This is a genomic window from Ruegeria sp. HKCCD4315 (assembly GCF_013112245.1).
Taxonomy (GTDB): Bacteria; Pseudomonadota; Alphaproteobacteria; order Rhodobacterales; family Rhodobacteraceae; genus Ruegeria.
In genome coordinates this window covers 1,923,002-1,980,672 of sequence record NZ_WVRN01000001.1, presented here as the reverse complement: position 1 = coordinate 1,980,672, position 57,671 = coordinate 1,923,002, and the positions used below count along the sequence as shown (strand labels likewise).

The following is a 57,671-nucleotide window of genomic DNA, read 5'->3' as shown; positions in this document are numbered from 1 at the left end:
GGAATTTGTGGTGTGGCCGCGCAGATACAGCCATGGGGCAAAGCCCCGTTGACGCCCCTTGGCCCCTTGCATAGGAAGGGCCAAACCGACCGGAACCGGGCGTAAGAATGCCCAGAGGGAATGCCATGACCGAACCGAACAGCGCACCGCGTTCATTTCAGGAGATTATCCTGCGGCTTCAGACCTATTGGGCCTCGAAAGGCTGTGCGATTTTGCAGCCCTATGACATGGAGGTCGGGGCAGGGACGTTCCATCCTGCGACCACTCTGCGTGCGTTGGGATCCAAAGCATGGGCCGCGGCCTATGTTCAGCCGTCGCGCCGCCCGACGGATGGGCGCTATGGCGAAAACCCAAATCGTTTGCAGCATTACTATCAGTACCAGGTGCTGATCAAACCCAGCCCGCCCGATCTGCAGGAGCTTTATCTGGGCAGCCTCGAGGCCATCGGCATCGACATGGATCTGCATGACATCCGATTTGTCGAAGATGACTGGGAAAGCCCCACCCTGGGTGCCTGGGGTCTGGGTTGGGAAGTCTGGTGTGATGGTATGGAAGTCAGCCAGTTCACTTATTTCCAGCAGGTCGGCGGGCATGATTGCGCACCCGTCTCGGGTGAGCTGACCTATGGTCTGGAGCGTCTGGCGATGTATGTGCTGGGTGTAGACCATGTGATGGACATGCCGTTCAACGACCCGCAATCCCCCAGCCCGCTGACATACGGTGACATCTTCAAGCAAACCGAAGAGGAATACGCACGCTGGAACTTTGACGTTGCCAATACCGAGGTTCTTCTGCGTCATTTCGAAGAGGCCGAGGCTGAATGTGCTGCCATTCTGGCGCAAGAGCATGACGATCCTAAAACCGGCAAGCGCATCATCATGGCGCACCCGGCTTATGATCAATGCATCAAGGCCAGCCACATCTTCAACCTGCTGGATGCGCGCGGAGTGATTTCGGTGACTGAAAGACAGGCTTACATTGGACGTGTGCGGGCGCTGGCAAAGCAATGCGCGGATGCGTTTGTTCAGACCGAGGCGGCCGGGTTCCAAGCCTGATGGGCCAATCAGGCCAGCCCCGGCAGCAGCGCTTTGAGGCCATCCGCGATCATACTGATCGCGATGGCCGACAAGATCATACCCATAAAGCGGCTCATGATCACACGCGCGTTGCCCGACAGGCGTTCGGCCAGCCATGCTGCATTCCAGAAGGTGACCAGCAAAAGCGCGACGACCACCAGGAATACGCCTGCGAATACAATTACTTCGACAGGCTTTTTCACGTGATGGGCGTACAAGATCAAAGTTGTAATGGTTCCGGGCCCAACAAGAATGGGAAAGGCCAGAGGGTAAAACGCGACGGTTTCAGCTGTGTGGTATTCTTGTTTCTCGTCTTCGGTTCCGTGGTGCGACGTACTCTCGTTGCCGTTGAGCATGTTGAAACCGATCATCAGAACGACCAGACCGCCCGCGACCCGCAAGTGATCGACCGTTATGCCAAACAGGCCAAGCGCCTGACTGCCCACGGCTGCAAACGCTCCACCCAGGATCAGGCAGTAGAGGGATGTTTTGATCGCAACTTTGCGCTGATCAGAGGCGGACAGGTTCTGCGTGACACTCAGAAATACCGGCAGGTTCGTCACTGGATTCATGATGGCAAAAAGCGCGCCGAAAAATCCAACGGCAAGGGTGGTATCCATACTTTTCGCCTCGGGTCGTTCTGTTCTGCGTTGAAATGTGGCCTATTTCTGAAAGACTTGAAAGTCCTTGCATGAAGGGAAGCATCGAAAGATGACTGGTAAAATTCTGGCGATCATCCTGCTTTTGTCCGCAGCCCTTGCAGGCGCAGGCATGTATTACTTGCAGGTCTACGGGTATTATTACGATGTTGAACCCCGTCCGGGTGAGGATGTTGTCTTGTTGGCTGACGCAGCACAGCCGCCGGTTGCTATTCCTTATTCTTCGTTTCAGGCCATAGACGCAGACAGCTCTCCGATCCGATACCGCGCCTGTTTTGAAACCGACATCGCGCTGGACGAGTTGCGGGCCACTTATGTGACGGCGGAAGAGGCAACACCGCTGACCGCGCCGGGCTGGTTTGACTGTTATGATGCGGTGGGCCTGGCTGACGATCTGAAATCCGGCAAGGCCCAAGCCTTTATTGGCCAGAAAAATGTGCATTACGGCGTTGATCGCATCGTGGCCATCACCCAGGACGGCAAAGGTTTTATCTGGCACGTTCTGAACAATTGCGGCGAAAAGGCCTATGACGGTACGGTGGTCGGAGAGGAGTGCCCCCCGCGCCCCGAGAACTGAGGAACTTGCCTTGGCCGACGCAGTAACAATCCCGGATTTCATCACGGCGACCATGGGTTTTGCTGTCTATCTGCTTGGCGCGCAGATCAACAGCAGGGTTGCGATGCTGCGGCAATTCAATATCCCTGAACCCGTCACTGGTGGACTTCTGGCATCGCTTGTCGTTCTGGCCCTATATCTGGTGTTCAACCTCGAACTGTCCTTCGAACTGAACACCCGCGATTCCCTACTGGTTCTGTTTTTCGCCGGGATTGGCCTGAATGCGCGGTTTTCTGATTTGATTGCGGGCGGTAAGCCTCTGCTCATTCTCCTGATTTTGACGCTCGTGACGATCATTGCGCAGAACGTGATCGGAGCGGCAGGCGCGTCGTTGTTTGGCTATCCCGCGCAAGCCGGCGTTCTGTTCGGATCCGCTGCCCTCATCGGCGGGCACGGGACCGCGATCGCATGGGCACCAGAGGTTGCAGGGGCGACCGGTTTGGAAGGCGCGACCGAATTGGGCGTTGCGGTTGCGACGTTGGGCCTGGTTCTGGCGGCTTTGGTCGGTGGCCCCATCGCGCGCCTGTTGGTTGAATCGCGCAATCTGACGCCTGATCGACCCGATGAGGAACACACGGTCGGGCTGCCCGATGATGAGCCAAAGCTTTCGGGCATCGACCATATCTCGATCATGCGCGTGCTGCTGCATCTGAATCTTGCGGTCATTTTTGGCTTTATATTGGGCGAGGCCATTGCCGCTGCTGGGCTGAAACTGCCTTTGTTTGTGCCCTGCCTTCTGATGGGCATCGTGATTTCGAACCTGAGAACGGCCTTGGTGCCGTCCGCCCCACCTGTTGCACGGACGCCCTCGCTGGCCTTGATCTCGGAATTTGCACTGGGTGCGTTTCTGGCGATGTCCTTGATGAGCCTTCAGCTTTGGACAATTGCCGAATTGGGGATGGCGATAGCGGTTATCATGTCGGCGCAGACGCTGTTCACGGTCGTCTTTGTAATTTGGGTGCTGTTTCCGCTTATGGGTTCAAACTACCGCGCGGCGGTGCTGGCTGCGGGTTTTGGGGGCTTTGCTTTAGGGGCTACACCCACCGCAATTGCAAATATGACCGCCGTGACCAAGCGATATGGTCCATCGCCTATTGCCTTTATTGTGCTCCCCCTTGTATCCGCCTTCTTTGTGGATATCGCAAATGCCATCGTCATTCAGACGATCGTCAATTTCTAAGGACCAACAATGCCTGACCTGCTGATCGAACTGTTTTCCGAGGAGATCCCCGCGCGCATGCAGACCCGCGCCGGTGAGGACCTGAAAAAGCGGATCACCGATGGTTTGGTCGAGGCCGGTCTGACCTATGCCGGGGCTGCCGCCCTGACCACGCCGCGCCGCCTGACGCTGGCGGTCGAAGGTCTGCTGGCGGAAAGCCCCACCATTCGCGAGGAACGCAAGGGCCCCAAGGTCGGCGCGCCGGACAAAGCCATCGAAGGGTTCCTGCGTGGCGCTGGCCTGACCCGCGACCAGCTAGAAGAGCGCGACACACCCAAAGGTGCGGTTTACTTTGCCACCATCGAAAAGGCAGGGCGACCAGCGGCTGATATTGTCGCTGAGGTGCTGGAAGCCACCATCCGCAACTTCCCATGGCCCAAATCCATGCGGTGGGGCAGTGGTGCCATGCGTTGGGTCCGTCCGCTGCATTCGATCCTGTGTATTCTGAATGATGAAGCAGGCTCGCAAACCGTGCCGCTTGAGGTCGAGGGCATAGCATCCGGGGACACGACCGCTGGCCACCGCTTCATGGCGCCGAACCGGTTTTCGGTATCGTCGTTCGAGGATTACGCCGCCCAATTGAAACGCGCATTTGTCGTGCTGTCGCCCGACGAACGGGCCGAGCATATCTGGAACGACGCCCAGAACATGGCCTTTGCCGCCGGTCTGGAAGTGGTGGAAGACAAGGGCCTGTTGGCCGAGGTCGCCGGGCTGGTCGAATGGCCCGTGGTACTGATGGGGCAGATCGACGAGGAATTCCTCGAATTGCCGCCCGAGGTGCTGCAAACCTCAATGAAGGAACACCAGAAGTTCTTTTCCGTAAAGAACCCCAAAACGGGCCGGATCGAGCGCTTCATCACCGTCGCCAACCGCGAAACCGCTGACAATGGCGCGACCATTCTGGCGGGGAACCAGAAGGTGCTGTCAGCTCGTCTGGCGGATGCGAAATTCTTTTGGGAGAATGACCTGCGCGTTGCCAAGTCGGACATCGCCCAATGGACCCGCGCGCTGGAGAATGTGACCTTCCACAACAAACTGGGCACCCAGGCCGAGCGCATCGACCGCATCGCCGCGCTGGCCCGCGAACTGGCCCCGGTGACCGGAGCGGATGCCGATCAGGCCGAGAAAGCCGCGCGTCTGGCAAAGGCCGATCTGAGTTCCGAGATGGTTTATGAGTTCCCTGAACTTCAGGGTCTTATGGGCCGCTACTATATCGAAGCCGCAGGCGAAGACGCCGCAGTGGCTGCCGTGGCGGAGGAGCACTACTCACCGCTGGGTCCATCGGACGACGTACCAACCGCACCGCTTTCGGTGACCGTGGCGCTGGCTGACAAGCTGGATACGCTGGCTGGGTTCTGGGCGATTGATGAGAAGCCGACCGGTTCGAAAGATCCGTTTGCACTGCGCCGTGCGGCGTTGGGAGTTATTCGTTTGGTGCTGGGTAACGATCTGCGCATCAGTTTAGACCGTTTCTTTGATAGCCAGTTAGTGCGGGCAGAGAACGCCATCAATGAGGCGCTGCCGGATGCAAATGTGCGCGACCTTCTGGAGGAAATTGCAGATCACGGTGTATTTGGCGGGGCTTTTCAGGCTGTCAAAGAAAGAATTGGCGGATCGCCTGCGGCGGCATTTCTTGAGTTAGAGGAAAAGGTTCCTGACGCATCCGATGACCTCCTCTCCTTCTTCCACGATCGTCTGAAGGTCTTTCTCCGCGACGAGGGCATCCGCCACGACATCATCGACGCCTGTATCGCGATGGAGGGGAATGACGACCTCAACCTGCTGGTAAAACGCGCCCGTGCTCTGAATGCGGTGATCTCGACCGAGGATGGCGAGAACCTCGTGCAGGGCTTCAAGCGCGCCAACAACATCCTGACGCAGGCCGAAGAGAAGGATGGCGTCGAATACTCCTATGGTGCGGATGTGAAATTTGCTGAGACGTACAGCGAAAAGGCGCTGTTTGCCGCCTTGGATCAGGCACAGGCGCAGATTGACCCCGCGCTCAAGGCTGAGGATTTCCCGACTGCCATGACCGCCATGGCCGCCCTTCGCGGGCCGGTGGATGCGTTCTTTGAGGATGTGCAGGTCAACACCGACAATGACATCCTGCGCCGCAACCGCCTGAACCTGCTCAGCCAGATCCGCACGGTCTGCTCCAGCGTGGCCGATCTGACCAAGATTGAAGGTTAAATCTCTGGGCGCGCGGCAAATGCGCGCCCAGAACGCCCTTGCGCGAAAGGCGCAAGCGCTTATGCTGCACGCAAACCAAAAGGTGCTGCAGTGCAGAATAATCCGCATACCACGCTCATAACCTCCGACGCGCCGGTCACGGCCCATACCCATGGCGGGCGGGCCAAGTGCCTGCAACGGCTGGTCCGTCTTGAACTGCCTGTTCCGCGAACCGTCGCACTGTCTTTTGACTCTGTGCACCAGATTGCCGAAGGCGAGATCCCGAACCTGGCCGCGATCCTCGAACAGTTTGACCCGGCGACGTTGCTATGTGTTCGACCCAGTTCCGAGGACCCGGATTGGGGCGGACCCGGGGCAGTTCTGAACATCGGCATGAACGATGCACGCTATGTGGATCTGTCGGAAAACATGGGGGCCGAAGCGGCTGCCGCACTGTATCTGAGATTTGTACAAAGCTATGCCATCCACGTGGCACGCCTGGATCCTGATGTGTTTGACGACATCGAACTGGACGGAAGCGAGGGCCTGCGCCTTTCGTTGCGGGCCTATGAAGATGAAACCGACGAAGCCTTTCCGCAAGACCGCGGAGAGCAGTTAATCGGCGTGTTACGGTCTATGGCACGGGCGTGGGATGGAACCTCGGCGCGCTTGTTGCGGCAGGCCAAGGGGGCACCGGTTGATGCCGGGTTGGGGCTGGTCATTCAGGAAATGATCCCCGGTGTCGGGCAGGGCGAATGTGGCTCTGGCGTTTTGCAACTGGTCGATTCCACAACCGGGATGCAGCAGATCACCGGTCGTTATCTGAGCCAAAGTCAGGGCCGGGATGCGTTGGGTGAAGATGTTGCCGCGCTGTTTCTGGAAAAAGACCCGCGTGGCCCATCGCTTGAGGAAGTTGCACCCGAAGCCTTTTCTGAACTCAAGCAACAGGCCGCTTTGATGCGCGCAAAACTGCGCGAAGAAATGCAGGTCGAATTCGTTATTCAGAACGGTGACGTGCACATCCTGGATGGCGTGCGCGTACAGCGCAGCGCTCGCGCGGCTATGCGGATCGCAGTGCGTCTGGCGGAGGACGGGATAATCCCGCCGCAAGAGGCGGTCATGCGTGTTGACCCCCACGCGCTGAACGAACTTCTGCACCGGCAGGTGCATCCGGATGCACGACGCGATGTTCTGACAACTGCCATTGGCGCTAGTCCCGGTGCATCGACCGGTAAGATCGTGTTCACCTCGGCTGAGGCGCAGGCAAGTGCCGCGCGTGGCGAAGCCTGTGTTCTGGTGCGTCGCGAAACTTCGCCCGAGGATGTGCGTGGAATGCACGCGGCTGTGGCTGTGTTGACGGAAAAAGGCGGAATGACCAGCCACGCGGCGGTGATCGGGCGCGGACTTGGGTTGCCCTGTATCGTCGGTGCGTCTGACATTCGGTTTCAGACCAAGAAGAAGATGCTGACAGCACCGGATGGTCGCGTCTTTAAAACCGGCGATGTTTTGACCATCGATGGCAGCTCGGGGCAGGTGCTGGCGGGGCAGCCTGCAATGCTCGAGGCTGCGCTGGACGATTGTTTTCAGACGTTGATGGCTTGGGCTGATGAAGAGCGTGACATTGATATTCGTGCCAATGCTGACACACCCGCCGATGCGCAGACTGCCCGGAATTTTGAGGCGCAGGGGATCGGATTGTGCCGCACCGAACACATGTTCTTTGATCCCGGCCGTTTGATCGTTATGCGCGAAATGATCTTTGCTCAAACCTCATCTGGTCGCGCGGCGGTGCTGGAACGATTGTTGCCGATGCAACGCGAGGACTTTGTGCAACTTTTCCGTATCATGGAAGGCAAGCCGGTCTGTATTCGCCTGTTCGACCCGCCGCTGCACGAATTTCTGCCCACGACCCGCAGCGGGCAAAGAGAATTGGCCGAAGCACTTGATCTGCCTGTTTCAGATGTAGAGCGCCGCGTTGCTGCCATGAGCGAATACAACCCAATGCTGGGTCTGCGCGGCGTGCGTCTGGGCGTAACCGTGCCGGAAATCTACGACATGCAGGCGCGCGCGATTTTCGAAGCAACGTTGGAGGCCCGGAAAAACGGGGCTGCAGTTGTGCCCGAGGTCATGATCCCTCTGGTTTCGGCAAAGCGCGAGGTTGAGCTGGTAAAATCCCGCATCGACTCGGTCGCAGCGGCTGTTGCATCCGAGCAGGGACAGGAATTCGACTACCGGCTGGGCGTAATGGTTGAAACGCCGCGCGCCTGTCTGCGAGCAGAAGAGATCGCCCCGCAAACGGCGTTTATGAGTTTTGGTACAAACGACCTGACCCAGATGACTTATGGCCTGTCGCGGGATGATGCCGGTCGTTTCATGTCAGCTTATGTGCGGCAGGGCGTCTTTGGCGAAGATCCGTTTCACGTCCTTGACCCGGACGGGGTGGGGGAGTTGTTGAAACTGGGGGCCGAACGCGGGCGCTCTGCAAAACCTGACGTGACCTTGTCTGTGTGTGGCGAACATGGCGGAAACCCCGAATCAATCGCGATTTGCCGGGATCTGGGGTTTGACTACGTGTCGTGCTCTCCGTTCCGGGTTCCGGTCGCTCGGCTGGCTGCCGCTCAACTGGCGATTTCGTCCAGACTTGGGGGTTGACAGAGCACGATATCCCAAGGATTAGTGGGTTATCTGATCACTCGTGGGCGAATTAAATCTTCGCTACGGGCGGATTTTCACTTGCTTTTTCCGAAAGACTGGACCTTTGCGCTCGATTGCGCTAGATGCCTCGTCGCGCCCGCCGGGGGAGGGTATGGCGCGAGAAGTGCCTGTGCGAGGTTATCTGATGCTACGTTATATACTGGCTGCTGCCACTTTGGCGGCAACCATGCTGCCAAGTGCGTCCTTCGCCGAGAGGGAAGCAACCGAAACCGCAAAGCAAGAGCTTGTGGCCCGTAACGAATTGCCGGGTCAGAGCTTTCGTGACTACTTCAAGCTGTTCCAGCCGCGCAAAGCCGCGCCTGTCCAAGTGAGCTATTCTAAGGATTGGCTTGACCAGCAACCGAAAGCCACAGGTGACGAGAACTGGAAGTGCCTGTCTGAGGCACTGTACTTTGAAGCGCGTGGTGAAAGCGTGCGCGGACAGTTCGCCGTTGCCGAGGTTATCCTGAACCGGGTCAAAAGCAGCCGCTTCCCGGACTCACTCTGTGGTGTAATCCGTCAGGGTACGGGTAAAAAATACCAGTGCCAGTTCACATACACATGCGATGGCCGCAAGGAAGTCATCCATGAAAAGAAAGCCTATGAGCGCGTGTCAAAAGTAGCCCGTGCGGCGATTGACGGTATAGCCAAAGAGCTGACCGAAGGGGCGACCCACTATCACACCACCGCAGTGCGCCCGTCCTGGTCGCGCGTTTACAAGCAGACTGCGCGGATTGGTGTGCACATCTTCTATCGCCACAACTATCGGACAGCGAGCAACTGATTGACGCACCCGCGCTGGAAGCTTGATGGCGCGGGGAAAGTTGCAGTCTATATTACGAGCCAGGAGGCCCGTAATGCTTTTTACACGAAGACACATTCTGAAAACGGCTGCTGCAGCCGCGACGCTGCCGCTTGCGGCACGGGCCGATTTCCCGTCGCTTGAAGCGCGCGAAGCCCGGCAACGTGTTGCGCCCGACGGATTTCCTGACACAACAGTTTGGAGCTTCGATGGCTCTGTCCCCGGAACCACCATAAGGGTTGGGCAGGGCAGACGTGTTCAGCGCAAGCTTGTGAATCAGCTTCCCCAACCGACCTCGGTTCATTGGCATGGAATCCGAATAGAAAACGCCATGGATGGTGTGCCCGGTTTGACGCAAGATGCGGTCGAAACGGGAGGTTCCTTTGACTATGACTTCGTCGCGCCTGATGCCGGGACCTATTGGTACCATTCGCATAACAGGTCAATCGAACAGGTTGCGCGGGGCCTTTACGGGCCGCTGATCGTGGAAGAGGCACAAACGCCAGATGTCGATCAGGACCTGATACTGATGCTGGATGATTGGCGATTAAACCCGGAAACGGCGCAGATAACAGACGATTTCGACAACGGCCATGATCTGAGCCATGCGGGTCGGCTTGGCAATATCGTCACCGTAAACGGGTCGTTTGACCCAGCCTTTTCTGTGCAAAGGCATGAACGCCTTCGACTGCGCTTGATCAATGCCTCTAACGCCCGGGTCTATGATCTGGATCTCGACGGTCTTTCAGGTTGGATCGCTGCCCTCGACGGCATGCCGCTGGAAACTCCGTTACAACTGTCAGGATCGTTCCCATTAGCACCTGCACAACGTGCGGATCTGATTGTCGACGTCGTCACCGAAGGTGATACCGCCAGTCTCGTCAGTGTTGAACGGGATGGTGCCTTTGGTCTGGCGCGGTTCGACGTTACAGGCGATGCCGCAAAGGCGCAAAGGCAGAGCGTGTCAGCATTGCCGCCCAATCCTTTGCCGGAAATCAAGAATATTGAAGATGCACCCTTGCATAAAATGGTTTTGCAGGGCGGTGCGATGCGATGGTTGGAAAGCGCGCGGCTTGGCGCAACCGAGTTGTCAGGCCGTGAACTGGCACAGCTGGGTCGGTTCTGGGCGCTGAACGGTCATGCAGAACGGCCCGATGATCCATTTCTGGATGCCGCTATCGGCAGCCTGCACAGGGTGGAGTTCGTGAATGAAACAGCCTTTCCACACGCGATGCATTTGCATGGGCATCACTTCCGCTTGGTTCTGGATGACGGTTCCCTTGGCCCTTGGCGCGACACTGTTCTGGTGGGGCGGGGGCAAACTCGCCAGATCGCTTTGGTCGCGCACAATCCGGGCGACTGGCTTTTGCATTGCCATATGCTGGGACATGCCGCATCCGGCATGATGAGTTGGTTTAGGGTCGCCTGACGCCGCAATCGGCGGTTGGAATGGCGCTTGTTTGAGTGCTATAGGCCCCGGCAAAGCCTATAGTAGGCAATCTTTGCAACGAGCCCGAAAAGGCCTGACCCATGAGTTCTGAAATCCGCCTGGCATTTGCACACCCCTCTGAGAGGTCCGAGGCGACTTCTCCCCGAGGACCGCTGGATCGCATTTCGCTGCGCGATCACATCGTTGAAGTCGAAATCGGTGCCTTTCAGGCCGAACGGGGCACAACCCAACGAATTTGCTTTAACATCGTGGTCGAGGTGCGCCCGCTGACTGCCGATATTGACGACGACGTTGATCGGATCCTGTCCTATGACCGGGTCACCGAAGCCATAGCCTTTGAATTGGCTGCAGAACGCTTGAACCTGCTCGAGACGCTGGCGGAACGCGTGGCGGAGCGCATTCTTCTTGAACCTCAGGCCGTAAGGGTCTTTGTTCGCATCGAAAAACTGGATCGCGGTCCGGGGGCTTTGGGTGTTGAAATCGTACGTGGGAAGGACTCGGTCCATCACGAAATGGTCGAAGAGGAACGCCCGCATCCGCGTCTAGTTTACCTGTCGAACGAAGCCATTTCCTCGGACAATCTGACCGGTTGGATCGATCAGTTGGAGAACCGCCAGCGCCCGTTGATCCTGTGCGTCGGGGCGTCGGATCTGGACGCGCCCCAAACTGGCCACGCGATGACGCAGCGCCGTATCGATTTGCTGGCTATTGAACAGAATGCATGGGTTCTAGCTGCACGAGATCACCGCTGCGTGGTGGTTTCCACCCGGACGGAACTGGATTGGGCGATGAAGAACGGACAGATCTGTGTTTGGGCCCCGTCCAAGATTGTGTTGGATGCGGTTGACGGTCCTTCTGCTGCGCCATCTGATGCTGTGGCCCTTGCTGCCTGGTTCGCAGCAACCTTTGAAGCCAGCGAAATGCTGGTGATCGGCGGCGCATTGCCAAAAGAACCCAAAACGCCCTTGCGCGCGGTTGCCGTGGATCAGGCTCAGCTGTGAGCACCTATTACAGACCAATGGTTCAGCATGGCCCTGTACGCCCTGTAGGCGCCGTGCCGCTGGCGGGTCAACCGCTTTGGTTCACCCATGTTGAAGCCTTGCGGCGCGGGGCGGACCCTGAGGTTATTGCGGTATCAGAGGTTCCGTCTGACTATCTGGGCCGTTTGACCCAAGCGCGGGCAAACATTGCGGGCTTGGACATGCAGGTGCCGCATATCATGGGCATTCTGAATGCCACGCCGGACAGTTTCTCGGATGGGGGCGTCCACAGCTCGGCAGAAGCCGCGCGTACGGCCGCCGCAGATATGGTCGCGCAAGGGGCCACGATTTTGGATATTGGTGGGGAATCTACCCGCCCCGGCGCTGATTTTGTGCCAGCTGACACAGAAATCGCCCGCACACGCCCTGTGATTGAGGCGATCCGGGCTGAAACGGATGCTCTGATCTCGATCGACACGCGCAAGGCCAATGTGGCCAAAGCTGCCTGCAATGCCGGGGCCGGGTTGGTGAACGATGTTTCAGGCTTTACCTTTGATCCAGATCTGGCACCGTTTTGTGCAGCACAGGGCGCCCCGGTTTGTGTCATGCACATGCAGGGCGATCCGGCCACGATGCAGGACAATCCGCATTACGACGATGTTTTGCTGGATGTGTACGACTTTCTGGAAAACCAGATTGCACTGCTGGAAAATTTGGGTCTCAGCCGCGATCTGATCATTATTGATCCCGGCATCGGCTTCGGCAAGACCGAGGATCACAATCTGACCCTGCTGCGCAATCTCAGCCTTTTTCACGGTTTGGGCTGCCCGATCCTGCTGGGCGTGTCGCGCAAAGGTTTCATTGGTTCGATCGGGCAAGAGCCACGCAAGACTGCGCGCGCGCCGGGATCAATTGCCGTGGCGCTGGCAGGATTGTCTCAGGGCGTGCAAATCGTTCGCGTGCACGACGTGGCCGAGACCTCTCAGGCCTTGCGCCTATGGGCTGCTGTCCGGTAATCCGGTCTCACGACAAATCACGGAGTGACACGTATGCGCAAGCTGTTCGGAACCGACGGGGTGCGGGGCACCGCCAACACGCATCCGATGACGGCGGAAATGGCCTTGCGCATCGGGGCTGCGGTTGGGCGGTACTTTCGCCGTGACGCAACCGGTGTGCACCGGGTTGTCATCGGTAAGGATACACGTCTGTCCGGTTACATGCTGGAAAACGCGCTGACGGCTGGTCTGACCTCGACGGGTATGAATGTGCTGCTTCTGGGGCCCGTACCAACGCCTGCCGTTGGTCTCATGACGCGGTCCATGCGCGCTGACTTGGGGGTCATGATCTCGGCCAGCCATAATCCGGCAGAAGACAATGGCATCAAGTTTTTTGGACCCGATGGCTATAAGCTGTCGGATCAGGCCGAGATCGAGATCGAACGGTTGATCGACGAAGGCGTCCAGCCTGCTCAGGCACGAAATATCGGCCGGGCGCGTCGTGTCGATGATGCGCGGTTTCGCTATGGCGAGCGTGTGAAATCGTCCTTGCCCCGTGACGTGAGTCTGGATGGTCTGAAAGTGGTCATCGATTGCGCAAACGGCGCGGCCCACCGCACTGCGCCCGAGGTTTTGTGGGAACTGGGCGCTGATGTCATTCCAGTCGGCGTTTCGCCTAACGGAAAGAACATCAACCTCAATTGCGGATCCACAAAGCCGCAACTGGCCGCAGAAACGGTTGTGGCCCACGGTGCAGATGTCGGTATCTGTCTGGATGGCGATGCGGACCGGGTTGTTGTGGTCGACGAAACCGGTCAAGTGGCCGACGGCGATCAGCTCATGGCGTTGCTTGCAACGGCTTGGAAGAGGTCGGATCAGTTGAAAGGCGATGCTCTGGTAGCGACGGTGATGTCCAATCTGGGCCTCGAACGTCATCTGACAGGGCAGGGGTTGCGTCTGGAGCGCACGGCTGTCGGCGACCGCTATGTGGTCGAGCGGATGCGGGAAGGTGGTTTCAACCTGGGCGGTGAACAATCCGGCCATATCGTGATGAGCGATTATGCCACCACCGGTGACGGGCTTATGGCGGGCCTGCATTTTCTGGCTGAAATGGTCTTGTCGGGGCGCAAGGCATCGGATTTGTCGAAACAGTTTGAAACGGTGCCGCAGTTGCTGAAAAACGTGCGCTATACCAGCGGGCAAACTCCGCTAGAGGTTCAGAGTGTTCAGGCCGCCATCGCAGATGCCGAAGCGCGACTGAACGGGCAGGGTCGGCTGCTGATCCGCAAATCCGGGACCGAACCGCTGATCCGCGTCATGGCCGAGTGCGAAGACGACGGGTTGCTGACTCAAGTCGTCGATAGCATCGTAGCCGAGGTCGAAGCCGCCACGGGTTAACGTCCGAACAGAACCTTGCGCAGGCTGAACCATTGGCTGATCGCCATGCCGGTCAGGATCAGGCCCAAGGCAATGTAAAAGCGCAGGGGCAGGGCCTCGGACAGGATCCATGCGCCGAACACCATCGACCAGATTGGAACCTGATAGTTCACCAATGTCAGGAAAACCGATCCGGCGCTGCGGGTGATCGAAACGCGCAGCAGGGTAGCAAAAGCGGTTGGGACCAATCCCAACACAATCAAGGCGATTGTCGGGCGTGGTCCTTGCCACGTCGGCAGACCTTCGGTGAGCAGCATGATCGGTAACAGAAGTATGGCCCCGACCACCAGTGTCAGGGCCGCCAGCACCACGGGATCGACCGGGGGGCAGCGCCGGGTCATCACAGAAGAACTGGCGTAACACAGTGCCGCAGTAATACAGGCCAATTGTGCCAACGGTTCCGCCCCTTGACCCAACTTTGCAAGGCCAGGGCCGATCAAAACCAATGCGCCTGAGAACCCAAGGCACACCCCCAGAAAGCGGCGCAGGTTCAGCGGTTCATCCGAGAAGAAATGCGCAAGCGGCAGCACCATCAACGGGATTGCGGCCATGGATAGACCTGCAAAAGCCGAGGGCACAAATTGCTGTCCCCAACTCAGCAACATGAATGGAACGGCTGTGGACAGGACACCGATCAGCACAATCGAAGTGCTGAGCGCTGGTGTCAGAACCGGCAGTTTGCGACCGGTCGCCCACATCAAAAGCAGCAGGGTCACAGCGCCCAGCGTCGTCCGAGAGGTCGCAACTGTGATCGGGCCATAGCCTTCAATCGCCATGGCAACGACCATGAATGTCGCGCCCCAGATGAGGCCCAGCGTGAAAACGCCGCTCCAATCCTGTTTTGTTGGCTGTGGCACCATTTGTTCGTCCTGCTGCGGCTGCGTGAAACGGAAAAAAGGTTAATCTGACCAGGTGTTTATGGGCCGCGCCGCTTTTTTGTGCAAACGAAAAAGGGCGACCACTCGGGCCGCCCTTGTGCTGACAGAGGTCAGACTTAGTTCTTTTCTTTGTCGACCATTTTGCCGGCCGAAATCCACGGCATCATGCCGCGCAGTTTCGCACCGGTTTCTTCGATCATGTGCTCGTCATTGGCGCGGCGCGACGCTTTGATGGTTGGCTGGCCAACGGCGTTTTCCAGCATGAAGTCGCGAACGAATTTACCCTGCTGGATGTCGTTCAGAACCTCTTTCATGCGCGCTTTGGTCTCGTCGTATTTCAGGATGCGCGGGCCGGTGACATACTGGCCGTATTCGGCAGTGTTCGAGATCGAGTAATCCATGTTGGCGATGCCGCCTTCGTAGATCAGGTCAACGATCAGCTTCACTTCGTGCAGACATTCGAAATAGGCCATTTCCGGCGCGTAGCCGGCCTCGACCAGAGTTTCAAAGCCGCAGCGGATCAGTTCGACCAGACCGCCGCACAGCACGGCTTGTTCGCCGAACAGGTCGGTTTCGCATTCTTCGCGGAAGTTGGTTTCGATGATGCCCGAGCGGCCGCCACCAATGGCCGAGCAGTAGGACAAGCCGATTTCCAGCGCTTTGCCTGTCGCGTCATTGTCAACTGCGACCAGGCAGGGCACGCCGCCGCCTTTGGTGTATTCGCCACGTACGGTGTGGCCTGGGCCTTTGGGGGCCATCATGATGACGTCGACGCCTTCTTTCGGCTCGATCAGGCCGAAGTGGACGTTCAAGCCGTGAGCGAACGCGATCGCAGCACCCGGCTTGATGTTGTCGTGGACGTATTTCTTGTAGGTTTCAGCCTGCAGCTCGTCGGGCATGGTGAACATGATGACGTCACACCAGGCTGCCGCTTCGGCGATGCCCATGACTTCCAGACCTTCCGCTTCAGCTTTCTTGGCCGAAGGCGAGCCTTCGCGCAGGGCGATGACCAGGTTCTTGGCACCCGAGTCACGCAGGTTCAACGCGTGGGCGTGACCTTGCGAGCCATAGCCCAGGATGGCCACTTTTTTGTCTTTGATCAGGTTAATATCGCAATCGCGATCGTAATAGACGCGCATTTCGCCGGTCCTTTCAGGTTAGATTGCGGCGGTTTTACATGCCTGATCGTATTTTGGCGATAGCGTTGGGCTTGAGTATTTGTGAAAAAGGTGAAGAATAATTCGCAAAGAGTAAGAAAAGTAAAAAAATCATGCTTGATGACATTGATCGGCGCATCTTGCGCCATTTTCAGGCCGCGCCAAGCCTGACAACAGCAGAACTGGCTGATCTGTGCCGGATCAGCGCCGGGGTCTGTTGGCGGCGGATCGAAAAGATGCAGGCGGCCGGGATTATCGAAGGACAAGAGGCCGTGATTGATTGGACCGCCATGGGTTATGCGGTCGAGGTTTCGCTTCGGATCACGCTGGATAAGACACAGGCGCGGGCCTTTGACGAGTTTACCGAGGAAGCGCGCGATGTGGCCGAGGTAGTTGAGATCCAGACCTTTCTGGGACGTGTGGATGTACGCCTTTCGGTCATTGCCAAGGACATGAACCACTACCAACAGCTGTATCGCGATCGGATTCTGACCTTACCTCATATCGCCGACATCGAAGCGCTGATGCATATCGCGCGGGTCAAACGGGATGAGGTGCTGCCGGTATGATCGAGTTGGACGAAGTTGACCGCCGCTTGCTGCGCGCTCTGCAACAGGACGCGACACAAAGCGCGGGTGCGTTGGGGCGCAGGTTTGAATTGTCTCAACCCGCCACCTGGCGGCGTATCCGCCGGTTAGAAGAAGCAGGGATCATCAAGGGGCGGCGTTTGCGCTTGAACGCCGAGGCGCTTGGCTTTGGGGTAACGGTGTTTCTGGGTGTGAAACTCGGGCGAAAAGGTCAGATCAGTCTTGAGGATTTTGAACGCGCCGTAAGTGCCATTCCCGAGGTGCAGACCGTCGAGCATGTTCTGGGCTTATATGATTATCGCCTGCGCGTTGTCGCACGGGATTTATCTGATTTTGAACGTGTGTTGCGGCGCCGGATCATGACCTTACCCGGTGCAGGGGATGTCGAGGCAAACGTTTTGCTGAGCGAAGAACGCTTGCCCGGACCGCTTGGTTGAGATGCCTCAGTATTTTGTACGGACGCAATACCCCGGATGGTGGGTCATACGGGCGAACGTCAAAGGTTTATCCTCTTTCCACGTGGTGCGTTCCATCTGAATCATGGAGGTGCCTGTTGTGGTGCCCATAAACTCTGCCAGTTTTGCGTCGGCCGAGATCGCGCAGAAGGCGATTTCTGCCTCGGTGAATGGGGCTGCGTGCAGTAGCCATTCATGCGGCCCGTGTCCGCTCAGGTCAGCGGTTTCCACATCCGGGACCGCGTCGATATTGATCCAGCGCTCTTCCAACTGAAACGGTCGGTTGTCCGCGTAGTGCATACATGTGACATGCAGAACGCGCATGTCATTGGGCAAATCCAATTGCGAAGCTAACCAGCCGGGGCTTTCCACGACGTTACGCTCGACCAAAGCATAGCGATAGGTCGCGTTTTGGCTTTCAACCATTTGACGGGCCAGAGAAAACTCAAGCTTGGCGTGTTTGCTTGGTTCCTTTTTGACCCGCGTTCCGCTTTTACGTTTGCGCTCAACAAAACCCTGTTCGGCCAATTCCCTTAGGGCGCGGTTCACAGTGGCACGCGCGCAATTGAACTCTTCGGCCAATTGCGTTTCGGTTGGTAAAAGCGATCCTTGTGGCCAGACGCGGCTTTCAATACGCCGTTTAACTTCGTCTCGAACGGACTGGAAGCTTATCCGCTTTTGTATAGTCACGGGTGGAATTATCCCTTCAAGTATAAAGTGTGTGCATCTGTTCAGAAGCAAGCAGAAGTGTAAAGGGGAAGGTGACACTACTTGGCGTCATTTATGGGTGATTCAGCAGGATCTGGCGCAGCATTTGTGATTAAGCGCAGCATGCCGTTGCGTCACCTTTTTTGTCGCGAAAGTGCTTTACGGAGGCTGGCAAAGAGATCAGGTTCTCGAAAACGTTTTTGGAAAGGATGAGGAATGCCAGCGTTATTGGATACCGTTGACCCGAACGGACTTGAAGAGTTTTCGGTGGTGTTCACCGACCGCTCGCTGAACCACATGTCGCAGAAATTCCAACAGGTCATGCGGGACATCTCGGACATGTTGAAAGAGGTGTATAACGCTGAAGGCGTCGCTGTCATTCCCGGCGGTGGCACCTATGCTATGGAGGCCGTAGCCCGTCAGTTTGCGCGGGGGGCGGATGTTTTGGTGGTTCGGAACGGGTGGTTCTCGTACCGGTGGAGCCAGATCATCGAAAGCGGATCCCTGACGCAAAGCGCTACAGTTATGAAGGCCCGTCAGACAGGCAACTCCAGCCCGTCGCCCTTTGCGCCAGCCCCCATTGAAGAGGTTGTCGAAGCCATTCGGTCGCAAAAACCGGGCGTCGTGTTTGCCCCGCATGTTGAAACATCTGCCGGTGTGATTTTGCCTGATGATTATGTGACCGCTTTGGCAGCGGCCGCGCATGAGGTTGGTGCGCTGATGGTGTTGGATTGTATCGCATCTGGGTGCGCTTGGGTGGATATGCGGGCGACAGGCGTCGATGTTCTGATTTCTGCCCCCCAGAAAGGGTGGAGCGCATCGCCTTGTGCTGGCCTTGTCATGCTATCCGAGCGGGGCGAAGCTCGTTTACAGGAAACAGACTCCGACAGTTTTGCAGTGGATCTGAAAAAGTGGCGTCAGATCATGCAGGCCTATGAAAATGGCGGTCATGCTTATCACGCAACGATGCCGACCGACGCGTTGTTGGCCTTCCGCGATACCATGGCAGAGACCAAAGATTACGGGTTCGAGAAACTGCGTGAGGCGCAATGGGCACTGGGTGACGGTGTGCGGTCCATGTTGAAGGACAAAGGCATCGTTTCAGTAGCTGCAGATGGTTTTGGCGCGCCCGGCGTTGTCGTCAGCTATACTTCGGACCCCGACATTCAGAACGGCAAGAAATTTGCGGCGTTGGGGATGCAGATTGCTGCTGGCGTGCCCCTGCAATGTGATGAGCCCGAAGGGTTCAGCACCTTCCGACTAGGTCTGTTCGGGCTGGACAAGCTCTACGATGTGGATGGCACCATCGCGCGTTTGAAACGGGTGTTGGATCAGGTTCTGTAAACTGACCGGGCCTTAGCGAACGCCAAGGCCCATCTGCATCAACGTCTTGCGTACGGGCGGCAGGGAATAGAGCGCGCTCAACCCCATGGCCCGTGCATCGCGCAACGGACGCGCCTCGATCATCGAGGCGCGGTTCAACAGGTCGATGCCCTTAACCCGCATTTCGACCTCGGTATGGCGGGCCTTGTGATAAGCGTCCAGCATCTGAGCATCGCCCAGCCCTTCGGGGCGGGCTTGCGCCAGATCCATCAGGCAGCGCAGATCACCCAAAGACATGTTCAACCCCTGAGCGCCAATCGGCGGCACAACATGCGCGGCCTCGGCCATTATGGCAATGCGTTCGCCAGACAATCGTTCCGCCGACTGGCTGATGATCGGCCAGATCGTCCGGCGCGACGCCAGCTTCAATGGGCCAAACAACCCGCAGGACCGTTCGGTCATAGCGGCCTCAAATGCTTCAGGCTCGAGGTTCAGAAGGTCGATGGCCTTCGGACCACGCTCCATCCAGACAATGGCCGAGGATGGCTGTCCCTGCCAATCGGGTAAGGGGACTAGCGTGAACGGCCCACCGGATCTGTGAATTTCAGTCGAGACGTTGTCGTGTGGAATGGGGTGGGTCACCGCAAAAGCCAGCGCTTTTTGCCCGTACCGTGTTGTGTGAACCGATATTCCTGCGGCCTCTCGCATCGGTGAATTGCGGCCATCGGCTGCGAGAACCAGTTTACACCGGACGCGGCTGCCATCGCTCAGCCCAACGCGGGCTTCGGCGGTCCGCGTGAACAGGCTGGTTGTAGCTGTGTCGGGGCGGAAATCGACATTGGGAAAGTCTGCCAGTCGCGCCACCATTTCCCGGCGCAGAAGCCAGTTGGGCAGGTTCCAGCCAAAGGGCTGATCGGAAATGTCGGCGGCATTGAAATCGCGTACAACGCGCGGTTCGGGCACGTCTCCGCCTGCGTCTACGATACGCATGATTTGCAAAGGCGCTGCATGGGCGTCCAGACGCGCCCAAAGCCCGCACTGTTCGAGCAATCCGTGCGCAGGCTGCAGAAAGGCGGTGGTGCGCAGGTCTGAACCGTCCACATCCCGCTCAGTGATCGGAGGGGTCGGGTCCACGCAGATCACGTCAAAGCCTGCTGTTCCGAAAACCGCTGCTGCGGTCAGGCCGGCGATGCCACCGCCGGAAATCAGGATGTCACAGCTGTCAGTCATGGCGCCTCTCATCGGTTTGGGCAGAACCTAGTTCGGTTCGACCCCAAGCGCCAAGTGACATCCTGTCCCGTGCCTCAGCCCCGCGAAATCAGGACGAGAATCAAAAACATCACCGGCACCATCATCAGGGCAGGTATGAAGAGACCGGGCAGGCCGAACAACATGATGGAACAGCCCCACATGCTGAAAATCGCACCGGCGGTGTAATACAGATCTTCGGCCTTGCCATTGACCGCATCGCGGGCCAGCCACCCGAATACAGGGATTGCAAAGAAAAGGCGCTGCCACATCGGCAGGCGGCCGGTCATCTCGATCGCGGTCATTTAGGTCTCCATCTGTTCGTCGCTGATGTGCATATAGGGACGAGGATGCAGGTGCAGAATGTGCGGATCGTCGCAGTGTGACAGCCTATCGCAGGCGGGCCAGAAACGCCGTCAAATCGTCCGTGTGATGGTGGATGTGATCGGCGTCATGCGGGTCAGGCGCCACGTGCACAGTCCGCATTCCCATCTCGTGCGGCGCCGCCAGATTGCGCGGATCATCCTCGAACATGGCAGCTTTTTCAGCTTGGATACCATCCTGGGCAAAGATGGCCTCAAAGGCTGCTTTTTCGGGCTTTGGCCGATAACCTGCATGTTCCACGCCATAGATTGCATCGAACAGTCCGGAAAGGCCGCGCGCCTCAAGCACCCGTTCGGCGTAAGGAGCGCTGCCGTTGGTATAGACAATACGTCGCCCGGGCAGGGCGCGAATGTGGTCGGCCAAGGCCGCATCCGGGTCCATATGGCTCATGTCCACTTGATGAACGGCGTGCAGATACGGGTCCGGGTCCAGATCATGTTCGGCCATCAATCCGGCCAGCGTGGTGCCGTATTCGCGCCAGTAATGCGCCCGCAAACGGTCCGCTTCGGCCTGCTCTACACCTATGGCCCGCATGACATAATCCGTCATCAGAACTTCGATCTGATCGAACAGACGCATGTGTGGCGGGTAAAGGGTATTGTCCAGATCGAACACCCACTGTGTGACATGAGAAAAAGCCGGTTTGACCATAAGCAGGGTGTAGGGCGCGGGCGCGATGTTTTCAATGCTCTACTTGATCGTTCCCCCTTTGGACGGATAGACATGTCCGAACGAGGAGATAATGAACCCCATGAGCCAGACCCGATCCCCCACCAAGGATGCCTACAGCCTGATACTCGAAGCTATCGATGTGGGTGTCTACAAGCCCGGTGATCGTCTGGTGGAAAGCGAGCTGGCCGAACGGTTCGGAGTGTCACGGACGCCGATCCGCGAAGCGCTGCAGCGGCTTGAGACACAGTCACTGCTGGAACGGGACGGGCGGTCGCTGATTGTTGCCTCGCTGGATCACAACCAGATGGCTGAGCTGTATATCGTACGTCGGGAACTGGAGGGGTTGGCTGCGAGCCTCGCGGCCAAACATGCGACCGAAGAAGAGATCAAGGTTCTGCAGGAGATGGTCATCGAAGACGACAAACTGGTTGATGACCCATCAGCCTTGTCGCGCGCGAACCGGCGCTTTCATGAGCAGATCCATCTGGCATCTCATAACCGCTATCTGGTGCAGCAACTTGATCTTGTGCACCGGACAATGGCTCTGATGGCAACGACCTCACTGGCGGTGCAGGGGCGTGGAGAAATCGCCCAAAGTGAACATAAGGGCATTGTCGAAGCCATTGCCGCAAGGGATGAAGAGGCCGCAGCACGGGCACTGAAGGACCATATCTCGATCGCGTTCATGACGCGACTGAAACAGGATGCAAGCCTGCGCGACAAATAAGTATCAGGCCAGCGGCTGATCTTCGCTGGCTTGCCCATGTTGGGTTTTGTCCCAGAAGAAGGGATTCGTCGCCAGTTCCCACAAAGCTTTGTAGGCGGCAACCACGCCCAACGGGTAGTACAGAGCCATGGTTGGAACCCAGGGCAACAAAAACCGCCGCTCGCGCGCCCAGACGGCAATGCATCCGACGCAAACACTCAGCGCCTCGGTTGTCAAAAACAGAATTATAAGTGCGGTAGCTACCTGTTGTGGAACAACTTGCGCCATTGGATTAACCAAACCCAGCGTCGACAGCCAGAAAAGCCATAACACAGGGGCCAGTAAGAATTGCCCCAACGTGCCCAGAAAAAACGCCTGAAACCCTAGAAACTGCGCGACACCCAGATCGCGCAGCAGTTTCTGAGGGGATCGCATGTGCACGAGATACGTTACCATGAAACCCTTGAGCCAGCGTGAACGCTGCTTCACCCAAGGCCAGGCGCGAAAATTTGCTTCTTCATAAGTTGTGGTGTCCACCAGTTCGGTCCGGTATCCGGCCCGGCACAGCCGCACGCCAAGATCGGCATCTTCGGTCACGTTGTGGGCATCCCAGCCGCCCAATTCCAACAGCTTGTCTCGACGAAAGAAAAAGGTGGTCCCACCCAGTGGAACGACAAGTCCCATACGCGCAATTCCCGGCAGGATGATGCGAAACCAACTGTTGTATTCGATGGTGAAGCAGCGAGAGCGCCAGTTTGTGCGCGGGTTGTAGTAGTCAAGGCTGCCCTGAAGACACACGACCTGCGGAGCGGCCAGCGTGAAATGTGCGACCACCCGTTCGATCTGATCCGGTTGCGGCGCGTCTTCGGCATCCCAGACGCCAACATAGTCGCCTCGGCAAAAGTCCAAAGCATAGTTCATGGCACGTGGTTTGGTGGTCAGCCTGCCCAATTCGGGCACCTCGACGATCCGCATCCAACTGGGCAGATCCACTTGCGCCAGAGTTGCGCGCGTGACTTCGTCCTTTTCTTCCAGGACCAAGATGACGTCCAGAAGCGCCTTGGGGTAGGTCAGTCGTTTCAACCGGTGCACAAGCGCATTCGCAATCTCGCGCTCTTTGTACAGTGGCACCATGATTGAGACGCAGGGCTGGCGTAACGGGATGGCTGCATCAGACGCTTCTGGCTTCTGACGAAAGCTGTGGCGCAAATAGGCAAAAGTACCGGCAAGGCGAAGAACAGCAAAGAGAATTAAAGTTCCCACAGCCGCGGCAAGCAGGGTCGCCATCCCAAACCACGGGAAAGCAAAAAACAACGCAATAATTCCAAGCGCTGAAACAGACGGTACGATGCGCGACCCAATCGTCCAGTTGCGGCAACTTTGATCCGCATCAACCCGTGTTTCTGCAGCCTCGGCCAAAGGGCGTGAAAACTGTCGGGCAATAGTGCGGTCGATCTGATCAGAAGCCGCAAGAACTGGAATGATCGTGTAGTCGCAATCCCGCATGTTGTTTGTGACAGCTGGAAACCGATCCGGACGCGCGGTCGCAACCAACAGGAGCGGGCCAACCCGCATCCACGGAATCACGTTGTGTTTCAACCAAAAACCTACCGGTTTCAGGTCGCACAGCCCCGGCATAGGCGGGATCTGTTCCAAGTCCGCAATCTGCCAACCGGACTGGACAGACAAGGCGTTCAGGACGTCTTGCCTGGTGGCAAACCCTTCACTCACCAAAATTTCGCCCAAAGGCGCGTTTTGCTGGGATTGCAAATGCAAGGCGTGGTCAAGTTCCGACTGTGTCAGAGTTCCGCCTTCTACCAGACAGGTGCCCAGCGGTTTTCGAAATCCGGGGGCTGGGATTGGAGACGCGGTTGTGAAATTTTGGAGATTTAGCTCAATCATAAAAAGAACCCTGGCACAGTTACCCGTGCTCAGGGTTGTTCAATCAAGGTTAACGTGCCGTTAACACTGCACAGTTTGAGTGTTATGCGCTTTGCTTTTTCTTTTCCATGGCGTCGGCGAAGCGCTCAAACAGATAGAAACTGTCCTGAGGTCCGGGGGACGCTTCCGGGTGATACTGAACCGAATAAACAGGCCGGTCTGTCATGCGGATACCGCAGTTCGAGCCGTCAAACAGCGACCGGTGGGTCTCTACAACGCCGTCTGGCAGGGACTGAGCATCAACTGCAAAGCCGTGGTTCATCGATGTGATCTCAACTTTGCCGGTGTCCAGATCCTTGACCGGGTGGTTTGCGCCGTGGTGGCCGTGGTTCATCTTGACCGTCTGGCCGCCCAAGGCCAGCGCTAGCATCTGGTGGCCAAGGCAGATACCGAAAACAGGCAGATCTGTGGTGTCCAGAATCTCTTTGATCATCGGTACGGCGTATTCCCCGGTCGCCGCCGGATCACCGGGACCGTTTGACAGGAACACACCATCGGGCTGGTGGGCCAGCACTTCGGCAGCAGTTGCCGTTGCAGGTAGAACCGTCACATCACATCCCGCAGACGCAAGGCAGCGCAGAATGTTGCGTTTCGCACCGTAATCGACGGCCACAACCTTGTGCGCAGGGGCTTCCTGACGCGTGTACCCGTCAGGCCAGGCCCAACGCATTTCGTCCCAGCGATAGCTTTGAGCACAGGTTACGTCCTTGGCCAGGTCCATGCCCTCCAGGCCGGCAAATCCACGTGCGGCTGCCACCAGCGCTTCGATGTCAAAATTGCCCTCGGGGTCATGGGCCAACGCGACATGAGGTGCGCCTTGTTGGCGGATGGCACGCGTCAGGCGACGGGTGTCGACGCCGCCGATTGCGATGCGGCCGCGACGGGCCAGCCAGCCTTTAAGCTCTTCGGCTGAACGCCAGTTCGAAGGCTCGGTCGGGTCCCATTTAACGACCATGCCTGCAGCAACCGGATCATTGGTTTCGTCATCTTCAGGGTTCACGCCGACATTGCCGATATGCGGGAAGGTGAATGTCACGATCTGACCGGCATAAGATGGGTCGGTCATGATTTCCTGATACCCGGTCATGGCTGTGTTAAAGCACAACTCGGCCACTGTTTGTCCGGTGGCACCGAAGCCTATGCCGTAAAACAATGTCCCATCGGCCAATGCCAGACATGCGGTGGGCTTGGACGGGGCGTTCTGGGCCATGGCGCGACTCTCCTGCAAGGTAAACCGGCGCATACCTAAGGGGGTTGGGCGCTTGGGTCAAGTCTGTTCAAATTTTTGGCTATTGTTGTTTTTCAATGACTTAGGGGTATTCACTCCCTGTTGTGTCAGGCTTTTTGTTTAGATATGGTCGGGGTTCCGTTGTCATGGGGATGGACAAACCAAATGGACATGCGATCACGGGTGAATGCCGCCCTGAAGCAAGCAATGAAGGACAAAGCAGCCGAGCGTCTGTCGACGTTGCGGTTGATCAACGCGGCCATCAAGGACCGCGATATCGCGGCGCGCGCCTTGGACAACGAAGAAGTCAAAGGCTGCGGTGACGCTGAGGTGCTTGAAATCCTTGGTAAAATGACCAAGCAACGCAAAGAAAGCGCGCGTGCCTATGAAGAAGGCGGTCGTTTGGATCTGGCCGAACGCGAGATGCAGGAAGTTGCGGTCATTGAGGAATTTCTGCCCAAGCAGCTGGATGATGACGAGGTGTCAAAGGCGATTCAGACTGCGATCACCGCAACCGGGGCCGGATCCATCCGAGACATGGGCAAAGTCATGGGTGAGTTGAAGACTCGTTACACCGGACAGATGGATTTTGGCAAAGTTGGCCCGATGGTCAAAGATCACCTCTGCGCCGCATCGAATGGCAACTGCTGAGACATCAAAATGAACGATGACCTACTGCGCGACCGGTTCGCGCAGTCTTGTGCTGAGTTCGTCATAAAGCGTTATCCGCTCATCTTCCGATAAAAACGAACCGATCTCGACCTCTCGCCCGTCACCGACAAGCGTGACATAGTGGGGGACGGGGCCACCTTTCTCATGCATTTCCGTCCTTGCCCAAAAGCGGTTGCAGGACCATTCCTGCTGGTCTTTGCCGGGTGTGTAGTGCACCAGATGCGCTTGCGTATCAGACAGTGTCAAAACCTCGAAAACGCTGCGTGCGCGATAGTTGGTCTGAATGGCCAACCAAAGGCCAAATACCGTGATCAGAAGAAAGGGTAACAACCCCCACAGAACCACGGACCCCAGCATGGCCAGCAAGGGGATCAGGCCAAACAGGAACACAGAAAGTATAGTGATCATAGCTCCGCGCGGAGGCAGAGAGTTGTGCGGCCACAGGCGCAGTTCTTGTTCCGTTTCGGACGTCTGATTCCATGTATACGGCATATCGCGAACATAGCGCAGGACGTTCTTGTGTCGACGGGTTTTGATCAGATGACGTGCCCGACACGGGCCCAGGACAGGGCATCGTCCAAACGGTCATCTCCCCAGAACACTTCTTGCCGGACAACAAAGCTTGGCGCGCCAAATACACCCAGTTTCACGGCCGTTTCAGTTTCAGCCTCAAGCGTTGCAATGACGTCTGCGCTGCGGGCTCGTCCCAGCGCCAGACGAGGGTCTTGCTGGCAGCGCAACAAGGCCTCGGACAGGGCGCTTTCGCTTCCGGCTTCGATACCTTCCTCGAACCAGATGCGGTACAAAGCCTGGGTAAAGGATTTGCCCCATCCTTCTTTCATTCCCAGAACGGCGACCTGATTGGCCAAAGCCAAGTCTGAGACCGGGTAGGGCGCGGGCAGTTTGGCATGAATGTGGTACTTGGCACAGCGCCGCTCAATGTCGCGCCACATATAGGCTGATTTCACGGGTTTGCCTGCAAAGGGAACGTTCTGCTGGGCCGACATGACAGTGCGCACGTTGAAGGGGCGCCAGTTTACGGTGGCGTCGTGTTCGGCACACCACTCATCCAAACGCATCACGGTGAGGTAGGTATAGGTGCTGCCGATAGAGTACCAAAAGTCGATTTCAGGCATAGACGACCCTCCGGCTGTCTTGCCTGCATATGATACCTGATTTTGCTGCAATTGGCGAACGTGAAGCACGCGCAAAGAAAAACCCCGCCACTTGGGCGGGGTTTCTTTGGATCATGTTGGGGTTAGTGCGCGTGGCCCTTGTCCCAGTCTTCCTGCTTGGGCAGCTGCTCGAACGTGTGTTCGGGCGGCGGCGAGGGCAGGGTCCATTCCAGTGTGTCGGCGTATTCGTTCCACGGGTTCGGACGCGTCTCTTTCGCGCCACGGAACAGGGCGTAGAACACAATGCCGAAGAACAGCAGGAACGAGGCGAACGAGATGAACGCACCAATCGACGATACGAAGTTCCACTGGGCGAATGCCTCGGGGTAGTCGATGTAGCGGCGCGGCATGCCTTGACGGCCCAGGAAGTGCTGCGGGAAGAAGGTCAGGTTGGCGCCAATGAAGAACATCCAGAAGTGAACCTTGCCCCAGAACTCGGAATACTGACGGCCTGTCATCTTCGAGAAGTAGAAGTACACGCCAGCGAAGATCGCGAAGACAGCACCCAAGCTCATCACGTAGTGGAAGTGGGCCACGACGTAGTAGGTGTCGTGATAGGCACGGTCGACACCAGCCTGCGACAGAACCACACCGGTCACACCACCAACGGTGAACAGGAAAAGGAAGCCAAAGGCAAACAGCATCGGAGTTTTGAACTCGATCGAGCCGCCCCACATGGTCGCAATCCACGAGAAGACCTTAACGCCTGTCGGAACCGCGATGACCATCGTGGCCAGCATGAAATAAGCCTGCTGACGCAGCGACATGCCAACGGTGTACATGTGGTGCGCCCACACGACGAAGCCCAGAACACCAATCGCGATGATCGCCCAGACCATCGGCAGGTAGCCGAAGATCGGCTTGCGCGCGAAGGTCGCAATGACGTGGCTGATGATGCCAAAGCCGGGCAGGATCACGATGTACACTTCTGGGTGGCCGAAGAACCACAGAATGTGCTGATACAGGATCGGGTCACCACCACCGGCCGGGTCAAAGAAGGTGAAGCCGAAGTTGCGGTCCATCAGCAACATGGTGATCGCGCCTGCCAGAACCGGCAGCGACAGCAGAATCAGCCACGACGTGACGAAGATCGACCAGCTGAACAGCGGCACCTTGAACAGGGTCATGCCCGGGGCACGCATGTTCAGAAAGGTGGTGATCATGTTGATCGCGCCGAGGATCGAGGAGGCGCCCGATACGTGCACGGCAAAGATCGCAAGGTCCATGGACATGCCGCCCTCGGTCGTGGACAGCGGCGGATACAGAACCCAGCCGACGCCCGAACCAAGCTGGTCGTTACCGCCGGGGCTGAGCAGCGAGGCCACACCCAGCGACGTACCGGCGACATACAGCCAGAAGGACAGGTTGTTCATCCGCGGGAAAGCCATATCCGGCGCGCCAATCTGCAACGGCATGAAATAGTTGCCAAATCCGCCGAACAGGGCGGGAATGACCACGAAGAACATCATCAGAACACCGTGATAGGTGATCATAACGTTCCACAGATGCCCGTTGGGGGTACATGGGTCGGCCATGAAGCCTTCCAGACACATGTACTGAACGCCCGGGTGCATCAGCTCGAGCCGCATGTAAACGGTCATCGCCACCGAGATCAGACCGGCCAGGGCCGAAACGATCAGGTACAGAATCCCGATGTCCTTGTGGTTGGTCGACATGAACCAGCGCTGGAAAAAGCTGCGCTCGTCTTCATGGTCGTGACCATGAATGGCTGCGTCTGCCATTATAGGTGCCTCCTGTTGCAACTACACCGCGCAGTCGGACCTCTCCAACGCGCGGGATTCCTGCTGGTTTTAGATTGCGAAGAGAGCACCTTCAATGGCCGAGTTTGATCTGGATCAAGATTAATTGTCGCGGGCAGGGGGCTGCCCCGCGATTTTCAGGCCTCGAACGGCATCTATCTGGGGATGCTCGCCCGGTTTTCAAGCCATAAGCACCGGGTTGAAACAGGCGCTTGGCAGATATCCGCCTTGACCGTCATGAACTGGCGTCTCAGAACTACGCCGACACCCGCAATCCGGAGACTGAATATGGCTGACTACGATCCAGACAACATCTTTGCCAAAATCCTGCGCAATGAGATCCCCTCGACCCGTGTGTACGAGGATGACGAGACGCTGGCGTTTATGGACATCATGCCGCGATCCGATGGTCATTTGCTTGTGATTCCGAAAACCCCATGTCGCAATGTTCTGGATGCCACGCCCGAGCAACTGGCGGCGGTGATGAATACCGTTCAAAAAATGGCGCAGGCCGCCAAGGCGGCATTTGATGCGGATGGGGTGACGATCCAACAGTTCAATGAAGCGGCAGGCGGGCAAGAGGTCTTCCACCTTCATTTTCACGTTCTGCCGCGTCACGAAGGCGTGTCGATGCGCCCGCCGGGGAACATGGGCGACTTCGAACAGATCGCGCAGCACGCCGAAAAGATCAAAGCTGCTTTGTAAAGCTGGGTTTCAGTTTTACGCCTGCGACGGATTTTTGACCAGCACTCTTTAAAGGGGCGCGAAGTTCAGTCGTCTATCAGGCAGGGGAAAGAGAATTGCCGTTCCGATTTGGGGTCGGAACGGCAGACTCGTAACCAAACACTTCTCGGATTTCGAGGGCGAGCCCTGGATCACCGGTTAACATACCACTCACTCTTGATTGGCAGTTTCATATTACTCGTTAACGGTCCCTTTGTATCTAAAAGAGTTAAAAATTAGCTGAAGAAACTGATAAACCCAGGGCATTCAGGGTTAATTGCGTAAGGCTTCGGAAACAGAGCCATTCGCCTGAGCATATTGTTCTGATACTTGCGCGCTAACACCGATTCGCCTTGCGGTTCGATGGGGTTTTCACGCGTCTTTTGAGCCAAAGACCTCAGTAAACGTCTTCTCCAAAGCTGCATCAAGATCAGCCATAGTGACGGGAAGCCCCAGATCAACCAGAGAGGTCACGCCATACTCAGTTATGCCACACGGCACGATGCCTGAGAAATGCTCCAGATCCGGTTCCACGTTAACCGAGATGCCGTGAAAGCTGACCCATTTGCGCAGGCGCAGGCCGATGGCCGCGATCTTATCTTCTGCTGGCTTGCCGGTCACTGTCAGCGGCTTGTCATCGCGGCGGACCCAAACACCAACGCGCCCGTCGCGAATCTCACCGTGTACATTGAATTCAGCCAGCGCCGAGATCACCCAAGTCTCCAACTGCTTCACAAACTGGCGTACATCGCGTCCACGCCTGTTGAGATCCAGCATGACATAGGCCACACGCTGACCGGGCCCGTGATAAGTGTATTCGCCGCCGCGCTTGCTTTCATAGACCGGAAACCGGTCAGGATCGGTCAGGTCCTCAATCTTGGCTGAGGTGCCTGCGGTGTAAAGGGGCGGATGTTCCAGCAGCCAAACGCATTCTTCAGCGTCGCCACGCGCGATCCCTGCGACGCGGGCCTCCATGAAGGCCACGGCGTCGTCATAGCTGGTCAGACCATCGGTGATTTTCCATTCCATGCCGGCCTCATATCCGCCCATAGCGGTCAGGGGAAGGGGTCAGGCGGCCTCGGACAGGCATCGTTGCAAGACTTGCGCATAGGTTTCGGTCCCTTGCGCCCCAGTCAGCAGGTATTTTCCGCCAAACACCATGGACGGTACGCCGGAAATACCTCGGCTGGTCCAGAATTGCTGTTTCTCGCGAACGGGGCCCGTGTGTTTGCCACTTTCAAGCGCTTGCCGAGCAGCTTCCGCATCAAGCCCGACTGATCGAACGGCATCCAGCAAGACCTCAGTGTCCGAGACGTCCTTCTGCCGGGTAAAGTACGCATCAAATAGGGCAAGTTTCAGCGGGTGTTGTCGACCTTGCCCTTCTGCCCAATCCAGCAACTGATGTGCGGCAAACGTATTCACCATCCGGCTTTCGTCGCCGAAGTTGAACGTAAACCCCAACTCTGCGCCAATCGACGTGAGCCTGTCCCGCGCTTGCTGGCTTTGTTCGGCGGTGGTTCCGTATTTCTCCATGATATGGTCGCGCAGGTTTTGACCTTCGCGTGGCATATTCGGGTTCAACTCGAACGGATGCCAGCGCAGCCGGGCCAAAACACTCATTTGCTGCAAGGCCGTGTCCAATTGTTTGAAGCCAACAATGCACCACGGGCAAACCACGTCTGAAACGATGTCGATCTGTACAATAGGGCGGTTCTCGGTTGAGGTCATTTCGGGTTCCTGTCAGATCGGATGTGTGGTGATCATTCAGCTAGATAGGTCTGCTGCGCGGTAATTTAAACCAGAGCGTTTTTGCCTCTTCACATCGCGCGCGCCAACGTCTATACGCCGCTCTACCAAGTCACTGGCAGTGCGGTCGTGGCGGAATTGGTAGACGCGCAGCGTTGAGGTCGCTGTGGGGTAACTCCCGTGGAAGTTCGAGTCTTCTCGACCGCACCAGAACTAGCTTGATCAGTTGGTTTTTGGCCTTATAAACAAGGGCATTCAGCATTTTCCGAGTGTGTCGCATAACGCAAACAGCACACACGGACAGCACACAATGGCCTTTGAATTGACTATCAAATACGTAGACCAAATCAGTGACACTCAGTGGCGTTTCCGCAGAAGGTGGCCAAAGAGGGTGCGCGAAATTCTTGGTGAGGACGCTTACCAGAAGCACATTAAGGCACGTGATGGAGCCGCCTTTCAGCGCGAGTATCAGTTTCACCTAGGAAATTTTGACGCCATTGTTGAGGACACCCTTAGGCGGCACCCTGAGGTTGATAACAGGTCGGCCACTCAGAAGTTCATCGATACCCAGCGCCTAGCAGAGCAATACATGGAGGGTGTTCAAGGGTTGGACCCGGAAGATAGCTGGACCCGTGGTGTAGTGGGGCACAGTCTGGCTGCCCGTGGAGAGGACCCAGAAGTGGTAGCGGCTGTCCTGAACCCTAATCGAGAGCCCCCGAAGCCCTCGCTGGCCGACATGCGAGACACCTATGCAAAGGACAAAGGTTTGGCCGAAGACCGAAAGGCGATGGTGAGAATTGACCGCACCTTTGGCCGACTGAAGGACGCCCTAGGCAAGCCCCTTGAAGATGTGAGCATTGAGAGTATCGACCGCCAGACTGCGCGTAGCTTTATGGACCATCTGCTTGGCCTCAAGAAAGCCTACGGACAACCTCTGGCCCTGAAGTCGTGTCAACGTGAGGTGATCATAGTAGCCGCTGCCTACAACCATGCTGTCAGGGAATTGGAGATACCATCTGAGCGAAACCATTTCGAGCGTCTGCCTTGGCCTAAGGAACAGGTTAGCTCACTGGATAAGAACGTCCCGCTACCAGACAGCGTTGTCGACGCCGTGCAAAAGACCTTGGAGGGTGGTCGCAGCAAAGACCTTCCTGTTATGTGGCGGGTGCTGAAGGGTACCGGGATGCGCCTAGGCGAAGCCTGCGGTCTGCGCATCAGCGATGTGGACCTGACAGGGGAAACTCCATCCATCCTTATCACCCCGAACGAAATAAACGGCATCAAGAACAGCAACAGTGACAGGTACGTTCCAATAGCCTCAGACAGCCTCAGGGAGCGTGTTGAGGGGCATAAGGGTAACCAGCCTTTATTCCCTTCTTATGGCCGTGACGGAGGCCCTACGGCTGCCTCTGCGGCTTTGATGAAAGCTGTTAGAAAGAACACTGACGACAAGCGCATGAAGGTCCACGGGCTTCGACACAGAGCAAGCGATAAGCTGAGGGACGCAGGTGCACCTGTTGAGGTGCGTCATGGTTACCTTGGGCATTCCGCCCAATCGGTAGCAGAGAATACATATGGGGGACGTGAGGCACGGCTTCGAGAGTTCGCTAGGTGGGGCGTGAAAGCGGGACTTTAAGTTGGTTATTAGGCCGTTGTCCTGCCGTATTGGCTGTTTCAGACATGAACTCAACCATAGCCACATTTCCTACTCTATTTGTGCTTTCGAGCATATTTGGTACTGTTAATCAGACACTACCGCCATTTTCGAAAGTTAGTCGTTTATGCTTGTGCCAAAATTTTTTGAGACAGAAAAAAGGGTAAATGTGTGCGCTGCTCTGAGCGCGTGTATATTCAGGAGCCTGCTTACAGTTTCTTTTCTGGTTACAGTACTTGTTTTTGCGCCTGCTAATGTCTTTGCTGAGTTATCATGGCGTGACGGGTCAGTCGCACATCGAAGTCTTCCACCGCCAGATATGTCAAAAAGCTATGTGCGATTGGATGTACCCCACATCAAGCAAAAGCCCTACCTGTGTGTGCCCACTTCTGCCGCAATGGTTATCCGTTACTATGGTGAAAAAGCAAATCCCACTCAGCTAAAGAAGCTGGCTGAGGACCACAAGCCTCCGAACCTCAGAAACGTTGAATTCACTTACTTTGTAGATCTTGATCATGCTCTCAGGCAATTCGGTTACAAGTGGAAAATTCGCAGTTTTCCGAAGACAAGCGCTGGCTTTAACTCTGGTCTTAAGCAGATTAAGAAGCACCTCTCCAAGGGAATGCCGGTGTTAATTGATGTTCACCAAGATGATGGCCACACTTTTGTGGTAACAGGATTTGATGACAACCGTCAGGTTGTTTTCGTACGAGACCCTTTATTGCCTAAGAACAGGTCGCGCGTCTTTAGTTATCGAGAGCTGTCTTACTTTTGGCACGATCATCGTTTTGGAAATAGCCGAACTGCAGTTTTCACATTTCCAAAGTAAAATGAAAACTCGTTGAACTGCCGGGTTCTGAAGATTGAATCCTAGGCATTAGTATTTGTGTTGGAGGTCTTCTCGCTTGGAACGGCGGATTGCAGCAATTTTAGCCTGTGACATGGTCGGCTTTAGCCGATTAGTGGAAACAGATGAGGAGGGGACGCTAACCCGGCAAAAGAGATACCGACTAGAGCTGATAGAGCCGTCAATTTCGAAGTTTAATGGCAACATAATCAAGTTCACCGGCGATGGATTACTAGCGGAGTTTTCCTCTGTAGTCGAAGCCGTTCAGTGCGCCATACACCTTCAACAAGAAATCAGTGCACGAGAAGAAGGTCGCGAAGCTTCGAAAAAAATCAGCTACCGCATGGCCGTCAACCTTGGGGATGTAATCTTCGATGACGGTGACATTTTTGGAGACGGCGTCAACGTGGCGGCTAGGCTCGAAAGCATTGCTCCCGCTGGGGGTTTAGTGATTTCTGGCGCAGCCTACGACCTGCTTAAGAACCAAGTGCAGGTCGACTATCAGTCGCTTGGGAAGAAAAAACTAAAGAACATCGCGTCTCCGGTTCGTGTTTATTCAGTTCTTCCAGTCAATTTGCAGAACAGTGAAACTAAGAAACTGTCTAGACGTTTCACGCGACCGGGCATGACAGTACTAGCCTTAGTGGCAATTCTGCTTGCAGGGCCCATCTTCTGGGTTGTTTCTTCTAGTGGTGATCTACCGGACTTGGAATTTCGCCTGGAACAAATGGCACGTGATGCTCAACAGCGACTTACTGAAGAAAACTACCTAGTAGAATATGACCCCGGTATTTTTGGAGTAAACACTAGGATGGCATTGGCTGATTTTCAGTTGGACCACGGCCTCCCCGAGACGGGTATACTATGCGCTGACACCGCTAGTGCCCTAGGAGTTCCAATGCGAATTCTGGGTGCCGATTGGGATAATGTCATAGCAAATCGCCGCAAAGCCATGATACGGCACCCAGAGGTGTTTTCGGTTCTCACAGACGATCAGCGCCTAAGTCGCGTTGCTACCGTATTTGAAGGAATGGAGTTTGCCTTCAGTTACTTTAATGACCACTTGTATGTTGCTGTTTTGGCAAATGGTTCAACCCCGTGGTCCGATGCTGTTCGACTTTCGAAACAAGCGAACGGTTATCTAGCCGCGATTTCATCAAGTGAAGAAAACAGCTTTGCCTTTGATCTCTCCACCAGTGATGCAAAGTTCTGGGTGCTTGGCGATAGTGGATCAGCGTGGATTGGACCAACAATAGGCCTATTCCAAAAACACGGGGCACCAGAGCCGTCTGGTGGTTGGAGTTGGATGAATGGAGAGCCTATTTCTTACACAAACTGGGCACGAGGTCAGCCCAATAATTGGGGAGGCGTAAACGAACGAACTGCATCATTTTATTCACAAATTCTCCCGTCTCTAACAGAGACAGAAACGGTTTTAAGTCCAACTTGGAATGATGAGCGTGAATGGGTTCATTCATTCCTAGTCGAGATTGAATGAGCTGTACTTTCGGCAAAGAAAGATTCTGACCGCCGGCACAGTTTATCTTCTGAATACGTCTGCTAGGCGTGCTATCTTCAGACAGTCCCTTTGTTTCCCTTGAAGGCCCCCACTGTAGGTTGGTCCTAGTTGGTAGCGGAAAAAAACGGGGAGAGATGAACTCTCCTGGGGGTCACTTCTCACCATATAAATAAGGTGCTTAAGGTCACGTGCCCGTTAGATGAAAGTTTTAGTTCACGCCCTTCCTAAGGGGCACCATCAGGGGAGACTCAAGGGTCGCATTCTGCTGAGGGAGAAGTTCCTCGACGGTCTGACCTACGGTGTCCCGGAGATTGACCCTGCCTCTGGTGAGGTCATCTCTCGCTCTGAGCCTAGGGCAAGTTGGTTGGCAGAAGCCCACAGGTTCCTGAACTCTGAGGACAAGAAACGTGAGGCCGAAGAAGCCGAAGCCAAAGAGAAGGCACGACAGAGTAACGCCTTAGAAGAGGCCATAGGAGAACTGCCTGAGTTTGCCGAGGATGAGGGTAACGCACCCAAGGCGCGCTTTTCTTTAGCGTCGCTTGCTGTTTGATAACCGGCCCATGCTTCGGCACGCACTTGCCGGAGAGAGGACACGCTCTCCATCACGAAGTCTCGTGGCTGCATGGATACCGCTTCCTTGCGCAGGTCATCCAACAGTCTCCGCTTCCATCTGTATGCTGTTTCAACGGAAATTCCGAACGCATCGGCAATGGCTTGGCCGAAATAGTTCTGCATCAACATCGGGTGCAGTAGTTGTCTGACAATTTCCCACTGTTGCTCTGAGCGGAGGCGACCAGATTGCCGGACCATTGTTGCAGGTGAATGTACAACTTCGGTATCGGGTTGGGCTTGGTCGGTCGTGGGGCAGGGCTGCTCGGTCATTTTGAAACCTTTCCGATACATGGGGGTATGAATCGATGAAGAAGCTGAATATGTTGACAGTCCGGCGGTCATTGGCTTCTTTGTTTCCGGTTTACATCAATTAGAACTACTAAAACGAACAAAACACGAGAAATTCTCGGTGCTTGGACAGCTCATTCTTTATGATGTTCGTGGAAGTATCGCGGCCTGCAAGTAGTAGGCCTATTTGCCGAAAGTTGTGAATCTACTGCATCTTCGGAAATGTATCTGGTAACGAGTGTGCTGTTCCGATCTCATGACCGGAACAGCATTTTCTTTTTTTTGGAGTTGCATTGGCAATATGCAGGCTCCCTCATTTTACCGCAGGCGGATTCGAGCTTGCCATGAGGTCATGTAATTTTGGCGTTAAATGTACGGCGAAAAATCCGCGCTAAAATCATGGGGTTCCTTCGAAAAAGCACGGTGACTTGATTAGTGGGATTCGGCTAAATTTGCTTGGATTGCGCGGTGCACGGTAGTGAGGTGTGCTCGGCTCCGGCGGAATCTACCTCGTGCCCGTTTATCGCGGGGAACATAATAAAGAACTCTGTGCCTTCACCAAGTTTGCTGCTGTAGTCTATTGTTCCGCCAAAATGCTCAACAATTTCCTTTGAAATGTGCATCCCGAGTCCGGTACCGCCTGCGTGACGTTCATCGGAGGAGTCTATCTGAGAAAAGCGATCGAAAACTTTGTCATGGAACCCCTCAGGAATCCCGATGCCATGGTCTTTGACGAAGAGGCGAATATTCCCGCCGACTTTCTCGCATCCGACGGTTATCTCGCCACCATCAAGGGAGAATTTAGCTGCGTTTGAGATAATGTTGGCCAACACCTGAAGAAGGCGGGAGGCATCACCTTTAACGTACAGATCATTGTTTCCCCTCAAGTCTTCTACAATTTCTACGTTGTGAGCACTGGTGTATCCCATGTTACAGGCAATCGCTTCCTGAATCAGCGCGTGTACATCAACAATTCCTTCACGGTAGTTCATCTCGCCCGCTTCCATTTTTTGAATGTCCAGCACATCATTGATTAGGGATGCGAGCCGTTCGCAGTTTTTACCTGCTAAATGAATGAGGCTTTGCATTGATTCTGGAGCTTCACCCAATGCGCCTGTGTTGATTAGGTCAAGTGATCCCTTGATCGAAGTGAGAGGCGTACGCAGTTCATGGCTAACTGTCGATATGAACTGAGTTTTCGCAATGTAGGCCGCCTTTGTTCTTTCGTGCTCTGCTTTGAGCTTTTCAAGTTGTTCCAAATTCCTGCGATAGAGCTTCAGAAACACCATCGAACAGTCAATCAGAAAGTACATGACAAAGATAACGGTGAAGAAGTGCAGCCAGAGCTCAGATGAAAGCTCGGGGCGTTCGATCCAGATATCCTTGACGACAATCAACATGAACGATACGCCGTACATGGTCAGACGGATAATCATTGCCCACAGAAACTGATGGTTGTTCATTGCTGCAAACAACGCCGCAGCAAACAAGAAGAACATTGGAGTAAAGTGACCACCGGCGGGCTGTGCGAAAGCAACTGAAACAGCATACAGGCAGATTGCAGTTGCGCTGAGGATCGTATTCAACAGAATCCAAACAACCATCATACTAATTGCTTTGTGCTGATCTGGCTTTAAGCGCGGTACGCGTTTGGCCAGCAATAAATCTTGCGCTTCGCAAATTAGGATTGTCCCGTAGAACAGCATGGCGTTAATGGGATCGAAGAAGAACGCAGTCAAAATGGTCGTGGCCAGATAAATAGCCTGCCGCTGCCACAGAAGCGCAAAGCTCATGGCAGTATAATCTTTGATGTTTTGCAGAAGCCGGTTTTCCGTTTCACCAGAGTCCCGGTCCGGCAGATTGGCGTCGATGGCTGTCATCTAGATGTCTTCGTTTTTCGCGCTTGGACAGTACCATTAGCGGCACAATGAGGACTTAGTTGGTCTGAATTGGGTTCACAGTTTGGCGCTAATCCTTTGCAGGCCACCGTGATTGTTGGCGTTTCACGCAAGATTCTGGTGTGAGAGGTTGAAAAATTTTTGTTGCGCAAATGCAGTGTGAGGCGCCCAAAATTGACGATCTCGTTGCTAAGTGCAATTTTTTTTATCTTAATGTGCCAGAAAGAAGGAGAAAATCTAAAAGGGTTGGGGTTTGACTGCAGTTGAATTTACGAAGTTGGGGCAGGGCGCAGTCGCTCCTGTTTCGGCTCGGCTTGCAAAAAAGCCGGTGACACTGCTTCAGTTTGCAAGGTCCGCTGGTCGAAACATGTTTGAAGTCATCCCGGCCGAAACTCTGCGTGAAACTTATGTTCGTGGGCCCTTGAACATACACTATATCTGCGATCCTGAAATAATAACCGAGTTACTTGTCGGGCAGGGTCGTTCGTTTCCTAAAGCCAAGTTCACTAAAGACATTATTGGATCGGCTGTAGGCAACGGGTTGATACTCTCTGAAGGGGAAAAGTGGCGTCAGCAGCGGCGTAGGTATTCTCCACTATTCGCCGCCAGGAACCTCCCGGTTCTGGCTCGGCATTTTGCAGAGACTGGTTTCGAGATTGCAGATTCATTGGCGGAACACGAAGGCCCCGTAGATGTTGCACAAATTGCGCCTGCATCAACGTTGACGAATATTTCCAGGGTGATTTTTTCGGGTAACAAGAAAGTCAGTTCAGAGCAAATACGCGTGGGGCTGATCAAGTATTTTGAGTACATCTCTGATTTGTCTCTTTTCGATTTAATGGGTTTGCCAAAGTGGGTGCCGCGCAAGAATTGGCTACGCAGCCTGGCCCCGGTCACTAATATGCGGAACCTTGCCAGACAGGTTATTGATCAGCGTCGCTCCGAATGCCGCAGCGAGCCACAGGATTTCCTCGATTTCATGATTGAGGCGTTGAAAACAGATTTCGAGGATGAAGCGACAACCGTTGACAACCTTTTAACCTTTGTCGTCGCTGGTCATGAGACTTCCGCCAACGCTCTGGCCTGGGGGTATTATCTGCTGGCGTTGCACCAAGATATGCAAGCTATGGTTAGACAAGAAATTCGGTCGGTACGCCCAAAAGGTCCAATGGAGTTTTCTGATCTGGAGGCAATGCCACTCCTGCGCGCCCATGTAAAAGAGACGCTGCGGCTTTACCCTTCAGCCGCGTTCTTTGCTAGAGACGCAATTGCCGACCTTGAAATCAAAGGGGTAAAGATTGCAAATGGTGACGCGCTGTTCTTCCCAGTTTACTCTTTGCACAGAAACGAAAAACTATGGGATGCTCCTGACCACTATCGACCGGAACGGTTCTTGGGATCTACACTACCTCGAGGTCAGTACATTCCGTTTGGAGATGGTCCAAGAATCTGCATTGGTGCTCAGTACGCTGAAACTGAAATCATGGTACTTATGGCTTCGGTGCTCCGTCGAATAAATTTCTCGATTACAGAGTCTGAATTACCGGAACCAGTTTTGACATTCACCATGCGTACCAGTGGCCCACTCATCCTCAATGCCGAACGGGTTCGCGAATAAAGTTGATATCTAAACTCCAGTGCCTGACCTTTGTTCGACGTCAGGCTTGGCGATAGAATTAGCTTACTGCCGGCGAGTGAGGTAAGTGTTATCGCCGTACAGCTCACGCAAGACTACATCAAACAATCTATCGTTGACCATTTCTTTGCGATGCGGGGTGGGCTCTGAAAATGTGGAAGAGGTTGTAACCAGACCCTTTCTGAGATCGGCCTCACGATAATTCACTTTTTTGATAGCCATGTCCAAAGAGGCGAACGCTCCAACCTTCGTAATAGAACGAAGCGATACCGGTGTACCTTTCACTACTTTAAGATGGACAGATGCGCAGCGGTTGCTGAGAACAGTCCCTAGTTCTTGGTTTAGGAAAGCTTCGGTCGGAATATTCTGGGTGTGTTCCCGCCCATGTGTAACAACAAGAAATACGCCGCTCCCGCGATAGGAATAGATTCCTCCAGCAGCCTGTGTTGTTCTTTCAATGCAGAATCCAATGTCGGAAACAGATCGCCGAAAATCACCAAAATTCTTCAGATCAAAGTGATACTCGGCGTCACGAAATTTGATTGCGGTGACCCAGGTGTCAAATCGACGCCTCCGTGAAAGCTGCTGGACATAGTTGTCGAATTCGATATACCCCAAGCATTGTTCCTGCTCGTCGATAGACAAAGGATCCTTGAAATTGAATTTCTGGTTGAAATCCAATTCACTGCGAAGATTTTCTATCGACGCCGATGAGGATTGGGTTTTCTTTCTTTCCATCATCAGAAGGTGAGCAGCGTTCATACGGCTGCGCAATTCAAAGAAGTCGAAGGGTTTAGTTACATAATCAAATGCGCCTTCTAAAAATGCCTTCTCGATGTTGTGCCTGTCATCCAGTGCAGTCAGCATTATGACAGGTGTTTCCAGATTTTCCGGCAGGTTTCGGATTTGTGAAAGCAACTCTATCCCTGAGGTTCCAGGCATCTGAATGTCAACAAGCAGACAGTCGAACGGGGATTCTGCTGCTTCTATCATCCCAAGCGCTTCATCAGCTGAACTGGCAGCAGCCACATTGCAGTTTTCGAGTTCAGGAAGTGCTGACTGGAGCAATTTCAAAATGTCAGGATCATCATCAACCGCCAGTACAGTAAGTGCGGTCTTTCTTTGCGCTCGATGCTCTAAATTTCTTTGGAACCGATCACTGCCAAATGTGGAATGTCTCATAACTGGTGAACCGTCGATATCCTCATAACGGGATAAACTTATGAGGAGAGTGGGTCGAAACAGCGGCAAAAATGGAGAAAGTCTTCGTAGAAAGGGGCTTTTTCTTGACCTTTATTTGCCGCCAACGGCCTCAACAACGAATTGCCAGTTATTGTTGTGAGCTAGCGTCGCTTTCTCTTAACCTTATTTTTTCGGCAATCTGTTGGCGCGAAAGGGCAGTCTACGATCGCAAAACTACGGGATTGAACAACGGTTGGAAGTCTACGCATCGACTCTGGAAACCCCACGAAAATGCAACACAGCCGAGTTTTCCCAATAGTCTTAAAATCAACCTTGGTTGCAATGAAATATGCGTCGGGCGTCCAAGAGCAAATAAGACAATCTAGTGGGTGAGGTGTTCCATTTACTTGTGGATATTAAATAAAACCGACTGACTGATGGTGCCATCGATGGAAAACTTTGCGCCGACAGGCGAGGCATTGATGCCCAGTCGCCGTGACCACCGCGCCCAGACTGAGGGGACGATGCCCAGGATGCTGGTTGCACCACCTTCCATCGCGACAGTAGTCATCTGGTGAAACAACTCTTGTTGAACCGGAAGCCTGCGTGACGATGCAACATCCTTTGCCACGAAGAAACGGGAAGCTTCCCAAACAGAGCGCTTTACCGGGGCGTCAATAAATAGAACGTCAGATGGTATTCCTTTAAGGATACCTCTTTGCGCGTCGCGCAGCATATAACTATATACCCCGCACTCTGCGGTCGTGGGCAGAAGTCGCACACCTCCTAAGACCTCACCGAATTCATGCAACACAACCCATCGACAGGCTGGCGTGTCGTATTGGTCAAATTCCATCCCGTCAGCTTCACCAACTTGCCACTTTAACTGGTCAATGAAAATTGATTTTCTGGTTTCAAGGTATTTTGTCAGAAGGGTGCCATGCTCGGAAATATTGCGAAAATTAAGTGTAGTCGCGCGAATATGGCCAATATTACCACGTGGCATTGGCGGACTGCTGTTGACAGCAAAAATTTCTAGTCGCGCCAAAGTATTTGGTGCGTCTGAAGTGCCGTTAGCAGGTGTTAGTTCCGGAAGCTTTTCCGGGACCGGGTATGTCTGCTTATACCTGAGTGGTTGGTCCATATTTTACTCATATTTCTGACACACTTATGGCAAGATTTAACTCAGCTAGTCCACAACCCTATGCGGTAGTTGCCCGAATAGATGGATAGGTGTGTCTAAATCTCCTCCCTTCCTTTGGTTACCTTCGCTGACTGACCAAAAACTCTAGAAAGTTCTTGCCTTCTATTTTCTTCCGCAGGTTCAGTTTTTTTTCCTATGTCTGGCAACACTTTGAAAAAATACAGCTTCTCTTATGTATTCTTTTCAAATTCTCGATGGATCAGGCGCGGTTTAGCTATCCGATAGTATTTCGAGGCCGTCGTGACGGCTGATAGGAGCAAAGATAGAACGGCATCAAGAATTGGAGAGATTTGCTTTTCAGTATGCGCTCTCGCACGGGAAGAATTGTACAAATTAAAAAAATGCACAGACATAAGGAAGCCCACCTTATGTCACCGTTTTGCCGCCTTCGTAAGAGAGGCTGAGAAAACCCTGAGTGTATCATTCGCGAGCCAACCGTTGCCTGAAGTCTGCAATGCCCAACGTTTGGTGAGATGTAAAAGGTTGGTGAAAAGTTATGCGTATACTTGCTGTAGACGACGATCCTAGCATCCTGGAGTTGCTAGATAGAGTTCTAGACGCGTTCGGTTATAAAGACGTCGTCACCGCCAGAAGTGGGCCAGAGGCCATTGAAATACTGTCACGACCTAACGAAGCGTTCGACTGCTTGCTACTGGATGTGCAGATGCCGCAAATGAATGGCATAACTCTTTGCGAAGAAGTGCGAAAATTACCAGAATACACGTACACGCCCATTATCATGGTGACCGCCATGGTGCAAAAAGAGTACATCGACGAAGCATTCGGAGTTGGGGCGACGGACTACGTTACAAAGCCTTTTGAGTTCTCTGATCTGAAGCAGAGGTTATCTGACGCCTATAGAATGGCAGCGGAACGCAGAGCCGCAATCGAAGTGCTGGAAGCTGAAGCGGATTTTGAGTTGTGTTTTGGTAATAGTCCGGACGTTCGCTTAAGTGATCCGCAATGTTTCGGAGATTTGCCCGGTTTCATTGGGTTAGCTGAATTTGAGAACTACGTAAATCAGCTTTCAACGATGCACTCCATGGCTGCAAAGCTTGTGGCGGTGAAATGCATAGGCGCCGAACAACTCTTTGAGAAGAGCACGGTCAGTGAATTCCGAAGTGCCATGACTTTAGCTGGTACAGCGGTTCTGTCAGCTAGTCAGGAAGGGCGTAAAGTGGCGACCTATTGGGGAAATGGCGTGTTCTTGGTGATCTACGACAATCAAATTAATTTGAGCGTGGACCAGTTGGGAGCTCCGCTTCCGGAAGCATTGAAAGAAATTTCCAGTGACACCACTTCAGGTCGGCCAATTGGCTTCCAAGTTAGCGAAGAAGTTATGCTCAAAGCCAAAACCAAGATGGAGGCGTTGTTCTTGATAGACAAGGCCGTCGAAATGGTTGAAATGTCGGAAGGTCGAGCGGCGAATATCGGTTAAAAAACTGCATATGTGGATCGTTTTTGAGACTAGGCTGCTGATGAAAAATACATTAGAACGCCCTGAGTTTTTCATTTTGCTGGTTAAAATAGATCCGCGAGCTCGTTCATCAGACGTTCATCCTTTTTTGCTTTTGGCCTACTTTGTCCGTTCTCAGTGCCTACCCGGCGGCAACAACTCGGAGAAAGAGCCGTAAGCTTCTTCTCGAAATTTGATCTGATGCGAGATCCGGCGTATTCGCCTCTCTGAAGTTTCCTGAAGGTTTCTTTCGCGATCACGGTCAAGGCGTGATCGGTCTAAGCAGCTTCCCGGCGTATCCGTTCTTGTTCTTTGATGGGGTCTTTGCCTTTGCGGGCTATGGGTCGCCATTTCTCGGCTTCCTCGCGCGCTTCCTTCAAAGATACGGCTGACAGAGCGCCCAAACCCATCTCTCTGCGACGCCCGTGGACATGGACCCGAAGGAACCACTTGCCGTCATCACCATCTTTTTTGTGTAACCAGAGGCCCCCGCCGTCCGAGTATTTGCCGGGTGAGGCATTCTTTACCTGCAATGATGATAGCTTGTTGAGTGCTGGCATTGGTCCACCCTCTGGTCCACCTTATAGTGTGAGACGCAGTGAACCGCTCTGACGCGAATGGAAAGCACAATTTTATGTTTTGCAGTGGTTTAGTAGAATTCTTGAGGCAACCTGAAGCGGTCAGAATTATGCGTGTTCAAGTCTTCAATGCATCTCGACCGCACCAAATCATACCTTAATCCTGTGGCACGCTCATTTTCGCAAGCTGCCAGGCACGTGCGCTTCGGACACGGTTGTGACGTCTGAAAGGGCAACAAGCTGCTGCCCACTTGCATTGCCAATCCACGGCCCGTAACACAGCCCTGTTCAGGGATGCGAGCTATGCCTTTGCTCGGATGCGTTTTTCCTGCATCTCTGAATGCCGGGGCCATGATTGCGGGATGCGTTGATGAGATTAGTCATTTCCACGATGAAAGATGAAGGCCCTTTCATTCTCGAGTGGATTGCCTACTACCAATCGATCGGTTTCACACATTTCATCGTCAACTCGAACGACTGCTCGGATGGTGCGGATGCGATCCTCAAACGGTGTGAAGGGCTTGGTTTTCTGGCGCATATCGACAATCCGGGACCGTGGAAACACGGGCCGCAAGCCTCGGCTTATGCCAACGCAATGAAGCATCCCTGGTCGTCCGAGGCCGAGTGGATTCTGGTGTGTGATGTTGATGAATTCTTCGATATTCGCGTCGGCGAAGGCACGCTGGACGATCTTTTCCGAACGTTGCCACATGCAGATGGTTTTGCGGCGCTATGGCAGATGTTTGGGCACAACGGGATTGTCGAGTTCGAAGACAAGTTCGTAATTGAACAGTTCACGCGCGCCGGCGAGATGGGCATGGTCATGCCGCAGAATTTGCGCGCGTTCAAATCTCTGATCCGCAACAATGGATCTTATCGTTTGGTCAACACGCATCGACCGCGCGGTCCGATCAAGGGTAAAGTTGAAAACTTCGCTTGGGTCGATGGTGACGGCGATCCGCTACCACCTGCAATGCGTCGGCGTGGCTGGGCGTTTACAACAACTGGTGCGGCCTTTGGAACTTCGTTGTTTCGTATGAACCACTATGCCGTCAGGTCCATCGAAAGCTATCTGATGAAGCGGCTTCGCGGGGATGTGAACACAACGGCGTTTCATCCCAAGATGGAGGCGACCGGACAGGCCTATTGGCACATGCATTGCTTCAATGATGTCGAGGAACGGTCAGTTCTGTCCAAGCTGGACCGTATGCGTCACGCATATGAACGCCTGTGTCAGGACGAAATCTTGCGAAACCTCCACGAACAGGCTGTTGAGTTTCATAAGTCCCGGATTGCCACGGTTCGCCAAACCGACGCCGCCAAGAGCTTTATTCGGAGGTATCAGAGTTTCCGCAGCGGCCAGAACCTGAAAGCCTTGGATTTGGGGGTCCTGGAAGAAGCCAACACTTCGTTCGATGTGGAAGTGTACAAAGACCCCGAGGTCAGTTTTGCGCAGGTCGCGAAATGGAACCGGATCGGGCAAATGGCGATAATCTCGAACAATAAGACGCTGAATTACCCGTGGTTTGTTCGGCTTGATGCCCTGGACACGCCAATGGATTGTGAACAGGCTAAGACAGAACACGCCAAGATCACTGACCCGAAACAGGTCGATCTGCCGTTTGATCCAAGAGATCCCAGTTTTTTGCCGCAAACACCTAAGGAAGTTGAAAGAACGGCAAAGCAACGCAAGAAATTCCTGAAGTCGATCAGCGGAAAGAAATCCTGGGTCCTGATCGGGCAGGTTGAACCAGAAATCGTCCAGGAAATACTGGATTTGGGTACTGTTGCGCAATTGACCGTAATTGCGCCTTGGGGCTTGTCCTGGAACGGGTTTGCCTGCCCGGACACGACCCAAGATGAGGGCGCGCAGGCGCTTGACCGCGCGTTCTATGCGTTTCTCGAGTATTTCCGCGAGCCCATTCTGTCGGGAAAGTTGCGTGTGTACAGGGCGATGCCGGCCTTGATGTTGAAACTGTTCAAAGATCAAAGCATTGGCGTCGTCGTCATTCGTGGCGTTCGCGCCGAACGCGTTATGCTTCAATTGCTGAGACGGATCGACAGGGTGCTTGCGCCGGGTGGCAGCATCGCCTTCACGTCTTACAGGCGCGGCAAGGGGTCGTATTCGGGGATGTCTGCTGCGATCAACCGGTTCCTGGCGGGCAATGCCGGGTCCTACAGAATAACCAGCTTAGAGCCACCGTGGCTTGGGATCGACAAATTGCCCCCGCTCGATAAAGAATAACCTAAGCTTCTGGCTCTTGCGCTGTTGTCGTGGTAGCGATCTAGAAAAGAACAAAGTGGGGTGGTCGCATCGTTTTGATGCCTGCTTCGAACACAGAACGAGGTTGAGATGGCAAACGAACCCCAGATCATTGGTGCCGCGCCGGGGCGTAAGGAAAAGCCGCAGGCCGACAAGGCAACCAAGCGCAAGAACACCAAGGATGCAATCCGCCGCACGTTTCTGTCGCGCCTTCCAAAAGGAGGTGTCGCAGTTGAAATCGGTGTCTGGCAAGGAGAGTTCTCGCCGACCATTCTCAAACTGATTGAGCCCAGTCAGCTGTTTCTTATCGATCCTTGGAAACACATCGGGGAAGAGTCGCACACAACCGCATTTGTTGGCCGGACCGAAGACGAAAAGATGGAGGCCATCTTCCAGAAAGTGGTCAAGTCGTTCGAAAAAGAGATTGAAGAGGGCAAGGTCGGTATCATCCGGGATTTCTCGGTGCCTGCGCTTGAACTGTTTGATGACGAAAGCATCTCGTTTGCCTATGTCGATGGCGACCACTCTTATGAAGGCGTGACCGCCGATCTGGCGGCACTGTTTCCCAAGATCAAACCTGGTGGGATCATGGCCTTTGATGACTACCACCGTCGGGGCTGGTGGGGTGATGGCGTCATCCGGGCGGTGAACGAGTTTCTTGGCAAGTATCCACGCGCGTTGCGCATCCGGGCAATTGCCGGTGCTCAGATCGCCATTGAAAAGATTGTTCCGCAGGATGACAGCAAAGGGCAGGCCAGTTAAGCGACGGGATTGAGTGGCAGCGATGGTTAAGCCTGAAAAAATCCTCATCACCGCGATGAAGAACGAGGGGCCCTATATTCTGGAATGGGTCGCCCATCACAAGGTTTTGGGGTTCGACCGGATCATTGTCTACACCAACGATTGTACGGACGGCACAAACCAAATACTTCGCCGTTTGCAGGACTTGGGCCATGTCGAGTTTCACAAAAACCGCGTTGGAACAGGTGGGATTCACCGGTCCGCTCTCAGACAGGCGCGCCGTCTGCCGGTCGTGAAAGAGGCCAAGTGGATTTACGTGGGCGACGCGGACGAGTTCCTGAACATTCACGTCGGCAATAACAAGCTGGACGACCTGATCGAAGCGACACCGGGGGTCGATGTCATCTCGATTCCGTGGAAGATTTTTTCGAACAACGGTCGGCACGTGATGCGTGATACGCCTGTGACGCAGCAATTCTTTGACGGTGAGTTGGACTATGAACAGGGTGGGGCAGGGCGCCGTTTTGTGAAATCCATGTTCCGGCAAGGTGAAGTCTATTTACGCTATGGGCTTCACAACCCTCATCCCCGGGCCGAGTATCAGGCGGCAGTTTTCCGTTCTGTGCCCGGAGGGCATGCCAAAGAACCCGCGCCTTTTGGCAATCACGTCTCGCCACCCTTTGGCTTTGAAATCGCGCAAATAAATCACTATGCGGTACGGTCTACTCAAGCTTACCTGGCTAAACGAAGTCGGGGCAGGGCGAACCACTCATCTCAGACGCTTGGTACGGACTATTGGGATCGCTGGAACCGCGGCGGCGCAACGGATGACACTATCCTGCGATACAAGGATGAGGTTGACGCGGTGTTAGAGGAGTTTCGAGCGGATGACCGGCTTAAACGGTTACACAGAAAGTCTTTCCGCTGGCACAAGGCGCTGATCAACGATCTTCTGAAACAGCCAGATTACAACGAACTGTACCAGAAACTGCTGGCAAAACCGGCGGTGGAGTTTGTCAAAAAAGACCGCATTGTGCGGGAGCGGCTTTCGGCAGAGCCCACCCCTGCATCCGGTGAACAGACGCCAGAAACCTAACAGATCACCCCTCGGAGAAAAAACTATGGTTGCGGATCGCTCTCTTCCGACGATTGGGATGCTCTGGATGGAAGGCCGTCTGAGTTTTCTGGAACAGATGTGCATGCTGTCCTTTATCGAACAGGGCCACAGGCTGGTTTTGTTTCACTATGGGCAGGTCGAAAACGTACCGTCTGGCGTTGAATTGGTATCGGCCAACGAAGTGCATGAGCCGAAACAGTTCATCATGAACAACCAGTTCAAAACGCCGGTTCCGCAATCTGACATCTTCAGATTGCAGTTGATGAAAAAGACGGATTTCCTGTGGTGCGATACGGATGTGGTGGCACTGTCTCCGATCCCTTGGGCTGATCACATCTTTGGCTACTTCAACAGAGACACGATCTGTAATGCCGTGATGCGGCTGCCCTCGAACAGTCCGGCACTGGACGCGTATATTGAGTACAGCAATGATCCTTACCCGATCCGTCCCTGGGTCGAAGGTGATGAACGGGCAGAGCTTGAGCGGATGAAGCGCGCCGGCGAGTTGCCGCATGCTTCGGATCAGGAGCACAGCGTTTACGGACCGGGTGTTATGACATGGTATCTGCGCCAACATGACGAACTGAAAAATGCCAGTCCAATCCCGGTGTTTTATCCGTTGCCGTTCCGTCAGGCCGGGCAAGCCAACGATATTCACGTCCGAGAGTTCAGAAAGACATACATCAAGGACGACACTCTTGCAGTGCACCTGTGGGGTCGCCGGATGCGGTGGTGGATCGCAAATGGCATCAAAAGGCATTCTTTCCTGGACAGACGCTTGCGAAACCTGGGCATCCGAGCAAGCGATGCGCCTCTGCCGCGCCATGGCAGAAAGGGGCCCAAACCGATCGAGTTTCCGGCCGACCTGCCCGCGTTACGGCCAACAACAGAAGACATCCGAAAAGCCACAGGCGGTGCAATGTCTACGGCCCTGCTGTCAGACAGAGAAGACTATTTGAAAGTCGCGCAGGCAGAGCTGGACAGGATCCATTCTGACAATCTCTATGGCGGGAATGATCTGCCCCGTCCGGGCCGTCTGCGTGGCTGGGATCACTACGGCAGTGAGGCTGCGCGTCTGAATGCGCTTGCCATGTCGCTGTTCAACTATGCCGAAAGCCACCGCCGTCTACCTGATCTCTGCGCGCCGAAAACCTTTTCCGAAAAGCTGTTGGTGATGAAGCTGTTTGGTGCAGTTCCCGACGCGTTTGTTGCAGAACAAGACAAAACAGTGGAGCAGGTGCCGGACGGTCTGACTGTGCCGAGGCGTGTATGGCATTCACACATACCGACCCTGCCTGAAGCGCTTTCTGACGAGCCCGGTGAATACAGCCTGAAAGGCTCGGCCAGCGTTGCGCACAGGATTGGCGTGTCGCTTCCGCTGGATGACGCTGAGCGCGACGCGGCAAACAATCAGATGGCCGCGTGGCACAAAACCAAAACGCCGGAAGGGTTCTGGACCGGGGACTGGTGGCGCGTTACCCGGCAGCCCAACTATTGTCTTGAGGAAGATCTGACAGCCGGTGAACACACAGTCACCGATTGGAAGTTCTGGGTGATCGCTGGCTGTGTTCATTTGGTGCAGGTCGACCGTGACCGGGGGCGCGGACGCATTCAGATGCTGCACGACCGAGACTATACATTCCGACCAGATGAGTTGTTTTTCCCAACCAGTTCGGACACAGAGCCGCGGCCCGCGCAATTCGACGAGATGGTCGGGATCGCAGAAGCTCTGGCGCAAGACGTCGAATTTGCCAGAGTAGATTTGAGCTTGGTGGGGGAAAGGATCTGCCTGCGCGAGGTTACTCTGTCTCCGCTTGTCGGAAAACTGAAAATACGGTCAGACGCGCTGGATCAGCGATTGGGCGCGGCGTGGGTTGGTACGTCGTTGTTCCCGAACGAAAATTAAGCTGCATGCCAAATCTGGTATGGGGGCAAGGCGTTCGCCCTTGCTTACTCGACCACTATTTCCTGACGCAGCTTTCCGGTCGTTTTGTCAAAGATCAGAACACGGTTGTCATCCGTGACAACCGCGTACCAGTTAGAGCCGATGGTCAGCGCCTGGGCCTTCGCACCGTCCGGCAACTCGATCTGATCCGGAAGGGTGGGTGTGCGGTCCGATAGGCGGATGACAATCAGGGCGAATGTCACTAGAACCCCGCCAATCATCACCGCGGTCAACAACATGACCATCCGCCGCAGCAATCGCAGCTGCGGTGTTTCCTGCGGTTCTTGGGGTTCGGAAGGGACAGTCATGGGCACCCGCCAGATTGAGTTTCAGATCGCGGCTGATCCGCCGTCACGCCTTGATAAGGCGCTTTCAAGGGATGTGCCAGATGGTGAAAACCTGTCGCGCACCCGGTTAGCGCGCTTGATCGAAGAGGGTGCGGTTCAGATCGACGGGCGCGAGGCACGTGACCCTAAGGCAAAAGTTGCGGAAGGGGCGCAGATTACCATTGTCGTGGCCGAGGCCGAAGACAGCCATATCGGCCCCGAAGACATCCCGCTTGAGGTCGTTTTTGAAGATGCGGATGTGATTGTTGTGAACAAGCCCGCAGGCATGGTCGTACATCCCGCGCCGGGTTCGCCCAGCGGTACGCTGGTAAACGCGCTGCTGCACCATTGCGGGGATGATCTGTCAGGTGTTGGTGGGGTCAAGCGCCCGGGCATCGTGCATCGCATCGACAAGGAAACCAGTGGCCTTTTGGTGGTGGCCAAATCGGATGCAGCGCATCACGGTTTGGCTGCGCAGTTTGCCGATCACAGCGTCGAGCGGTATTACCGCGCCGTGTGCTACGGGGTGCCGGACGCCAACGATCCACGTTTGCGCGGTGTCAAAGGGGTCAATTTCGAACCCGGCAACATCATGCGTGTGACAACGCAGCTTGCGCGCCACAAGACCGACCGTCAGAGGCAGGCTGTTCTCTTCCATGGGGGTCGCCACGCAGTAACGCGTGCACGGGTTGTTGAGAGTTTTGGTACACCCGCAGGACTGGCTCTGATCGAATGCTGGCTGGAAACCGGACGCACCCATCAGATCCGGGTCCATATGGCTCATGCAGGACATGGGCTGGTCGGAGACCCGGTTTACGGCGGCAAGCGCAAGCTGTCTGCCAAGGCGTTTTCGGTTGCGGCGGCTGAATCTGTCCGCGATTTCCCGCGTCAGGCCCTTCATGCAGCGGTTTTGGGGTTCGAACACCCGGTGACCGGCGAAAACCTGCGGTTCGAGGTCGACCTTCCGCAGGACATGAAATCCCTGATTGCAGGGCTGCGCACACCAGTGTCACAATAAGCAAAGTCCCGTGAGAAAGAGTTTCTTATCTTCCCTTAACAGAAGTTTAATTTCAGACTGATAACAGCACCTCTTGAATAGGCAGGGTTCCTTACCCATATCCTATGTTAAAGACTTAAACATTTGTCGGAGGGACATCATAATGGCAAATTACGCAAATCTCCCCGCACCGACGCCCGAGGGCGGCCTGAATCGTTATATGCAGGAAATTCGCAAGTTTCCTCTGTTGGAGCCGGAAGAAGAATACATGCTGGCCAAGCGCTGGGTCGAAGAGCAGGATACTGAAGCCGCACATAAGATGGTGACATCTCACCTGCGTCTGGCGGCCAAAATCGCTATGGGCTATCGCGGCTACGGACTGCCGCAGGCCGAAGTGATCTCCGAGGCGAATGTCGGCCTGATGCAGGCGGTGAAACGGTTTGACCCTGAAAAAGGCTTCCGCCTGGCAACCTACGCCATGTGGTGGATTCGTGCCTCGATCCAGGAATATATCCTGCGGTCGTGGTCATTGGTGAAGCTGGGTACAACCTCGGCTCAGAAAAAGCTGTTCTTCAACCTGCGCAAGGCCAAGGCCCGTATCGGCGCGTTGGAAGAGGGCGACCTGCGTCCTGAAAACGTCAAACAGATCGCCAATGATCTGGGCGTGACCGAAGAAGAAGTCATCAGCATGAACCGCCGTATGTCCGGTGGGGATGCCTCGCTGAACGCGACCGTGGGGTCCGAAGGTGAAGGCACGATGCAATGGCAGGATTGGCTGGAAGATGAAGATGCCGATCAGGCGGGCGACTATGAAGCGCGCGACGAACTGGAAGCACGCCGCGAGTTGCTGACTGCTGCTCTGGATGTGCTGAACGATCGGGAAAAGGACATCCTGACTCAGCGCCGGTTGATGGATCAGCCGGTGACTCTGGAAGAGCTGAGCACGCAGTATAACGTCAGCCGCGAACGTATTCGCCAGATCGAAGTGCGCGCGTTTGAGAAACTGCAAAAGAAGATGCGGGACCTTGCCCGCGAAAAAGGCATGCTGGCAACCAGCTGAGCTAAACACCAGCCCGCAATCTCTGCGGGCTGGTTTCGTTTTACCCCTTTGAAAATTCGTTATGGACCGTTGATCTATGTGACCGGATCGACCCGTGAATTGACTCGCGAACGTCAAAAGCGGCAGAGAGGTCATACAGAAACGGATGGAGAGTGCGATGCAACAGCCTGTTCAGTTTGGCGTTTTGGGGGCCGCGAAATTCGCGCGCGAGCATATGGCTCCGGCAATACATGCAGCAAGTGGTGCTCGTTTGGCTGCATTGGCAACATCTGACGCAGCAAAGGCAAATCCATTTCTGTCCTTTTGCCCGGACCTCAGCGTATTGAACAGCTACGAGGCTTTGCTGTCAGATCCCGGCATCGACGCGGTCTATATCCCCTTGCCGAACCACATGCATGTCGAGTGGAGTCTAAGGGCAATGGACGCCGGTAAACATGTACTGTGCGAAAAACCAATGACCATGAAGGCCGCTGAGTTTGACCAACTGATCGCCAAGCGCGACCAGACAGGGGTGCTTGCGGCCGAAGCCTATATGATTGTGCATCACCCCCAGTGGCAGCTGGCACGTGATCTGATCGCCGATGGTGCCATCGGGAATTTGGTGCATGTGACCGGCGCGTTCAGTTTTGACAATCGGGCGGACACGGGGAACATCCGCAACCGGGCCGAAACGGGCGGCGGCGGATTGCGGGACATTGGTGTCTACGTCATCGGCGGCGCGCGCTTTGCCACTGGGGCAGAGCCTGTGGCGGTTCAATCTGCAATCCGCTGGCAGAACGACATAGACACCTTTACCGAAATCCGCGCCCAATTCCCTGGCTTTACATATTCGGCCTACGTGTCCATCCGAATGCACCCTCATCAGGAAATGGTGTTTCATGGCGAGGGTGGTCTGATCCGTCTGACAACGCCTTTCAATGCGCGTGTGTTTGGCGAGGCACGGGTAGAGCTGCACCGCCCAGGTCTTGAAGTTCAAGTCAACAGGTTCCCAGCGGCAAACCATTACAAATTGCAGGTAGAAGCGTTCTGCCGGTCGATCCGGGATGGTGCGGATTATCCCTGCCCACTAGAGTTTTCGCGCGGCACGCAAGAGGTGATTGATCGTGTATTTGAAGACGCGGTGTCGCTGTAACTTGCTCAGCGCCTAGGGGCTCGGCTATCCTGTTGTTCCATGTTTCAGGAGGAAACCCATGGCAGGTGGCTGGGCACGCGATGGAGCGGTAAGCGAACAAATCGAAGCTTCGATTTCGGACGAACTGGCGCGGATGCAAGCTCAGAAGCGCCCCGTCGGCGAAAGCCTGACCCATTGTGCGGAGTGTGAAGAGCCGATTCCGGAAAAGCGACGCGCTGCGCTGCCGGGCGTTAAGCTGTGTCTGGATTGCCAGCAAGACCGCGATGGCGTGACTAAAGTTCGGGGCGGAATGAACCGCCGGGGCTCTAAAGACAGCCAGCTAAAGTAAGTGCGGCTCAGTGATGCTCGGAACCAAACTGATGCAAAACGGTCTGGTCCTGGGGTTTCTGGCGGCGTTCCTTTGGGGCACGCACAGTGTCATCGTGCGCTATCTAACAAGTGATCTGGGCGGATTACAGATTGCTGTCACACGCCTGTTTATCGCCGCTCTGGCGATTTATTGCATGTTGCGGGTGATGCGGGTTTCTGTGTCGATCCAACTGGGCGATTGGAATTTCCGTCTGGCGGTACTGGCGACTGTGGTCAACTACATCCTGTTCCATATTGGCCTTGAGCACACAGGAGCGGCAAATGCGATGGTGCTCGAGAATACCGCGCCGTTCTTTGTTCTGGTTTTCCTCTATTTCTTTGCAGATACGAAGGTGACGCGCATAGACGTTTTGGCGACGGCACTTGCAATTTTTGGCGTTTTTTTAACAGTTTACCGGGATTTTCAGGGGGGTGGCGAACCGTTGTTCGGTGATCTTCTGGAAATCGGTGCGGGCCTCAGTTGGGCCGTGTTTCTAATTTCCAGCAGCCGTGCAATGCGCAGTTCGAAATCAACAGGAGAGAGACTGAATTTCCTGTTCGGCATTTTCCTTTGTTCAGGAGTATTGCTGATACCAATGGCCGCCTTTTCATTGCAAATACCAACGGCTAACGACGTTTTGTTTTTGATCTTGTTGGGTGTACTGCCAACCGCGTTGGCCTACTATCTTTGGTACGAGGCCGCCGCGCGGGTTTCGACTTTGACAGCGACTTTGCTATTTGCAGCTTCGGTCGTGTTTACTTTTGTAAATTCGGCCTTGTTTTTGGGCGCAACAATCACGCCGCATGCCATCGTGGGGGCGACGCTGATCGTAGGGGCTATCTTTCTGACATCAATGAAGAAAGCGGAATAGGTGTTCGTCGCTACACTGCCGTTGCTGATAAGGGCAGGGACATTATGTATTGGGGCCCGGCCTCGCCATGAGGCCAGATATCTCCGGTCTCTTCGAAACCAGCGCGGCGATACACAGCGACGGCAACGGGATTTTCGAGGTTAACGGTCAAAAACAGAGCGTTCGCCTTCGGATACAATGCAGGCAGGTATGTCCTCAACTCGCGCATGGCGGCGGTTCCATGCCCTTGGCCCTGAACGCTATGGTCGAGGATAACAGCCCTTAATCCAAGATCGTTTTGAGAGGCAAAAGGATAGTCTTGCCAGTAAAAGCGATCGATTTTGAACAGGCCCACAGGGCGTTGGTTCAGCATTATTTGATGGAGATCGAACCGTTCCGCAGGCTCGGCCAAAGCTTCTTCTACAGTACCCGCGAATTTTAACTGATCGGGCCGCAGCGTGATACCCGCGACCCGATTTGCCTCATTGCGGTTCAAAGGTTGGAGTGCAATCACCCCTCCATCGCTTCCAGCTCATCAATAAAGCCCGAGATCATCGACAGACCTTTGTCCCAGAATTTTGGATCGCTTGCGTCAAGGCCGAACGGGGCCAGAAGCTCTTTGTGATGTTTGGACCCACCGGCGCGCAACATTTCGAAATACTTGTCTTCGAACCCGTCCGCGCCGCTTTCGTAAACAGAATACAGCGCGTTCACGAGGCCATCGCCGAAGGCATAGGCGTAAACGTAGAAGGGCGAATGCACAAAGTGGGGGATATAGGCCCAGAACGTCTCGTACCCGTCCATGAATTCAAACGCGGGGCCGAGGCTTTCGGCCTGAACGCTCATCCACAGGGCGTTGATATCATCCGGGGTCAGTTCGCCTTCGCGACGGGCCGCATGCAGCTTGCATTCGAAGTCGTAGAAGGCGATCTGGCGGACCACTGTGTTGATCATGTCCTCGACCTTACCGGCCAGCAGGACTTTGCGTTGCTCTTGGGTTTCGGCTTGTTCCAGCATTTTGCGGAAGGTCAGCATTTCGCCAAAGACAGACGCTGTTTCAGCAAGTGTCAGCGGGGTTGAGGACAGCATCTCACCCTGATCGGCGGCCAGCACCTGATGCACGCCATGGCCCAGCTCGTGTGCAAGTGTCATCACGTCGCGCGGTTTGCCCAGATAGTTGAGCATCACATAGGGGTGGACGTCAGTGACTGTCGGGTGGGCAAAAGCACCCGGCGCTTTGCCGGGTTTCACCGCTGCATCAATCCAGCCCTTTGAGAAGAAGGGCGATGCGATCTCTCCCATGCGTGGATCGAAGGCATTGTAAGCGTCCATGACGGTCTTTTCCGCCTCGTCCCAATTGACAACACGCGAGTCTTCCATAGGCAGTGGCGCGTTGCGGTCCCAGACCTGCATCACGTCAAGACCCAGCCATTTACGCTTCAGCTCATAATAACGGTGGCTCAGCTTGGGGTAGGCGGCCACAACCGCCTCGCGCAGCGCTTCGACCACTTCGGGCTCTACATCGTTCGACAGGTGACGCCCGGTTTGCGCGCTGGGCATGTTGCGCCAACGGTCGACGATTTCCTTTTCCTTGGCTTGGGTGTTGTGGACACGGGCAAAGGTCTTGATATTGTCCTGAAACACCGATGCCAGTTCCCGCGCGGCCGCTTCACGCTTGGCGCGATCCTGCTCGGTCAACAGGTTCAGGGTGCCTTCGATGTTCAGTTCTTCGCCATTAACGTCAAAGGTCAGCCCGGCTATGGTTTCATCAAACAGACGTTCCCACGCATCGCCGACAACGCCCAAGTCGTGCAGGAACTTTTCCAGCTCATCGGATAGTTGATAGGGCTTCATCGCACGGATGCGGCGGAAAACGGGCTCATAACGGGCCAGATCGGCATTGGCGTCGAAATGCGCCTTGAGCACGTCATCGTCGATACGGTTGAGTTCTAGCGTGAAAAACACAAGCGGCGTGGTGAAGATCGTGATTTTTTCCTGCATGTCCGACAGGAACTTGGCGCGCTCGGCATCCGTGGTCAGTTGATAATAGCGCAGACCGGCAAAGGACATGATGCGGCCGGCAATGGAGTTGATCTTTTCGTTGCGCAACACACAGGCCAGCAAGCCGTCTGCGTCCAGATCGGCCAGTTTGCCTTCGTAGTCTGCGGCAAAGGCGGCGCATTCGCCTTCCAGCCAGCCCAAGTCGCGCTCAAGCTCGGGTGCGTCTTCCGAGGTGTAGAGATCGCTCAGATCCCATTCCGGAAGGTTGCCAAGATTGTCGGCACCGCCCATTGCGTTTGCGTCTCGGACAGGAAAGGGAAGGTCGCGCATGGATCACCTTTTGTAGATAGCTTTTGCAAACATCTAGGGCTGGTGCGCGCAGATCACAAGCGGCCAGTCCAACAAGAGGCCAGACGGAAGCAGGGTTTTCGGATCGCAGTTTAACTGGTTCGATTGGACAGAAAATGCGCGGCCAACTGATCCAGAACCGGCCCGCGTACATCAGGGGCCTCCATGAGCACTTCGTGTTCGCCGTCTGGGATTTCTACGAGTGTAC

At 55.1% G+C, this 57,671-nt stretch carries 53 protein-coding genes and 1 tRNA gene (1 of these 54 cut by a window edge); 32 read left to right on the top strand and 22 right to left on the bottom strand.

Annotation, left to right across the window (positions count from 1 at the left end; genetic code table 11):
* The first annotated feature begins 125 nt into the window (after nt 1-125).
* On the top strand, nt 126-1,055 hold the full coding sequence (locus GS646_RS09885; protein WP_171089363.1) for a glycine--tRNA ligase subunit alpha: 930 nt from the start codon (nt 126-128) through the stop codon (nt 1,053-1,055).
* Nucleotides 1,056-1,063: 8 nt separating this feature from the next.
* Here the strand turns inward: GS646_RS09885 and GS646_RS09880 are convergent, their stop codons facing one another.
* Nucleotides 1,064-1,696 (bottom strand): MarC family protein, encoded by a 633-nt coding sequence (locus GS646_RS09880; protein ID WP_171182701.1) that lies wholly within the window; start codon nt 1,694-1,696, stop codon nt 1,064-1,066.
* A 91-nt stretch (nt 1,697-1,787) separates the two neighbouring features.
* On the opposite strand from GS646_RS09880, the gene GS646_RS09875 reads away from it, so the two are divergent.
* From GS646_RS09875 to glmM, 9 genes are all read left to right on the top strand, one after another.
* Nucleotides 1,788-2,312 carry a DUF6446 family protein gene (locus tag GS646_RS09875; RefSeq protein ID WP_171089367.1) on the top strand — a complete coding sequence of 175 codons (525 nt, stop codon included), beginning with the start codon at nt 1,788-1,790 and terminating at the stop codon, nt 2,310-2,312.
* A 52-nt stretch (nt 2,313-2,364) separates the two neighbouring features.
* Nucleotides 2,365-3,531 carry a sodium/glutamate symporter gene (gene gltS, locus GS646_RS09870; protein ID WP_253284738.1) on the top strand — a complete coding sequence of 389 codons (1,167 nt, stop codon included), beginning with the start codon at nt 2,365-2,367 and terminating at the stop codon, nt 3,529-3,531.
* A gap of 9 nt (nt 3,532-3,540) precedes the next feature.
* On the top strand, nt 3,541-5,760 hold the full coding sequence (gene glyS, locus GS646_RS09865; RefSeq protein WP_171646786.1) for a glycine--tRNA ligase subunit beta: 2,220 nt from the start codon (nt 3,541-3,543) through the stop codon (nt 5,758-5,760).
* A 90-nt stretch (nt 5,761-5,850) separates the two neighbouring features.
* Entirely contained in the window at nt 5,851-8,391 is a 2,541-nt protein-coding gene (locus GS646_RS09860; RefSeq protein ID WP_171182704.1) for a pyruvate, phosphate dikinase, read from the top strand.
* A gap of 187 nt (nt 8,392-8,578) precedes the next feature.
* On the top strand, nt 8,579-9,217 hold the full coding sequence (locus GS646_RS09855) for a cell wall hydrolase (RefSeq protein WP_171089376.1): 639 nt from the start codon (nt 8,579-8,581) through the stop codon (nt 9,215-9,217).
* A 73-nt stretch (nt 9,218-9,290) separates the two neighbouring features.
* The gene (locus GS646_RS09850) at nt 9,291-10,664 is read left to right on the top strand and encodes a multicopper oxidase family protein (RefSeq protein ID WP_171646788.1); all 1,374 of its coding nucleotides are present in this window, start codon (nt 9,291-9,293) and stop codon (nt 10,662-10,664) included.
* A gap of 101 nt (nt 10,665-10,765) precedes the next feature.
* Complete coding sequence (locus tag GS646_RS09845; protein ID WP_171646790.1) at nt 10,766-11,686, top strand: dihydroneopterin aldolase; 921 nt, start codon at nt 10,766-10,768, stop codon at nt 11,684-11,686.
* On the top strand, nt 11,683-12,681 hold the full coding sequence (gene folP / locus GS646_RS09840; protein ID WP_371732066.1) for a dihydropteroate synthase: 999 nt from the start codon (nt 11,683-11,685) through the stop codon (nt 12,679-12,681). Before GS646_RS09845 ends, folP begins: the two co-directional genes overlap by 4 nt.
* A gap of 33 nt (nt 12,682-12,714) precedes the next feature.
* Entirely contained in the window at nt 12,715-14,058 is a 1,344-nt protein-coding gene (gene glmM / locus GS646_RS09835) for a phosphoglucosamine mutase (protein ID WP_171182713.1), read from the top strand.
* Here the strand turns inward: glmM and GS646_RS09830 are convergent.
* Both GS646_RS09830 and ilvC read right to left on the bottom strand, forming a co-directional pair.
* A complete protein-coding gene (locus GS646_RS09830; protein ID WP_171646792.1) occupies nt 14,055-14,957 on the bottom strand; it encodes a DMT family transporter in 903 nt (300 codons plus the stop codon). The two genes, glmM and GS646_RS09830, sit on opposite strands and share 4 nt — an antisense overlap.
* 134 nt (nt 14,958-15,091) lie before the next feature.
* A complete protein-coding gene (gene ilvC / locus GS646_RS09825) occupies nt 15,092-16,114 on the bottom strand; it encodes a ketol-acid reductoisomerase (RefSeq protein WP_039534886.1) in 1,023 nt (340 codons plus the stop codon).
* Nucleotides 16,115-16,245: 131 nt separating this feature from the next.
* On the opposite strand from ilvC, the gene GS646_RS09820 reads away from it, so the two are divergent.
* A complete protein-coding gene (locus tag GS646_RS09820; RefSeq protein WP_171182717.1) occupies nt 16,246-16,701 on the top strand; it encodes an Lrp/AsnC family transcriptional regulator in 456 nt (151 codons plus the stop codon).
* Nucleotides 16,698-17,156 carry an Lrp/AsnC family transcriptional regulator gene (locus tag GS646_RS09815; protein WP_171182719.1) on the top strand — a complete coding sequence of 153 codons (459 nt, stop codon included), beginning with the start codon at nt 16,698-16,700 and terminating at the stop codon, nt 17,154-17,156. The genes GS646_RS09820 and GS646_RS09815 overlap by 4 nt, the downstream gene beginning before the upstream one ends.
* Before the next feature lie 6 nt (nt 17,157-17,162).
* Here GS646_RS09815 and GS646_RS09810 read toward each other — a convergent pair whose 3' ends face one another.
* Complete coding sequence (locus GS646_RS09810) at nt 17,163-17,864, bottom strand: GntR family transcriptional regulator (RefSeq protein ID WP_171182720.1); 702 nt, start codon at nt 17,862-17,864, stop codon at nt 17,163-17,165.
* Between the two features lie 234 nt (nt 17,865-18,098).
* Here GS646_RS09810 and GS646_RS09805 point away from each other — a divergent pair, with 234 nt between their 5' ends.
* Nucleotides 18,099-19,226 (top strand): aminotransferase class V-fold PLP-dependent enzyme, encoded by a 1,128-nt coding sequence (locus GS646_RS09805; protein ID WP_171089395.1) that lies wholly within the window; start codon nt 18,099-18,101, stop codon nt 19,224-19,226.
* Nucleotides 19,227-19,238: 12 nt separating this feature from the next.
* Here the strand turns inward: GS646_RS09805 and GS646_RS09800 are convergent, their stop codons facing one another.
* The 3 genes from GS646_RS09800 to GS646_RS09790 form a co-directional block, all read right to left on the bottom strand.
* Nucleotides 19,239-20,435, bottom strand: a complete 1,197-nt coding sequence (locus GS646_RS09800) for a UbiH/UbiF family hydroxylase (RefSeq protein WP_171182722.1) — start codon at nt 20,433-20,435, stop codon at nt 19,239-19,241.
* Nucleotides 20,436-20,509: 74 nt separating this feature from the next.
* The gene (locus GS646_RS09795; RefSeq protein WP_171182724.1) at nt 20,510-20,758 is read right to left on the bottom strand and encodes a hypothetical protein; all 249 of its coding nucleotides are present in this window, start codon (nt 20,756-20,758) and stop codon (nt 20,510-20,512) included.
* Nucleotides 20,759-20,843: 85 nt separating this feature from the next.
* Entirely contained in the window at nt 20,844-21,488 is a 645-nt protein-coding gene (locus GS646_RS09790) for a pyrimidine 5'-nucleotidase (protein ID WP_171182726.1), read from the bottom strand.
* Nucleotides 21,489-21,588: 100 nt separating this feature from the next.
* Here GS646_RS09790 and GS646_RS09785 point away from each other — a divergent pair, with 100 nt between their 5' ends.
* Nucleotides 21,589-22,236 carry a GntR family transcriptional regulator gene (locus GS646_RS09785; protein ID WP_171089400.1) on the top strand — a complete coding sequence of 216 codons (648 nt, stop codon included), beginning with the start codon at nt 21,589-21,591 and terminating at the stop codon, nt 22,234-22,236.
* Between the two features lie 3 nt (nt 22,237-22,239).
* Here the strand turns inward: GS646_RS09785 and GS646_RS09780 are convergent, their stop codons facing one another.
* Nucleotides 22,240-24,117 carry a glycosyltransferase family 2 protein gene (locus tag GS646_RS09780; protein ID WP_171646795.1) on the bottom strand — a complete coding sequence of 626 codons (1,878 nt, stop codon included), beginning with the start codon at nt 24,115-24,117 and terminating at the stop codon, nt 22,240-22,242.
* Between the two features lie 82 nt (nt 24,118-24,199).
* Nucleotides 24,200-25,366: a glutamine-hydrolyzing carbamoyl-phosphate synthase small subunit gene (gene carA / locus GS646_RS09775; RefSeq protein ID WP_171182729.1), complete on the bottom strand. Its 1,167-nt coding sequence runs from the start codon at nt 25,364-25,366 to the stop codon at nt 24,200-24,202.
* 183 nt (nt 25,367-25,549) lie between these two features.
* Between carA and GS646_RS09770 the strand changes: the two genes are divergently transcribed.
* Complete coding sequence (locus GS646_RS09770; protein ID WP_171089410.1) at nt 25,550-26,035, top strand: GatB/YqeY domain-containing protein; 486 nt, start codon at nt 25,550-25,552, stop codon at nt 26,033-26,035.
* A gap of 21 nt (nt 26,036-26,056) precedes the next feature.
* Here GS646_RS09770 and GS646_RS09765 read toward each other — a convergent pair whose 3' ends face one another.
* The 3 genes from GS646_RS09765 to ctaD form a co-directional block, all read right to left on the bottom strand.
* Nucleotides 26,057-26,548, bottom strand: a complete 492-nt coding sequence (locus GS646_RS09765; RefSeq protein WP_171182731.1) for a DUF2244 domain-containing protein — start codon at nt 26,546-26,548, stop codon at nt 26,057-26,059.
* A 44-nt stretch (nt 26,549-26,592) separates the two neighbouring features.
* Nucleotides 26,593-27,192 carry a 2-hydroxychromene-2-carboxylate isomerase gene (locus GS646_RS09760; protein ID WP_171182733.1) on the bottom strand — a complete coding sequence of 200 codons (600 nt, stop codon included), beginning with the start codon at nt 27,190-27,192 and terminating at the stop codon, nt 26,593-26,595.
* Between the two features lie 122 nt (nt 27,193-27,314).
* Complete coding sequence (gene ctaD / locus GS646_RS09755; protein ID WP_171089416.1) at nt 27,315-28,973, bottom strand: cytochrome c oxidase subunit I; 1,659 nt, start codon at nt 28,971-28,973, stop codon at nt 27,315-27,317.
* Nucleotides 28,974-29,279: 306 nt separating this feature from the next.
* Here ctaD and GS646_RS09750 point away from each other — a divergent pair, with 306 nt between their 5' ends.
* Complete coding sequence (locus GS646_RS09750) at nt 29,280-29,696, top strand: HIT family protein (protein WP_171646797.1); 417 nt, start codon at nt 29,280-29,282, stop codon at nt 29,694-29,696.
* A gap of 390 nt (nt 29,697-30,086) precedes the next feature.
* On the opposite strand, the gene lipB is transcribed toward GS646_RS09750, so the two are convergent.
* Nucleotides 30,087-30,743, bottom strand: a complete 657-nt coding sequence (lipB, locus tag GS646_RS09745) for a lipoyl(octanoyl) transferase LipB (protein WP_171646799.1) — start codon at nt 30,741-30,743, stop codon at nt 30,087-30,089.
* A 39-nt stretch (nt 30,744-30,782) separates the two neighbouring features.
* Complete coding sequence (locus GS646_RS09740; protein ID WP_171646801.1) at nt 30,783-31,442, bottom strand: DsbA family oxidoreductase; 660 nt, start codon at nt 31,440-31,442, stop codon at nt 30,783-30,785.
* Between the two features lie 141 nt (nt 31,443-31,583).
* On the opposite strand from GS646_RS09740, the gene GS646_RS09735 reads away from it, so the two are divergent.
* From GS646_RS09735 to GS646_RS09715, 5 genes are all read left to right on the top strand, one after another.
* Nucleotides 31,584-31,670 (top strand) — tRNA-Leu (locus GS646_RS09735).
* A 181-nt stretch (nt 31,671-31,851) separates the two neighbouring features.
* Entirely contained in the window at nt 31,852-33,096 is a 1,245-nt protein-coding gene (locus tag GS646_RS23205; protein ID WP_171182739.1) for a site-specific integrase, read from the top strand.
* Nucleotides 33,097-33,241: 145 nt separating this feature from the next.
* The gene (locus GS646_RS09725; protein WP_171182741.1) at nt 33,242-33,943 is read left to right on the top strand and encodes a C39 family peptidase; all 702 of its coding nucleotides are present in this window, start codon (nt 33,242-33,244) and stop codon (nt 33,941-33,943) included.
* Nucleotides 33,944-34,019: 76 nt separating this feature from the next.
* Nucleotides 34,020-35,459, top strand: a complete 1,440-nt coding sequence (locus GS646_RS09720) for a peptidoglycan-binding protein (RefSeq protein ID WP_171182743.1) — start codon at nt 34,020-34,022, stop codon at nt 35,457-35,459.
* A 220-nt stretch (nt 35,460-35,679) separates the two neighbouring features.
* Nucleotides 35,680-36,030 carry a hypothetical protein gene (locus GS646_RS09715; protein WP_171182745.1) on the top strand — a complete coding sequence of 117 codons (351 nt, stop codon included), beginning with the start codon at nt 35,680-35,682 and terminating at the stop codon, nt 36,028-36,030.
* 796 nt (nt 36,031-36,826) lie between these two features.
* Here GS646_RS09715 and GS646_RS09710 read toward each other — a convergent pair.
* The gene (locus tag GS646_RS09710) at nt 36,827-38,260 is read right to left on the bottom strand and encodes a cell wall metabolism sensor histidine kinase WalK (RefSeq protein WP_171182747.1); all 1,434 of its coding nucleotides are present in this window, start codon (nt 38,258-38,260) and stop codon (nt 36,827-36,829) included.
* A 385-nt stretch (nt 38,261-38,645) separates the two neighbouring features.
* Between GS646_RS09710 and GS646_RS09705 the strand changes: the two genes are divergently transcribed.
* Nucleotides 38,646-39,896, top strand: coding sequence for a cytochrome P450 (locus GS646_RS09705; RefSeq protein WP_253746374.1), 1,251 nt, complete (start codon nt 38,646-38,648; stop codon nt 39,894-39,896).
* Nucleotides 39,897-39,959: 63 nt separating this feature from the next.
* Here GS646_RS09705 and GS646_RS09700 read toward each other — a convergent pair whose 3' ends face one another.
* Nucleotides 39,960-41,096, bottom strand: coding sequence for a response regulator (locus GS646_RS09700; protein ID WP_171182751.1), 1,137 nt, complete (start codon nt 41,094-41,096; stop codon nt 39,960-39,962).
* Nucleotides 41,097-41,499: 403 nt separating this feature from the next.
* Nucleotides 41,500-42,240, bottom strand: coding sequence for an acyl-homoserine-lactone synthase (locus GS646_RS09695; RefSeq protein ID WP_253746376.1), 741 nt, complete (start codon nt 42,238-42,240; stop codon nt 41,500-41,502).
* 556 nt (nt 42,241-42,796) lie between these two features.
* Here GS646_RS09695 and GS646_RS09690 point away from each other — a divergent pair.
* Entirely contained in the window at nt 42,797-43,738 is a 942-nt protein-coding gene (locus tag GS646_RS09690; RefSeq protein WP_171646803.1) for a PleD family two-component system response regulator, read from the top strand.
* Nucleotides 43,739-44,034: 296 nt separating this feature from the next.
* On the opposite strand, the gene GS646_RS09685 is transcribed toward GS646_RS09690, so the two are convergent.
* The gene (locus GS646_RS09685; protein WP_171646805.1) at nt 44,035-44,316 is read right to left on the bottom strand and encodes an Arm DNA-binding domain-containing protein; all 282 of its coding nucleotides are present in this window, start codon (nt 44,314-44,316) and stop codon (nt 44,035-44,037) included.
* Nucleotides 44,317-44,704: 388 nt separating this feature from the next.
* Here GS646_RS09685 and GS646_RS09680 point away from each other — a divergent pair, with 388 nt between their 5' ends.
* The 4 genes from GS646_RS09680 to GS646_RS09665 all read left to right on the top strand — a co-directional run bounded on the left by GS646_RS09680 (nt 44,705) and on the right by GS646_RS09665 (nt 50,361).
* Complete coding sequence (locus tag GS646_RS09680) at nt 44,705-46,579, top strand: glycosyltransferase family 2 protein (protein WP_171646807.1); 1,875 nt, start codon at nt 44,705-44,707, stop codon at nt 46,577-46,579.
* A gap of 108 nt (nt 46,580-46,687) precedes the next feature.
* Nucleotides 46,688-47,359 carry a class I SAM-dependent methyltransferase gene (locus GS646_RS09675; protein WP_171089425.1) on the top strand — a complete coding sequence of 224 codons (672 nt, stop codon included), beginning with the start codon at nt 46,688-46,690 and terminating at the stop codon, nt 47,357-47,359.
* 22 nt (nt 47,360-47,381) lie between these two features.
* The gene (locus GS646_RS09670; RefSeq protein ID WP_253746378.1) at nt 47,382-48,434 is read left to right on the top strand and encodes a glycosyltransferase family 2 protein; all 1,053 of its coding nucleotides are present in this window, start codon (nt 47,382-47,384) and stop codon (nt 48,432-48,434) included.
* Nucleotides 48,435-48,459: 25 nt separating this feature from the next.
* Complete coding sequence (locus GS646_RS09665) at nt 48,460-50,361, top strand: ATP-grasp fold amidoligase family protein (RefSeq protein ID WP_171182759.1); 1,902 nt, start codon at nt 48,460-48,462, stop codon at nt 50,359-50,361.
* Nucleotides 50,362-50,405: 44 nt separating this feature from the next.
* Here GS646_RS09665 and GS646_RS09660 read toward each other — a convergent pair whose 3' ends face one another.
* Nucleotides 50,406-50,708, bottom strand: coding sequence for a DUF6476 family protein (locus GS646_RS09660; protein ID WP_171089432.1), 303 nt, complete (start codon nt 50,706-50,708; stop codon nt 50,406-50,408).
* Between GS646_RS09660 and GS646_RS09655 the strand changes: the two genes are divergently transcribed.
* From GS646_RS09655 to GS646_RS09635, 5 genes are all read left to right on the top strand, one after another.
* Nucleotides 50,707-51,744, top strand: a complete 1,038-nt coding sequence (locus GS646_RS09655; protein WP_171182760.1) for an RluA family pseudouridine synthase — start codon at nt 50,707-50,709, stop codon at nt 51,742-51,744. The two genes, GS646_RS09660 and GS646_RS09655, sit on opposite strands and share 2 nt — an antisense overlap.
* Before the next feature lie 142 nt (nt 51,745-51,886).
* Nucleotides 51,887-52,783 (top strand): RNA polymerase sigma factor RpoH, encoded by an 897-nt coding sequence (rpoH, locus tag GS646_RS09650; protein ID WP_171089435.1) that lies wholly within the window; start codon nt 51,887-51,889, stop codon nt 52,781-52,783.
* Between the two features lie 157 nt (nt 52,784-52,940).
* On the top strand, nt 52,941-53,915 hold the full coding sequence (locus tag GS646_RS09645; protein WP_171182762.1) for a Gfo/Idh/MocA family protein: 975 nt from the start codon (nt 52,941-52,943) through the stop codon (nt 53,913-53,915).
* 58 nt (nt 53,916-53,973) lie between these two features.
* Nucleotides 53,974-54,243 carry a DksA/TraR family C4-type zinc finger protein gene (locus GS646_RS09640; RefSeq protein ID WP_171089440.1) on the top strand — a complete coding sequence of 90 codons (270 nt, stop codon included), beginning with the start codon at nt 53,974-53,976 and terminating at the stop codon, nt 54,241-54,243.
* Between the two features lie 13 nt (nt 54,244-54,256).
* Nucleotides 54,257-55,135 (top strand): DMT family transporter, encoded by an 879-nt coding sequence (locus GS646_RS09635; protein WP_171182764.1) that lies wholly within the window; start codon nt 54,257-54,259, stop codon nt 55,133-55,135.
* 10 nt (nt 55,136-55,145) lie between these two features.
* On the opposite strand, the gene GS646_RS09630 is transcribed toward GS646_RS09635, so the two are convergent.
* The 3 genes from GS646_RS09630 to GS646_RS09620 form a co-directional block, all read right to left on the bottom strand.
* Nucleotides 55,146-55,628, bottom strand: a complete 483-nt coding sequence (locus GS646_RS09630) for a GNAT family N-acetyltransferase (protein WP_171182766.1) — start codon at nt 55,626-55,628, stop codon at nt 55,146-55,148.
* Nucleotides 55,625-57,445, bottom strand: a complete 1,821-nt coding sequence (locus tag GS646_RS09625) for a M3 family oligoendopeptidase (RefSeq protein ID WP_171182768.1) — start codon at nt 57,443-57,445, stop codon at nt 55,625-55,627. The genes GS646_RS09630 and GS646_RS09625 overlap by 4 nt, the downstream gene beginning before the upstream one ends.
* Before the next feature lie 110 nt (nt 57,446-57,555).
* Nucleotides 57,556-57,671, bottom strand: partial view of an alpha/beta fold hydrolase gene (locus GS646_RS09620; protein ID WP_171646811.1) — the end only. 835 nt of this gene lie beyond the right edge of the window; only the last 116 of its 951 coding nucleotides appear in the window; the start codon falls outside the window, past its right edge; it ends in the stop codon at nt 57,556-57,558.

Coding starts and splice junctions, on each gene's coding strand:
- GS646_RS09885 (WP_171089363.1), top strand. CDS start 126: ATGACCGAACCGAACAGCGCACCGCGTTCATTTCAGGAGATTATCCTG.
- GS646_RS09880 (WP_171182701.1), bottom strand. CDS start 1,696: ATGGATACCACCCTTGCCGTTGGATTTTTCGGCGCGCTTTTTGCCATC.
- GS646_RS09875 (WP_171089367.1), top strand. CDS start 1,788: ATGACTGGTAAAATTCTGGCGATCATCCTGCTTTTGTCCGCAGCCCTT.
- gltS (WP_253284738.1), top strand. CDS start 2,365: ATGGGTTTTGCTGTCTATCTGCTTGGCGCGCAGATCAACAGCAGGGTT.
- glyS (WP_171646786.1), top strand. CDS start 3,541: ATGCCTGACCTGCTGATCGAACTGTTTTCCGAGGAGATCCCCGCGCGC.
- GS646_RS09855 (WP_171089376.1), top strand. CDS start 8,579: ATGCTACGTTATATACTGGCTGCTGCCACTTTGGCGGCAACCATGCTG.
- GS646_RS09850 (WP_171646788.1), top strand. CDS start 9,291: ATGCTTTTTACACGAAGACACATTCTGAAAACGGCTGCTGCAGCCGCG.
- GS646_RS09845 (WP_171646790.1), top strand. CDS start 10,766: ATGAGTTCTGAAATCCGCCTGGCATTTGCACACCCCTCTGAGAGGTCC.
- glmM (WP_171182713.1), top strand. CDS start 12,715: ATGCGCAAGCTGTTCGGAACCGACGGGGTGCGGGGCACCGCCAACACG.
- GS646_RS09830 (WP_171646792.1), bottom strand. CDS start 14,957: ATGGTGCCACAGCCAACAAAACAGGATTGGAGCGGCGTTTTCACGCTG.
- ilvC (WP_039534886.1), bottom strand. CDS start 16,114: ATGCGCGTCTATTACGATCGCGATTGCGATATTAACCTGATCAAAGAC.
- GS646_RS09820 (WP_171182717.1), top strand. CDS start 16,246: ATGCTTGATGACATTGATCGGCGCATCTTGCGCCATTTTCAGGCCGCG.
- GS646_RS09815 (WP_171182719.1), top strand. CDS start 16,698: ATGATCGAGTTGGACGAAGTTGACCGCCGCTTGCTGCGCGCTCTGCAA.
- GS646_RS09805 (WP_171089395.1), top strand. CDS start 18,099: ATGCCAGCGTTATTGGATACCGTTGACCCGAACGGACTTGAAGAGTTT.
- GS646_RS09800 (WP_171182722.1), bottom strand. CDS start 20,435: ATGACTGACAGCTGTGACATCCTGATTTCCGGCGGTGGCATCGCCGGC.
- GS646_RS09795 (WP_171182724.1), bottom strand. CDS start 20,758: ATGACCGCGATCGAGATGACCGGCCGCCTGCCGATGTGGCAGCGCCTT.
- GS646_RS09790 (WP_171182726.1), bottom strand. CDS start 21,488: ATGGTCAAACCGGCTTTTTCTCATGTCACACAGTGGGTGTTCGATCTG.
- GS646_RS09785 (WP_171089400.1), top strand. CDS start 21,589: ATGAGCCAGACCCGATCCCCCACCAAGGATGCCTACAGCCTGATACTC.
- GS646_RS09780 (WP_171646795.1), bottom strand. CDS start 24,117: ATGATTGAGCTAAATCTCCAAAATTTCACAACCGCGTCTCCAATCCCA.
- carA (WP_171182729.1), bottom strand. CDS start 25,366: ATGGCCCAGAACGCCCCGTCCAAGCCCACCGCATGTCTGGCATTGGCC.
- GS646_RS09770 (WP_171089410.1), top strand. CDS start 25,550: ATGGACATGCGATCACGGGTGAATGCCGCCCTGAAGCAAGCAATGAAG.
- GS646_RS09765 (WP_171182731.1), bottom strand. CDS start 26,548: ATGCCGTATACATGGAATCAGACGTCCGAAACGGAACAAGAACTGCGC.
- GS646_RS09760 (WP_171182733.1), bottom strand. CDS start 27,192: ATGCCTGAAATCGACTTTTGGTACTCTATCGGCAGCACCTATACCTAC.
- ctaD (WP_171089416.1), bottom strand. CDS start 28,973: ATGGCAGACGCAGCCATTCATGGTCACGACCATGAAGACGAGCGCAGC.
- GS646_RS09750 (WP_171646797.1), top strand. CDS start 29,280: ATGGCTGACTACGATCCAGACAACATCTTTGCCAAAATCCTGCGCAAT.
- lipB (WP_171646799.1), bottom strand. CDS start 30,743: ATGGAATGGAAAATCACCGATGGTCTGACCAGCTATGACGACGCCGTG.
- GS646_RS09740 (WP_171646801.1), bottom strand. CDS start 31,442: ATGACCTCAACCGAGAACCGCCCTATTGTACAGATCGACATCGTTTCA.
- GS646_RS09725 (WP_171182741.1), top strand. CDS start 33,242: ATGCTTGTGCCAAAATTTTTTGAGACAGAAAAAAGGGTAAATGTGTGC.
- GS646_RS09715 (WP_171182745.1), top strand. CDS start 35,680: ATGAAAGTTTTAGTTCACGCCCTTCCTAAGGGGCACCATCAGGGGAGA.
- GS646_RS09710 (WP_171182747.1), bottom strand. CDS start 38,260: ATGACAGCCATCGACGCCAATCTGCCGGACCGGGACTCTGGTGAAACG.
- GS646_RS09705 (WP_253746374.1), top strand. CDS start 38,646: ATGTTTGAAGTCATCCCGGCCGAAACTCTGCGTGAAACTTATGTTCGT.
- GS646_RS09700 (WP_171182751.1), bottom strand. CDS start 41,096: ATGAGACATTCCACATTTGGCAGTGATCGGTTCCAAAGAAATTTAGAG.
- GS646_RS09695 (WP_253746376.1), bottom strand. CDS start 42,240: ATGGACCAACCACTCAGGTATAAGCAGACATACCCGGTCCCGGAAAAG.
- GS646_RS09690 (WP_171646803.1), top strand. CDS start 42,797: ATGCGTATACTTGCTGTAGACGACGATCCTAGCATCCTGGAGTTGCTA.
- GS646_RS09685 (WP_171646805.1), bottom strand. CDS start 44,316: ATGCCAGCACTCAACAAGCTATCATCATTGCAGGTAAAGAATGCCTCA.
- GS646_RS09680 (WP_171646807.1), top strand. CDS start 44,705: ATGAGATTAGTCATTTCCACGATGAAAGATGAAGGCCCTTTCATTCTC.
- GS646_RS09675 (WP_171089425.1), top strand. CDS start 46,688: ATGGCAAACGAACCCCAGATCATTGGTGCCGCGCCGGGGCGTAAGGAA.
- GS646_RS09670 (WP_253746378.1), top strand. CDS start 47,382: ATGGTTAAGCCTGAAAAAATCCTCATCACCGCGATGAAGAACGAGGGG.
- GS646_RS09665 (WP_171182759.1), top strand. CDS start 48,460: ATGGTTGCGGATCGCTCTCTTCCGACGATTGGGATGCTCTGGATGGAA.
- GS646_RS09655 (WP_171182760.1), top strand. CDS start 50,707: ATGGGCACCCGCCAGATTGAGTTTCAGATCGCGGCTGATCCGCCGTCA.
- GS646_RS09660 (WP_171089432.1), bottom strand. CDS start 50,708: ATGACTGTCCCTTCCGAACCCCAAGAACCGCAGGAAACACCGCAGCTG.
- rpoH (WP_171089435.1), top strand. CDS start 51,887: ATGGCAAATTACGCAAATCTCCCCGCACCGACGCCCGAGGGCGGCCTG.
- GS646_RS09645 (WP_171182762.1), top strand. CDS start 52,941: ATGCAACAGCCTGTTCAGTTTGGCGTTTTGGGGGCCGCGAAATTCGCG.
- GS646_RS09640 (WP_171089440.1), top strand. CDS start 53,974: ATGGCAGGTGGCTGGGCACGCGATGGAGCGGTAAGCGAACAAATCGAA.
- GS646_RS09635 (WP_171182764.1), top strand. CDS start 54,257: ATGCTCGGAACCAAACTGATGCAAAACGGTCTGGTCCTGGGGTTTCTG.
- GS646_RS09625 (WP_171182768.1), bottom strand. CDS start 57,445: ATGCGCGACCTTCCCTTTCCTGTCCGAGACGCAAACGCAATGGGCGGT.